This is a genomic window from Sporosarcina sp. SAFN-010, from assembly GCF_059415065.1.
The window spans coordinates 1-57,671 of record NZ_JBPFDS010000008.1 but is presented as its reverse complement, the minus strand read 5'-3'; the positions used below and the strand labels follow the sequence as shown (position 1 = coordinate 57,671).

Below are 57,671 nucleotides of genomic sequence, written 5' to 3'. Positions count from 1 at the left end.
CATCCCGCTGCTCTTTTGTTAGTTGCTGTTCCAATCTATTCCTTTCTGAAGTCGCTGATTGCAATCGCTGTTCAGCATCCGTCAGTCTTCTGCTGATCCGATTCGATTCATTTTTTAATAGGGTAAGCGCCATTTGACGCTCTTGCATCGTTTCTTTCATTGTCAAAATCCCCCTTTTCCTATATATACGGTTTCTTTTGGAAGAAGGTTTCATTGTTATTGGGAGTCTTACTAGAAGACACAAAAAAACGACCGCTGGATAATAGCGGTCGCTCTCATTAGTGTGCCATTTGAATTCGTTGTTTACGGTGAAGGCGTCGTGCTGGAGCAGTTTCAAACAATCGTTTTTCGCCTTCGCTCTCTGGAATCACGCTAGGTACAGGTGTTGGGCGATTATCAGGTCCAACCGCCACCATCGTCAAGAATGATTCAGTTGTAAGTTTGCGTTCGTTCGTCAATAAGTTTGATGAATGCACCATAACGAATACTTCCATTGACGTACGACCCGTTGATGTGATATTTGCTTCTAGCTCTAAAACATCTCCAACGACCGCAGATGACAAAAAGTCCACTGAGTCGATGGACGCTGTTACAACTGGCATTTGTGCGTGCTTCATCGCCGTAATTGCTGCAATTTCATCTATATAAGCGAGGACTTTACCACCAAAAATTGTTTCCATATGATTGGCATCTGGAGGAAGTACCAACTTTGTCTGAATTGTTCTCGATTCGCTCATTTTTCGTGATTCGATCATTTCTATCTTCCTTTCCTTGACCGCTGTCGGTTAGTACACATTTATTATACACGTATGCAAATTCCCTCACAGGATTCCTGCCTATTCACTATATCGCCGAACCGTACATAGTCGTTGAGCATAGGTCGTTTCTGAGAGAACACACAATTCTACGGCACCCTTTTTGCTCGAAGTCGCGTGAATCATCTGTCCCTCTCCATAGTAAAATCCAACGTGGTCCACATGACCCGATTGTTCATCCGCAAAAAACAATAGGTCTCCTCGCTTCCACACTTTCGGGTCATCCAGTGGAATTCCTTCCCCTTCAACCGCCTGATCACTCGCATCCCTTGAGATGAACAGCCCACATGCTTTGAACATGTTATATGTCAATCCGGAACAATCATACCCATACGAAGACATACCACCCCAGAAATACGGCAAATCGAGAAATTCCACTGCCCGTTCTGCCGCTGATGCTGCAGAGTGTTTTTTTAAATGATGAACAGACGAAGCCACACAAACGTCTTGCTTCCGCACAAGCCGGTCACCGTCAGGAGTCTCAACGAAAATCCATTCTCCTTCTTCCTTAAGCATTGGTAATATCGTATTGAACGGGACAACTAATTGTGCCGGAGTACGATCCAAATACCAAAGCTGACACTTCGGAACATCAACTCGTATAACTCCTTCGGGATCGGTCAATGGTTCTAATTCCTTCAATTGCGCGAGCGGAACCCATCCCGGATATCCACGATCATCTTTCGTAGTACGCTGCCAAACCGCAATGATGCTAGCCCAGCCGTTTTGGACAGACTCCACAATCACCGGCTCTCCGAAAATGAGCTGACTCTGAATACGCTTCTCTTTGCACAACGCAAAACGCTCTTCTAACGTCATCGCTGCAATCCATCGGTTCATACTTAACGGATTCACTATACCTGCTTCATCCAGTTCTCTACTAGATTCAGGCGTTGTCCAGATTGTCGCGACCGGTACTGCACATGAATACATTGACTTCATCTGCTCCATTGTCATCGATCCCCTTTCCCGTTTGAACTGCTACTCACTCGACGCCTGGTAAAATTGTCAATGTTTTCTGGTCCGCGTCCAGTCGGGCGTTCGAGCCCAGTGGGACTGCAAAATGCGGCTCACAATGTCCAATCTTAAAACCACTCACAACTGGCTTCCCAAGATCCGCTGTATAATGGCGTAATACCTCATCAAGCGTTAAAGAGATTTCCTTTTTCGGTTCAGCTTTTGCAAAGTCTCCAATGACGATACCCGCTGCATCCGAAAACTTGCCGGCAAGTCGTAGCTGGTTCAGCAAGTTATCGACACGGTACGGTTCTTCTCCCACATCTTCAATAAGGAGCAGTTTACCTTTTGTATTAATCTCAAACTTCGTTCCAATACCACTAGCAAGTAATGACAAGTTCCCACCTGTCAATTCACCAGATGCAACACCAGGAGAAAGTGTTTCCAACGGACTAATCGCTTCAGAGTAATGCAATTCCATCGGTTCGAAAAGCTGTCGGAACATTTTTGCGGATAGGTCGTGAAACGTCTCTTTTCCTACACATGAGGCAAGCATCGGTCCGTGAAACGTTATAAGATCCGTATAGTTTGCGATAGCCGTGTGAAGGAAGGTGATATCACTGAACCCCCAAAACACTTTAGGATTTTCTTGAATGAGCTGGTAATCCAGTCGATCTGCGAAGCGCGCAGATCCGTAGCCCCCACCTGCACAAATAATACCCGCAATTTCCGGATCAGCGAACATCTCTTCTAAATCCGCTAGACGGCCTTCATCTGTTCCTGCAAGATATCCATTGACGTCTTTCACATGGTTCCCTAGTTTCCACTTCAATCCCAAACTTTCTAAAAATGCAAACGAACGGGTTAAACTTTCCTGATTGGGCGGACTCGCTGGTGCAACGATGCCAATTGTATCTCCGACCTTCAATCGTTTAGGTGCTATTTTCAACAGGTTTCCTCCTCACAATTTTCGCTATTTCTTTAAGTCTATCACACAATGTGCCGCGTGAAGAATGAGACCGATTTCCACATGAATTGCAAACAAAAAACCCAGTAAACTAAGCTGCTGGGTCTGTTAGCTATGTAGTAAATCATGAGAGTGCTGATGTGGTTGTGGAGGCAATCGTTGCGATGGTTTCAGCCATAATAGCTTGCTGGATAAGAACATTCAATTCTTTTGAAAAACCGTGGACTTTATTATTTTCTATCACTTGCCGCAAAAAATACCCAGAAGCGAATGAAAATGCCAACGTTTTATGCCACTTAAACAACTCTCCTTTAGCGATGAAGTTCGAGAATCCAATCAGCTCTTCAACTAGGTTGTCCTCACATCCAAGAATGGCTAAGAATCCTATGACCGGGTAATGCATCGGTTTTAAATTGACACGCTTACGAATATGGGACAACAGTTGCTCTGCACGAATCACTCTCTCTTTTTTATATGAACAACAATCCATTGTTAATACTTGGGTTAACCATTGGAGCTCATTACCTGACTTAAACCCAACTTTGTTCAATTCGTCAAAATAACGGCGCATGATTGCGGCTTGTTCAACTGGATCGTTGTTTGCTTTGCCTAACAGCATCGCATATGAATAATCCTCGTCTGAAGTCAGTAGAAAATGCTGTTTTTTCATGGCATCATATAACCGCTTCGCTTGTTTGGCTTCAGCTTTGAAGGTTGCGGGATCAGATGTCATCATCATAGCCGCTAAATAGGAATGCACGGTATTTTTAAACCCCGTCTTTCGAACCGTCTGTTGCTTCGTGAACAATAGCTGTACAGCGTCGTCCGCCGATAGCGTGGGACTGTCCAAAAAAGAAGTGAGCATCGGTAAAAAATCCCCTTTGACTGGCGATAACCATCCACTCCTATTTTTTAACGCATCCATCGTGCGTAAAAAACTTTCTGGATTAAAGTCTTTTTGCGAGAGCACATAATACACTGCAATAGTGAGAACTGTTTTTTCATCCACAGACCAACCTGCTAAAGATGTCACTTTCTTATGTGTCCATTCCATTTCTGATTTAACGACTTCCCAAATCATCCCGCATACCTCCCTTCATCATTTATACGATTTCTATAGGAAAAAGTTTCAAGTTCATGCACAATTGACTAAATGTACTTATGCGGTAACTGGGTCATGTCACTGGCTAACCGCTGTTCGACTCGCTTCTATAAGGGATTGTATCTTCTCAAGATTTTCTTCATGAAACGCCGTAACGATTGCACTTCCAACAATCACACCATCCGCAATCGAACTGAAATGACGAACTTGCTCTGGCGTGGAAATTCCAAAACCAGCAAGCACAGGCACATTCGATACACCTTTCAAGACCCTTAAATGATCCATCAAATCTGAAGCAAAGCTACTCCTAACACCTGTAATCCCATTCACCGTCACCGCATAGACAAAGCCTTCTGCTTTCCGTGCAATTTTTTCAATACGCTCTAGAGAACTCGTCAACGATATCAGGGGCACCAGTGCAATATCCTTACCAATGAGTGCATCTGATAGTAATCCACGTTCCTCATGCGGCAAATCTGGGATGATTAATCCTTTAACTCCTGCTCGTTCACAGTCTTCAACAAATTCTGATACCCCATAAGCTAGAACCGGATTTAAATACGTCATGACAACTAGAGGAATCGAATGTAACTGTGCTTGCAATTCACTCATCACTTTCCGTAACGTAACACCTCTTTTTAGTGCCCGACTTCCCGCTTCTTGGATCACTTCTCCATCTGCAACTGGATCAGAAAAGGGTATGCCAATCTCAATTGCATCGGCTCCTGCTTCTTCGAGGAAAGAAATGCGTTCATGGAGCATATCTAGCCCGCCGTCCCCCGCCATCATATAAGGGATGAATGCCGACTGACCTTTTTCATTTCGTTTACGGATGGCTATTGTCAATGTGAATTCTTTCATTGAACGCCACCTCCTAACGCATCGCGCACCGTCTGCACGTCTTTATCTCCTCTTCCTGACAGACAAACGACAAGAATTTCATCAGGATTCATCTCTTTCGCCAAACCGAAGGCAAAGTGGATGGCATGTGCACTTTCAAGCGCTGGAATAATTCCTTCTTTTTGCGCAAGCAACTGTACACCTTCAAGCGCTTCAGCGTCAGTTACAGACGTATAGTGTACCCGACCAATATCATGGAGATGACAATGCTCTGGACCGACTGCAGGGTAATCGAGTCCCGCAGAAATCGAATGCGCTTCTTGGATGGACCCATCTTCATCTTGCAACACGTACATATATGCCCCGTGCAACACACCTTCTTTCGCTTCAGCAATGGCAGCTGCATGCTGTCCAGTCGAAATCCCTCCGCCCGCTGCTTCTACGCCATACAAAGCGACGTTCTCATCTTCTACAAATGGATGAAACATCCCAATCGCATTACTTCCACCGCCGATACAGGCAACCACTGCATCAGGAAGTCGCCCTTCTTTCTCTACAATCTGACGCTTCGTCTCTTGGCCGATTACTTGCTGGAAATCCCTCACGATTTTAGGGAATGGATGTGGTCCAAGTGCAGAACCGAGAATATAATGCGTGTCTTCCACATGTGCAACCCAGTATCGTAATGCCTCATTAACTGCATCTTTCAGCGTACCAGCGCCTTTGTCGACCGACTCGACTCGCGTACCAAGTAGCTCCATACGGAATACATTTAATTCCTGACGACGGATATCTTCTTTCCCCATGAAGACTACACATTCCAACCCGAGTAATGCGCAAGCTGTAGCAGTTGCTACGCCGTGCTGACCTGCTCCCGTCTCCGCCACAATTTTACGTTTCCCCATACGCTTCGCAAGTAATGCTTGGCCGAGTGCGTTGTTGATCTTATGAGCACCTGTATGGTTCAAGTCTTCACGCTTTAAGTAAATTCTCGCACCGCCTGCAGCTTCTGTAAGACGTTCAGCGAAATATAATGGATTTTCTCTTCCCACGAAATCTTTCAAATAACCATTCAGTTGTTCAATAAACTCTTGGTCTGCAAGTGCAGAATCATGCGCTTCCTCCAGTTCCGATAACGCACCCATCAATGTCTCAGGGACGTACTGCCCGCCAAATCTTCCATACCTTCCTTTACCCTCTACTGTCTGAATCATGCTCATCTCTCCTCATTTTTCAGCTTAACCGTTTTGATGAATTCTCGGATTAGCTGCTCGTCTTTTCTCTTCTCAATCTCAACACCACTCGAAATATCCACCATTACCGGGTTTACTTGCCGAATCGCTTCACCTACATTTTTAGCATTTAAGCCTCCCGCTAATATGAATGGACGCTCCTGAAATCCTGTTTCCTTCAGGATATCCCAGTTGAAAGTTTTTCCGCTGCCCCCTTTAAATTCAAGACCTGGCGCGTCAAATAATGGTGTTGCGTTATAGGCAGACGCCCTCTTGGCATCGTCCGAATCTTTAATTGAAAATGCTTTAAAGGCAGGCAGACCGACTTTTCCGATGAATTCAGGGGTTTCCTCTCCATGGTATTGCACAATGTCTAGTGGAACTGTTTCATAGATTTCTTGAATCTCAGTCTGAGTTGCATTGACAAACACGCCTACTTTCAGCACGGATTGTGGGATATGAACTGCCAGTTCTGCAGCCTGGTCTGCGGTCACTTGTCTGCGCGACGGGGCGAAAACAAAACCAATGGCATCAGCTCCTGCATCCACTGCCGCTCGCACATGCCGCGCTTCCGTGAGTCCGCATATCTTCACCTTTGTCATTGGCCACTCACCTCAAGATCCACTTGAAGGGAGCGAATTGCCTGATCAGGTGACTTACTTCTCATAATCGTTTCACCGACCAACACAGCTCTTGCACCCGCTTTAGACACGCATTGTGCATCAGCTATCCCTCCGATTCCACTTTCACTAATGAGAACTTTACCTGATTCAAATGGGAAAACCGAAGCGATTTCCTCAGTCTTCTCAAGGTCAACTTGAAATGTCCGTAAATCTCTATTATTTACTCCAACCAGCTGTGCACCTGCTTCTAAAGCACGATTTAACTCGACAGAATCATGAACTTCGACCAACACTTCCAATCCAAGTGAGGTTGCATAGACATGCAGTGCTTTCAACTCCGCATCGGGCAACGCTGCAACAATTAGCAATATAACGGATGCCCCTGCAGCTAACGCACAATCGATTTGAATGGGATGAATGATGAAATCTTTACAAAGCACCGGGATATGAACCGCTTCCGCCACCAACTTCAAATCTTCAAATGACCCTTTAAAAAATGGCGTATCCGTCAAAACAGAAACACATGCTGCGCCTGATTGTTCGTATATCCGAGCTTGTTGGACAGGGTTTACGGTTTCTTGAATAACTCCTTTCGATGGCGATGCCCGTTTTATTTCCGCAATCACTTGCAACTGGTTCGAGTTTTTTATGGTATCCAGTAATGAGGGACGCGCTACGATTGTTTGAGTCGGTCGAACATTTGGTTCTGCTAACATTCGGGAAACTTCTTGTTCCTTCTTGCGCAAAATATCATCCAGAATGGTCATAACACCACCACCCTATCAGAGCACTGTGCACAAAAGGCAGCCACTTCTTCTAATTTTTGTTTGGCTCTTCCTGTAAGAATGCTATCTTCAGCAAGTCGAACTCCCTCTTGAACAGTTCTAACGATACCTTCTGTAAATAATCCAATGCCTGCGTTGAGGGCAACTGTATCAAACTGCGGTCCACGCTGCCCCTCCATAATTGAACGAATTATCGCAGCATTACACGTTGCATCGCCACCCCGGATTGCTTCCAGACCAGCTGGCTGCAGCCCGACATCTTCGGCTGTTAACGTAAACGGAATCAGGTCACCGCGATCTGCAAGAACGAGTGTATTTCTGCCTGCAAGCGTTGCTTCGTCAGGACCTCCTGCACCCGCGACAACTACAGCCCGCTTCCTGCCTAGCATATTTAGAACAGAGGCATACTCCATAACGAATTCTTTCCGATTAATGCCCGTGTATTGTGCATGAAGTGGAATGGGGTTTGTCAAAGGACCGACTAGGTTAAAGATTGTCGGACTGCCAATTTGTTTGCGTATCGCTCCAATCCGTTTCATCTTCGGATGCACGTTCGGTGCGAACAAGAATGCAATGCCACACTGCTCCATCATGGCAGTTGTTTCCATTAGGGTGAGATCATTTCTCACCCCTAGTTCTTCAAGCACATCATGGCTTCCAGCAGCACTCGAAATCTTCCGGTTGCCGTGTTTTGCAACGCGGACTCCGGATGCTGCCATGACGAACGCTGATGCAGTACTGATATTGAAACTGTTTGAACCGTCTCCTCCTGTTCCGCAGTTATCCATATATGAACCTCTAGGAAATTCTGGGCGAATTGCATTGACAGACATGACAGAAGCTAATGCCGCCACTTCATCTGCAGTTTCTCCCTTTTGTGCGAGAGATTTAAGAAAAGTGGCAATCTCCTTCTCATCTGTACCGTCATTCAACAACAAACCTGCAGCACCTTCCATCTCCTGAAACGTAAGATTACGCTTTGCTTGAACGGCTTGTATGTAGCTCTTCATAACTAATCTCTCCTCTTCTCTACTGTTCTCGTCTCTTTTTTCGTCTTTACTATTCTAGTGTTTTTCCTGTATTAGACTTGTTAGCGATTTGGCTTTATTGACTGTCTCCATGAATTCCGAATGTGGATTGGATGCTTCAACAATTCCGGCGCCTGACTGGACACTTACAACGCCGTCTTTCACGACCATTGTACGGATTGTAAGGGCAAAATCGATATTACCGTTCAAGCCGATATATCCGATTGCCCCGCCGTAGATTCCTCTTGGTTCTGGCTCTAGTTCATCAATCATCGTCATCGCTACAGGCTTCGGACTGCCAGTGACTGTTCCCGCTGGCAAACTCGTTTTAAGAGCATCTAACGCGTGCAATCCGGGTGCAAGTTCTCCAGCCACTTCTGATACAAGGTGCATCACATGTTCATATCTAACGGTTTCTTGATACGCCGTTACTTCAACACTTTCAGGATCACAGAACTGCTTCATTTCACTTTGACTCAGTTCAACTAGCATGTCATGTTCCGATAACTCTTTTGGATCTGCACGCAGCGCTTGTTCCAGCTTCTCATCTTCTGCCATAGTAATCCCCCGCTTACGCGTTCCTGCAATCGGATTCGTTTGTACACGCCCTTCTTGGACACGTACTAGACTTTCAGGAGATGCACCAATAACAAGGTGATCATCAAATTCCATATAATACATATAAGGTGATGGATTCCGTTCACGCAGTAGTCGATACAGCTGGAAAGGATCTCCTTCAATATCGGCTACTAATTTACGTGATAGGACGACTTGCTCTGCTTTTCCTTGCCGTATGTCATCGATTATGTGTTGGACATTCGCTTCAAATTCTTGTTGGGATACATTGCTTCGATATTCGGATACCTTCACATCTGTTTCAACATCTGCAACACCCGTTCCAAGCGTTGCAACAAGTTCATCCAAATCAGGTGCCTGATGGGTAGGATGAATTTCTGTATGCAACAATGTCACTTCCTCTATCTGGTGGTCATATATGACGATTGTGTCGTAAATATTAAAGGTTGCACTCGGGAAATCTGGGTTTGCTCCGTACATCTCTGTTCTGCCCGCATCGTACCCGAAATAGCCTACAGCCCCGCCAGTAAACGGGAAGTCACTATCGTCCGTCACCCTCGGCATAAGCCGCTTCAGTAGTGTGAACAACTCTCCTTCATGAACAAACGAAGAGCCGTCCATGTAATTGGTTTCTTCTACACCATCACGATGTCCTTTGTACGCTTTCAAAGGATTAGCGCCTATGAAGGAATAACGGCCATTTTTCGTATGGCCTGAAGAACTTTCCAACAAAAATTTATGTGTACCTTGCATTCTTTGAAAAAGCAAAGTAGGTGTTAAAGTTTCTCCATTAAACCGTTTAGCGGTTACTCGTAATCCCATTTTCTCAATTGTCATTCGATTCTCTCCCATCTCATATAAGTTCTCGAAAACGACAAAAAGCCCCCTGCATCCAGACAGTTAAGTCCGATTGCAGAGGACGGAAAAATCCGCGTTGCCACCTCAATTGGAATACAGACGTATCCCCACTTCGTGTGCTTTAATCAGCACTTCCCATAACGCGGGAATGGCGTCCTTGAAAAACCTGTAACAGTTTTTCATTAGGCTCTCATAAGTCCATTCACACCATAAGACAGGTCGGTTTCCACCATCCACCGACTCTCTGGATCTGCCTAACGCGGTGCTACTCTTCTTATTTCAATGATTTCTCAGCTATGCTCTTCTCGTCTCATCTCTGCTCTCCGTGGGCGGTGTCGCTCCCGACACCAACTACCCATCTGAAAGGTGTAACCAATCTTACAACCTATCATTCCTCATGTCAATCATTATCTTTTCTGACAACTACATTTTATTTTAGAAGCTTTGATTGGCAGCTGAAAAGGAGCTACAATAAGAAAAACGGTAATCAGACAAGGTGGGACCTCATGCGTATTAACAAATTTCTAAGTGAAGCAGGAATTACTTCACGGCGCGGTGCTGACAAATGGATAGAAGCAGGACGTGTCGTCATTAATGGGACAACCGCAGAACTTGGCAGTAAAGTCGAAGACGGTGATCTCGTTGAAGTAGATGGTAAACCGGTATCTGTTGAAGAACAACTCGTCTATCTGATGTTGAACAAGCCTGTCGGAATCACAAGTACAACGGAACATCATGTCCATGGAAATGTCGTCGATTTTGTAAATCATCCCTTGCGCATCTTCCATATCGGCCGGTTAGATAAAGATTCAGACGGCTTGCTACTACTTACGAATGACGGCGACATTGTGAATGAAATCTTGCGTGAAGAACACGGTCACGAAAAAGAGTATATCGTAACAGTGGATCGTCCGATTACAGATCAATTCATTCGTGAGATGGAACAAGGAGTACCCATTCTCGATACAGTAACCAAGCCTTGTAAAGTCCGGAAACTCGGATCTCGGAAGTTCAACATTACGCTAACGCAAGGGTTGAATCGCCAAATTCGCCGCATGTGTACGGCACTTGGCTATAATGTCGTCAGTTTGCGTAGAATGCGTATTATGAACCTGACACTCGGAAATCTGCCAGTTGGTCAGTGGCGTGATTTAACAGACTCGGAGCGAAATGGCCTTTTCAAGGAACTGAACTATACGCCTAAACGATGAAAAACCTCTATCCCGTACAGTCGGGATAGAGGTTTTTACTTCACTAAACGTTTACCATTTCTAAGAATTGTCGAGTTCGTTCATTTGAGGAGTGGTTGAAGAATGTGTCAGGGTCTGCGTCTTCGATGATGATTCCTTCGTTCAGCATAATGACGCGGTCTGCAACTTCTTTGGCGAACTTCATCTCATGGGTAACGACAACCATCGTCATTCCTTCGTCTGCCAAGTCTTTCATTACTTGCAGGACTTCCCCTACCAACTCAGGGTCAAGTGCAGACGTTGGCTCGTCAAACAGCAATGCTTTCGGTTCCATTGCGAGTGCGCGGGCAATCGCAACACGCTGTTTTTGACCACCTGACAACTTATTTGGATAGACATCTGCCTTATCGGACAAACCCACTTTTTCCAGAATTTCAAGAGCTGTTGTTTTAGCAGTAGACTTGGCTACCTTTTTGACCATGATTGGCGCTTCCATCACATTTTCAAGCACCGTCTTATGAGGGAATAAGTTGAAATGCTGAAATACCATCCCCACTTCAGCCCGGACTTTTGAAAGATCGTCTTTTTTCTGATTCACTCGTTTTCCGTCAATCGTAATGACGCCTTCATTGGTCAATTCCAAGAAATTCAGGCACCGAAGGAATGTACTTTTCCCCGATCCACTAACACCGACGAGAACAACAACTTCTCCTGGATGCACTTCCATATCAATTCCTTTTAACACTTCAAGTTTTCCAAATGACTTATGGACGTTTTCTGCTTTGATCATCGTATCTGCCCCCATTATTTATCCACATCCAATTTGTTCTCATACCACTTCAGTAACGCAGTGAAAATCAGAACGAGAATAAGATAGTAAAGACCGACTACGAGAAACGTTTCAAATTGCTTGAAGTTAGATGCTGCAACACGATTGGCAACACCGAACAATTCAGATACACCGATTACGTAAACTAACGAAGAGTCTTTCAATGTAATGATGAACTGGTTGCCTAGTGGCGGTATTGCGCGTCGCAATGCTTGTGGAAATACAATACGTCTCATTGTCTGAGAACTATTCATCCCTAACGCAAGACTCGCTTCTCGCTGACCTCGGTCAATCCCTTGAATCGATCCTCGGAAGATTTCCGCAATATAGGCTCCATTATGGATACCTAGAGCAATTGCACCCGCCCAGAAGTTTTCCAGTATGATAATCGAAGTGATCCCGAAGTAGAGGAACATGATTTGTACGATTAATGGAGTTCCTCGAATCAGGGTAATATATAAGTTTGCGATGGTCTGTAATATTTTGGAGTTGGAAATCTTCATGAGTGCGAAGATAATTCCAAGAACTGTTCCTATCACGACTGCAATCGCTGTAATTTCGATGGTCAAAAGACCTGCTTCTAGGAAGCCTTTGTAGGTTTGCATGAATACCTCATAAAAGGTTACAAATAACTCAGGCACCGGCACACCAGCTTTCCATTAAATAGGTGATTAGTTCAATCATTCTAATAACTCAACACCTTCTAAATCGATGTCAAGAAGGTCGCGACCGAACCACTTATCTGAAATCTCTTTGTACGTTCCATCATCAATAAGTGCTTGAAGTGCTTCATCCAATGCTTTTGTCAATTCAGGATTTTCCTTATTTACAGCAATCGATGGCTGTTCTACCCACATCGGTTTTCCGACTTCCTTCACTTCAAATCCATTATCGATTGCTTCATACCCAACAATATCAGCAGTGATAACAGCATCTAGACGACCTTTTACTGTCAAATCTTTAAGCGCTACTACGTCACTACTATAGTACTGGACGTTATCGGATAATTCTTTTGCAGGCGCTTCATACGTGGATTGCGCAACGACACCAATTTTCTTACCCTCAAGATCATCTGGACCTTTGACTTCGTCATTATCTTTTGCAACAAAGATCATTCCACCAGAATAGTAGTAAGGCTCAGTGAAATCTGCTTGTTCTGCACGTTCCTTTGTGTATGCCATCGAACCGATAATTGCATCAAACTTCTTACCAACTAATCCCTGTAAGATCGTTTCAAATGGATTTGTTACTGGATTCGGTTCAAGGTCCATCTTTTCAGCAAGCGCATTTCCAATTTCAATATCAAAACCTGTTAGTTCTCCGTCTTCCTCAAAACTAAACGGTTTGTATACACCACTTGCTGCAAATGTGAATTTCCCTTTTTTAACTAAATCGTAGCTGGTATCCCCAGATTCACCAGCATTTCCAGACGATTTGTCATCATCATCTTTACCACAGGCTGCAAGCAGTAGAACCGATGCAGCAAGCATCAATAACATCATCTTCAATTTTCCCATTCTATGAAACTCCCCTTTTGTATTAGCCTATTGGCTATTTTTTGTGCTCTCTATTGCACTTTCCCTAGTAGAATTCATTTAAACATGAAAATTACAAAAACAGTAATGAAACTGTAATATTAGTTTTAATTTCGTAGCTTCTCTCCTTTCCTCCCCTTGTTAAATAGTTATAAATTAAATACGGTGGAGATGGTTTCCTAGTACCGCTTATTCACAATGCATGATCCTCTCCTTTGAAAGTGTAGGTTGTTCTATTAAAACACAAATTGACTGATAAATGAATATTTATTCTGAAACTTGAATAAACAACTGTTTAGATAATAGCTTAATTGTTTCCTTTTCATCTAGAACGGGCATAAGCATTATTAAGTCTGAATGATAGAATGAGCAAATATGAGGTGATTGGCGTGGCGTTGTTACATAAAGAAAAAAAGAAAGAGACTTTAGACAAAGTACAGCTGGAGAGAGCCATAATTCGGGTGCTTAACGAAGGAAAGAAAGATACGTTTCACGAAATCATCAATGCATTAGAAAAGTACGAGATTGCCTCCCAATATAAGGAGCTTCCTAGGAAACGAAAAACATTATTTTTGGAATGGCTCTCTATTCAAGAACTAACCGAATTGCTGCGCTATCTTAGTAAAGATGAACAACTCTCTGTACTAGAAAGGATTGGACCAGATCGTTCTACTGAAATTTTACATAAGATGCAAAATAACGATTTAGCTTTTTTATTAACAGGGCTTTCTAAAGGAAAAATTGATGATTTAATTGCTAAAATGCGGCGCGAAGAATTGGAGTCCATTCTCCATATTATGGATTATCCTCCTAAAACGGCCGGCCGCGTCATGACTAACCGTTACATACCTATCTCTCCGCAACTCTCTGTTACCGATGCTGAGCAAAAACTTAAAAAGTTCGAAAACCTAGCTCACTTTATCAATTACTTATATGTAGTGGATGAAGACCAGCGACTGATCGGGGTGGTCACCTTTAGAGATTTACTGCTTGCAGATGATGATCAGCGCATAGCTGACATTATGAGGACAGAGCCCATCCAAGTCGATGTGCTCACTAAACAGGAAGACGTTGCCAAACTGATTGGAAGATACGATTTCGATGCTATCCCTGTCACAACAGGTGATCATGTACTAGTCGGAACCATCTCTGGTGATCAAGTGCTGGACATCGTCGTCCGTGAAGCAGACGAAGACATTGAAATGCTGCTAGCCTCAGGTAAGTCCATCGACTTCCGGACGAAACCCTTAGTTGCCGCTCGTCGCAGACTGCCATGGCTGATTTTGCTTTTATTCATAGGACTGGTGTCTGGCAGTATCATTTCGAAGTTTGAAGACACATTGAATGCAGTTGTCGCCCTCGCCTTTTTCATGCCTATGATTGCTGGAATGACGGGTAACACGGGTACGCAGTCGTTAGCTGTTGTCGTACGTGGATTGGCATCTGAAGAAATGACATGGAAAAAAACACTTAAGTTAGTGATGCGGGAAATTGTTGTAGGAGTTGTCATAGGGATCACATGCGGCTTGCTCATTGCAATCATCGCATTCTTTTGGCAAGGAAGTATGGTACTTGGTTTTGTTGTCGGTGTTTCCCTTCTTTCGACACTCATTATCGGGACCATCGCCGGAACGATAATCCCATTACTCCTTAATAGGTTCAATGTCGATCCAGCCGTCGCTTCTGGTCCTCTTATTACCACATTAAACGATATATTATCGTTACTTATTTACTTCGGCATCGCAACGATGTTCCTTTCACAATTGAGTTAATGGCAAAAGCCCGCACATCCCTTTGTTTATGGGATGTGTGGGCTTTTGGCCGTATAAAAACCTTAGTATGCAATTCCTACTCTAGCATGAAGATGATTGCACGCAACCAACTCATTCTCAGCAAAGTGTGCGGTGTCTCCGGAAGAAATTTGTTTCCCCTCCACGGGCAACCAGTTGTCTAACGTCCGGTAGGTTCCTGTAATTTCTCCATCCGGTAAATAGGTTGGGCAAACGATGGTCCAGTCCAAGTCGGATGCTGACAGCGATCGATACGCAGCATGATGCTCCTCTGCAGCTGTTGTCAGTTTTCGATTGGAATCTCCCGCTTCATAACGAAGTCGTTCAGGGTCCATCCGGCTTTGCAAAATGCCAGCTGTACCAATCGTTAGAATCCTCTTTATATGTTCATTTCTCATAGCCTCGATTATGTGAGGAGTCGCTTCGCTCAAAGTCGTTGTTTTATCTGTTCCAAGCGCACTCACCACCGCCTCACTTCCGAGGATAGTCGTCGCAATAGCAGCTTGGTCCTTGGCATCTCCTTGAATGACGGTCAGGCTAGGATGAACTGGCAACTTCTCAGGATTTCGGGCCAGGGCTGTTACGTGATGTCCACTATCAAGCAATCGCTGCAATAAGATAGAACCTACACGACCAGTGCCACCGAACAGTGAAATTCTCATGATTGCGTCACTTCTTCTTTCGACTCGCGCATAGTTCCTGTTTCCGCTAAACGAATGTGCCAGCTTAACGCTTTCTCAAGAATATGAGGGGTATGTCCACCACGAAGTGCTGCTTCTTCATAGTATGCCCATAATTCCTGGCGATACGAAGGGTGTGCGCATCGGTTAATGATCAACTCCACCCGTTCTTTTGGCGCAAGTCCCCGTAAATCTGCGTATCCTTGTTCAGTGACTAGGATGTCCACGTCGTGCTCCGTATGATCGACATGGGAAACGAATGGTACACAACTTGAAATCGCGCCCTTTTTCGCAAGAGACTTGGTCACAAAAATAGCCAAACGGGCATTACGAGCAAAATCTCCTGACCCGCCAATCCCATTCATCATTTTAGTCCCTGTAACATGCGTGGAATTAACGTTGCCATATATATCGAATTCGAGTGCTGTGTTAATGGAAATCGTACCAAGTCTGCGAATAAGTTCTGGATGATTCGAAATTTCTTGTGGACGCATAACAATTTTCTCTTTATAAAAAGGTAGGTTATTTCTTAAAATGTCCATGCGTTCTTCAGTTACAGTAATCGATGTGCATGATGCTGATTTCACTTTTCCCGCATCAATGAGTTCAAACACAGAGTCCTGTAGTACTTCAGAATAGACTTCTAAATTTTCAAATTCGGAATCTAACAAACCATGAAGAACCGCATTTGCTTGCGACCCAATTCCTGATTGCAAAGGGGCTAATTCTTTCGTCAACCTGCCTGCAGCAATCTCAGATCGTAAAAACTGAAGCAAATGTCCAGCCATCACTTCCGTCTCTTCATCTGGTTCGTCGATTGTCGAGAACGAATCATATTCTTCCGTCAACACAATTCCGATTATTTTATCCGGATCAACAGGTATTCCATAAGTTCCAATCCGCTCATCTGGATGAGTCAAAGGAATCGGCTCACGATCACCTAACACACCTGGATCGTAAATATCGTGCACGCCTTCCCACTCTTCAGAATGGGCAACGTTGATCTCTACTATTATGGACTTCGCATGTTCTGCAAAAATCAAAGAATTCCCAATAGAAGTCGAAGGAATAATCGATCCATCCTCCGCAATTGCAACCGCTTCCAGAACAGCAATATCTACTTGCGGTAACACACCACCCCGGATCAGTTCAGACGTATTAGACAAATGATGATCGACAAATAACAAATCCCCATTATTAATACCTTTACGCATCGTAGCATCTGCCTGAAACGGCAGCCGCTTATTTACAATTCCCGCTTCTGTAAAGAGTTTATCGATATCATGTCCTAGCGAAGCCCCTGTAAATACATTTACTTTGAAAGACTCCGTTTGAGCTCGCTTTACGAGTGCTTCCGGAATTGCTTTTGCGTCACCTGCACGTGTAAAACCACTTAAGCCAAGTGTCATTCCGTCCTGAATCCAAGATGCAGCCTCTTCTGCCGATACCACTTTCTGTTTTAATGATTCCCGTCTAATTCTGTCCAACTGTCCATCCATTTCCGACAGCTCCTTAATGTAATAGTCTAAGATGATTTCTGATCTTTCTGTGTAAATAGTTTTATGTAAGCCGATATAATCCTTGCATATCTGTTCATCTTACATGATACCTTCGCCACCAATTCACTGCAACCTGTCTAAAGATGTGTCTAAAAAACGAGAACTATTTGTATATTCCAATGTAACAGATAAGTTTATCTCTAAATGGCTAGAAGGTCTAAAGGTGCAGTGTTATAATCGAATCATAAGTACTAGGCACTTTTACTCAATTATTAACATATAGCTAATATTAAAAAACCATTAACCGTCCTAAGTGAATTTCACCTAGTACAAGAAAGGATTCCGTGACTATGGTGTTAACAGATGCTCAAAATATACCTTCACTAACACGACTTCTCGATGAAAAATTCTGTGTGTCCATAACAGATACGAACGGTAAGATTACGTATGTCAACAAACATTTCTGCGAACTGACTCAATTTAATCCAGAAGAGCTGATTGGGAACACGTATCAGGTACTCTCTCCGAGTCATGATCCTCAAATGGTATTTGAGGAGATGAACCTTACCAATGATGAAGAGCCCGTTAAGCATCTGATCGTTAAGGGTCTTGCAAAGGACTTAACTCCTTATTGGGTCCGAGCTACAGTAGTACCTGTCATCAGCGAAGACCAAGTGGCAACCCACTATATTTCCATTGATTCGGACATTACGGAAGAGCGCCTGACTTCCCAAAAATATGATGAAACATTAAAAGTGTTACATAATTTACAGTCTGCACTGGATCATGCCTCTGTCATTGCTGTTACTGATGCTGTGGGTGTCATCAAGTATGTAAACCCTAAATTTTGTGAACTCTCCAAGTACGCAGAAGAAGAGTTGTTAGGAAAGACACACCGAATCATTAATTCAGACTATCACCCTAAAGAATTTTTCAGAAATATGTGGGAAACGATTCAAGGTGGTGAAGTTTGGCGTGGTGAAGTAAAAAATAGAGCTAAGGATGGTTCCTTTTACTGGATGAACACAACCATCGTTCCTTTTTCAAATGATAACGGAAAACCCTATGAATATATCTCCATTCGAACTGACATTACTGCACGGATCGAGGCAGAGAAAGCGCTGGAATCTGCATTGAAGAATGATTTTCGGACGACTGTTAAGAACTTGCAAAATGCAATTTTCAAATATGAAGCAGATGAAAATGGACGTATTTTCATCACTTTATTGGAAGGTCAGATTTGTGAAAAACTAGGTCTGACGAGCAATCTGATAAATACCCGGGGAGAATCAAATCCTTTCAGTCGTCTAGAGCTTCAACAACTACGACCATTTGCATACGCAGCCCTTAATGGGGAGCCCTGTCAATTCGAACTCGATTATTTAGACCACAGTTTTATTATTTATTTGTCTCCCGTACAGGAAGATGGAGCGGTAATCGAAGTCGTAGGAACGTGTGTCGAGATTACCGAGCGGAAAAAGGCAGAAAAACTTGTTGAACATATGGCATTTTATGACGCCTTGACCGGCCTTCCTAATCGCAGACTATTTAAGTCTCAGGTCAACGAAGCCATCAAAGTGGCTGATACCTTTTCCATTCTATATTTAGATTTGGATCGTTTCAAAAACATTAACGATTCCCTAGGTCACTTCATTGGCGATGAGGTGCTGAAAGCAGTTGCCGAACGACTTACCCTTTGTCTTGGACCGAATGACTTAGCCTGTCGTCTCGCTGGCGATGAATTTGTCCTTATGATAAGAGAGACTGATAAGGACTTAGTAAACGAGATCTCGCTTCGTATCATTGAAGAGATTTCGAATTCCTATACATTTAAATCGATTGAAGTGTACATCACTCCAAGCATAGGAATTAGTCGTTTTCCGTTTGACGGTGAAGATTATGACACTCTACTGCGAAATGCAGATACAGCATTATTTCTTGCAAAGGATCAAGGAAAGAGCACTCACCGTTTCTTTACTCAAGAATTGAATAATGACATGATCGAGAAAACATTGCTTGAAATGGATTTACGTCAAGCAATCAGTCGAAATGAAATGGAACTCCATTATCAACCCCAATACGATATGAAAACGGGAACCATGACGGGGGTTGAAGCGTTAGCGCGATGGAATCACTCCCAGAAAGGGTTAATCTCCCCTGGACAATTCATCCCTATTGCAGAAGAAAGCGGCCTAATTCTACCTATTGGATTATGGGTGTTGGAAACTGCATGTGCTCAAGCCAAGCAGTGGCAAGATCGGGGATTTCCAAACATCCGAATGAGTGTGAACGTTTCAATTCGTCAGTTCAAACAACCAACTTTCATCAACAATGTTCTCAGAGTTCTAAAGAAGACTGGATTGGATCCTACCTATTTAAACATTGAAATCACTGAAAGCATGACAACGGATGTGGACTACTCACAAAAGATTTTGCAGCGACTGCATACCGAGGGAATCCACGTCAGTATTGATGATTTTGGGACAGGGTATTCATCTTTAAGTTATTTAAGTAAATTTCCGATTACGCATTTAAAGATTGATCAAATCTTCTTGCAAGATCTCAGCAGTAGCAACACTGCGATTATTAAAACCATTATTGAACTTGCAAAAAATCTAAGCATCGATGTCATCGCAGAAGGTGTTGAAACAGATGAGCAAGCCACATTTTTAAGTACGCTTCGCTGTGATGAGGTTCAAGGATTTCTCTATTCCCGACCTTTACCGAAGCTTGAAATTGAGGAACTTCTACAAAAGGTCACTGCTTAAAAAGCCAGCCCAATATGCGGGCTGGCTTTACTTCATTCATATCGATAAATCAATATACGTTCATCCTCATTGTCAATTGACAGCATTGGGATGGGGATTTCTTCAATTCGTTCAAAAGGAGTTTGTTCTTCCAAAAAGTACACGAAGGCAGTCGTGGGGTAATAAAGGATGATATCTACCTGTCGCTCATAACGGTCAACAGAGTCTAACACATTGCGAATGACTGTCTGGAAAACCTCCACTGAAAAAGGGTTGAAAAAGTAGAAGACATTTTGTCTAGCTTGAATCTGATACGTTTCTGCAGTAGTTTGTTCAAATTCAATAGAGCCGCGAAACCGTTTCTGTGAAGCTCGAAAATCTGCGAGATTGACAAACGCTTCTTGTAACAAACGTCCATTCAAGTCGACGCCTGTGACAATGCTTCCAAAACGATACGCGCTATAGATAGGGACCCTTCCTTTGCCGCACCCGAAATCCACGAGATGATCCGTGGAACGTAGCGGATAGATTTCAAATAACGCTTCCAATACGCTGTACGGCGTCGCTTCATAGCGGTTATAATGCGCTGAACTTTGTAAGATTTCAATTGTGCCTTCCGTACGAATACGAAGGATTTTGTCCATTTCTTGATCGGTCATTCCTCACCCTCCTTTTCTTTCACTTGAACATGGACCGATTCGATTTGGTTTTCAAAATTTCTCCCATCCAGCCTTTCTTTTTCAAATAGAAATAAAGACCGAATGTAGTGGACAGAATGACGGTGAGTGCAAAGGCATAACCGTGTGCCCACTCAAACTCCGGAATCGACTTGAAGTTCATTCCCCAGATCGCCCCGAAAACTGCAGCCGGGGTAAAGATTGTCGTAATCACTGTGAGCGTTTTAATGATTTCGTTTCCTCGCTGATTGGATACAAGACTCTCCATGTCTGTTAGAGCCTCCACTTCTTGGCTGTACTCTCTTATCAGCATCTTGATTCGTTTTATTCTCGTGCATAGCCGCTTATACTCAAGTGTTCCAAGTTGTTTTTCTTCAAAAGTCTCTTCAATCGTCATTTGAACTTCGACTAATGGAATGACTAGGTTATTCCAAATAATCAATTCATGCCTGCTTTGTGCAATACGTTCTAGTAAAGCCATATTATTATTTTCTTTGATTTCCCAAATCATCTCTCTTAGACGATATTCAAACTGATCAATTTGCTCAAGAAATTTGTGCAGAACCGCATTTAGAAGGACGACAAATGCCTGAACTGCATTTTCCGAACCCTCCAGTTTTGATTCCATTTCTTCACGCGCTTCTTTCGGGAACAGGTCCTGATTTAACTGTGACGTCAACAACGTATCTTTCGTGAGAAAAAATGAAAAAGTCTTATTTTCATCTTTACTGTGCATGCTTTGTTCGTACGTAAGTCTCCCCCAAAGTGCCTCCTCATCCCGAACGGCCGTTGAGTTACCGATGACATCTTGTTTGTTCTTTTCAAGGGTTTCAAGCCACTTACTACTCATATGGGATTGATGGGAAAGTTCTGCCTTCAAATCGGTTTTCTGCTCGACTTCAATCCATTCCCAGTTATCATGCTTGAAAGAAAAATACACACCGATTCCTCTCTTTCATATGGTTCTTTTCTCTAGTTTACCTGTTCTTTCTACTGAAGCAAACTTGTGAAAGAGGATTTGCATCTAAAGAATACGGGAAGAAATAGATATCGTGTGACAACTTAGCCATTAGCAAGACTTTTCCAGGTGCGTACTATACAATAGAAGGTGAACAACGCGACTGAAAATACCTTGCTCAATGCTTTCTGTTTCACTTATAATGGTTTTTACAAAACATTTTGAAATGATTGAAAACAACTGGAGGGATTATGAATGCGCGTACGTGACTTATTAGTTTCTAGAAATTATGTAACTACAGTTAATGACAAAGATACTGTAACCGAGGCACTTGATAAAATCCGAAAAAGTGGCTTTCGTTCCGTTCCTGTCGTGGATGCGAATGACAACTACAAAGGAATGATCTACAAAATCCATCTTATTGAATATTTGTATGAACAGAATGGTAACGCAGATGCGACGCTGGATACGATTATAAAGCACCACGAGGATTCTATTGAAGAGACATCATCATTCTTGGATGCACTATTAAAAATCAAAGCACTTCCTTTCATTTCGGTTACCGATCACGGCAAACTAGTCGGTATTCTGACACACAACAAAATTGAAGGCGTGTTCCAAGATGCATTTGGTGTCAACACGGGTGGGTTGAATCTAACAATCTCCTCTACGGAAGCGCGTGGGATGATTGAAAAACTGGCACGCACCCTTCGCGGTGAAAACATTGAAGGCATGCTAACGCTCGATAACGGTTCCGTGCTTGTAAGACGTGTTGTTCTAACACTCGAAGGTGAAAAAACTGAGGATGAAGTCGAAGCACTTCGTGCGAAATTAGAGAAATCCGGTTTCCGAATTCTTCAGATGGAACGTCTTGTAAAACAAATTTAATCAAAAAACGGACACCTCGCTTTTTTTGCGCGGTGTCCGTTTTTCATGTTTGTTATACGGGATCTTCCTCTTTGAGTGAGGGTCCACTTTTTGATTTTAATACGATGGCAACAATCGCTATAATGATTACACTTAGGACTAATGCAGAACCAATAAAGAAATACTGGAAACGAATCGTAGGGTGACCCATAGAGCGGGCGATTGAATCTAGCACGAGTGGCGAACTGAACTGACCGATGTAAATACAGCTAGACACAACTGCAATGACCCGGTCACTGTTCAACGGATTGACTAAGCCCAATGCTTTGATATTAATGAGCGGGAACAAGATGCCCTGCCCTAGACCAACGAAACAAACCGCTGTCAGAATCACAGGAATGGATGACGTTAACGCGAGACATCCGAATGCCAAGCCCATAAACAAGAGACTTATAGGAATGAGAAACTTCTTTAACGCATCCTGAAGTTGTGCAAGCGTCAAGCTCGTAATCATTCCACCAATCGTCGTAAACGATATGACAGCTCCTGCAACACTCGATCCCCCGAGTTTTCCTTGTTCTAGGAAGAGCGCCATATTGGTCGCAATCCCATAATAGACGAGCATAATACTTCCTGAGGCAAGTGCGTATCCATACACCGAAAGAGGTAATCTCTTTTTAGGACCCGATCCGTGTGGTTGAACAGGCTCATTTTTCGGCAAGAAAAAGTAAACGAGTATAAAGATAATCGCGCCCATCCAATAGACGTTAAAAGGAACCTTCCAGCCGAACGTTGCAAGAAACCCAGCAAGCGTCATCGTGACGATTCCTCCGAGGTTACTAAACGCGGAACTATACCCCATCATTTTCACTTGTTCTCTTCCAACAAAGTGGTCGCTAATAAGCGAAATGGATAGTGGCATGACAAGTCCTACCCCAGCACCAAGTACAAATCGGAAAGCGAGTAACATTTCAATCGTATTTGTGAATTGAGCGCCTACACCACTGATGATATAAATCGTCAAGCCAATCATGACGATCGCACGTTTGGAGATTTTGGTCGTTAAATAACTGGATACAAATGAAAACGGAATAATGATTAACGAAGGTGCAGTTAAGATTAGCTTAATTAAAATCGGATCGGCATTCGGAAAGTTCGAAGCGATCAAACCGATCGCTGGTGAGATTGCGGCACCTGCCATTACAGTTGCCATTGCAATCGAAATAATCGTTGGGGCTAACATTCTTTTGTTCATGAACAGGCTCCTCCATCTCCAACTTTTTTCAGCTGTCTTAATACTTTGTCAGTGGACAGCTCCACCGGATTTTCTGTTCGAGCATTCCATAATAGTAGACCGTGTGCTAACGACAAATGATATGTTGCCAGTTCCTCAGGATCCCCTTCTATGAATTGCCCTTCTTCTTGACCTGTTTTAATAATGCTGCCAATCCCATCCACAGCTTCTTTGTATAATGCAACAATTTCTTGTTTAGTAAGCTCGTTCAAATGATCAGAATACAGAGCTTGCAGGACAAGAATGTGACGGTAAACCCCTTCTCGAATAGAACCGGAATGTGTGGCTTCCGTCAGCCACTCCATTTTGCCGAGTGCTGTCATTTCAAATTCAGTTGCCTCTTCAACCACCTCTATGAAATCGTAGAGGATATCTCGAATCACTTCTATATACAATTCTTCTTTCGACGCAAAATAATGATAAAAAAGTCCATGACTGAGGTTCGCATTCGAAGTAATATCACTGATTTTTGCAGCTGCAAAACCTTTTTTACTGAACATCTGAATTGCAGAACGTCTTAATTCTAGCTGACGTTGGTCCCGGATCTCCTTAAACTGTTCCTTATTTCTTGGACTCATTTAACACATTCACCATCTCTTTTTTATTGATTGACTAACAAGTCAATGTTGAACAGTATATGTTTCTTGCTACTCCGTGTCAAGAAGAGTTGCATGATTTCCATAATTTCAATCTTGTACTGACCGTTTAACAAAGTGCTTTATAGGGTATAGATACTAGTTGACTAGTTGATTGGAGGCGTTGGTGTGATTAAGATTTCCATCCGCAGAACGTATAGATTTCAAGAAATTGTGAATACTTTTTTGAAAAACGGGTTTAGCCACGTACTCTTTCGCCTAGGGATTACAGAACGCAGAGCTGCAGCAAAGATGAAGAACGAACCTCTGGATATGAACCTTCATAATATTGGACAAAAATTGAATCGGACTTTGCAAGAGCTCGGTCCGACATTCATAAAGTTAGGGCAGATTGCAAGTACACGACGCGATTTAGTACCCACTGAAATTATACGTGAACTTGAAAAACTTCAAGACCATGCCGAGCCCTTTTCATTTGAGAAAGTCCAGCAAATCATTGAAAAAGAGCTGGGAGCTCCGCTGGATGAACTATTTGAATCCTTCAACGACAAGCCACTTGCAACTGCATCAATCGGTCAAGTCCACGCTGCCTACTTATATAACGGTGAGAAAGTAGCTGTTAAAGTTCAGCGCCCCGACATCCGACAAACCGTGGGTACGGATTTATCCATTCTAAAGGAAATAGCGTCCATCATTGAAAACAACACGGATTGGGGAAAGTTATATGGTGTCCGTGCCATTATTAACGAGTTTGCAGATTCACTACTCAGTGAGCTCGATTACGAGACTGAAGGGAGAAATGCTGAACGTATCTCTCGACAAGTGAAAAAAGATCCGTCTGTGTACATTCCAAAAATACATTGGGAGCTTACCACCAAAAAAGTATTGACGATGGAGATGATCGAGGGAACTAAGTCTGATCATATCGATTTACTAGATGAACAAGGATATGACCGGAAACTACTCGCGAGAAAACTAGTGAATTCCATGTTTAGTCAAGTGCTTGATCACGGATTCTTCCATGGCGATCCTCATCCAGGAAATATATATATCATGCCTGGAAATGTTATTTCTTTTATTGACTTTGGAATGATTGGAGTCATGGATGATCAACTCAAACTCCAGTTCGCAAAGCTAATTATGGAATTGGAACGCGGCAATACAAAGGGCATCATCAAAGTATTGGATGCAATGGGGATATTACAAGACGAAACAGATATCAAAAGCCTACAAAAAGATTTAGGTATGCTCAAAACTAAGTATTATGACGTTCCGTTAGAAAACATGAGTTTGGGAGACATCTTCATGGACCTGTTTGGGGTTGCCTATCGTCATCAAATTAAGATCCCGAGTGAAATTACAGTTTTAGGGAAAACGATATTAACACTTGAAGGACTGATTTCAAAATTAGATCCCAATATGAGCATCATGGATGGCGTAGAACCCTTTGGAAAGAAACTTATCAAGGAGTATTACAGTCCAAGTTCCCTACTTAAATCCGCTTGGGAGAGTGTGAGCGAAAATGCAGAGATTCTCGTAAATATTCCGCGAGATTTCAAAGATATAAGTACAGCTGCAAAGAAAGGCAAATTGAAGCTGGATATTAACTTACGACAGACCAGTTTCATTCTTCGAAGAATGGATATCATTAGCAACAGACTCGCTTTCAGTGTCATTCTTCTTGCTTTCAGTATTCTTATGACCGGACTAATCATCGGTTCTGCTATCGCTGGAGAAAATAATATGTTACTTAACCTTCCTGTTATTGAGGTCGGTGCGATTGTCGCATTTTTAATGTTTGTATTTCTTCTCTTTTCCATTTTCAAATCTGGGAGAATGTAGCGGCTAGTCTAGTCTTAAGAGACTTAGTCGCTTTTTTACACGCTTTAGCAAGTAACCAATTTTACTAGGTAAAAGGAATTGATTTTGCAATTCCAGTATATTAAGTCTAGAGTTGTTAGTGGAGCAATTCCGAAAAACGATGAAGGAGGAAGACGCTTGATAACATTTGAAAACGTGTCTAAAAAATATCCAGATGGATTTGAAGCATTGAAAAACCTAACCTTTGATATTCAACAAGGGGAACTATTTGTACTGATTGGACCAAGTGGTAGTGGGAAAACAACTACGATGAAAATGATTAATCGATTAATCGAGCCTACAGGCGGAGATATCAAGATTGACGAGAAAAGTGTCTCGTCTGTCAATCCCGTAGAGCTACGTAGAAGTATCGGATATGTTATTCAACATATCGGTTTGTTGCCACATATGACTATCCGTGAAAATGTCGGGCTCGTCCCTCAACTCAAAAAAATGGAGGAAAAAGATTATCGCCAGAAAGTGGACGAACTGATGACTATGGTTGGATTGGATCCAGTTACATATGCAGATCGGTATCCTCAAGAACTAAGCGGTGGACAGCAACAACGAATCGGTGTGATTCGTGCGATGGCCGCAGAACCGCAGATTATTTTAATGGACGAGCCTTTCAGTGCGCTTGACCCTATAAGCCGTGAGCAGCTCCAAGATGAATTGGTAAAACTTCAGCGCGATGTGAAAAAGACGATTGTGTTCGTAACACATGATATGGATGAAGCCCTTAAAATCGCCGATCGTGTTTGTATTATGAAAGATGGAGAAATTGTACAAATCGACTCTCCAGAAGCGATTTTACGCCGCCCAGCCAATGAATTTGTACGGAATTTCATCGGAGAAGATCGCTTAAACGAAGCGGTTATACTTCCCTCACTCGAATCTCTTCTTATCAAACCCATCTCCACTCTATATAAAAGAGGTCTTGCAGAATCACTGAAAACGATGCAGAAAAAACGAGTCGATACTTTGATTGTCGTTGACGAAAACGATCATTATCTTGGTGTGGCATCTATTTGGGATGTACAAAAGCATTTCAATGACGAAACGCTTACGTTAAACGACATCAAAAAAACAGACCATGCGAAATTCTATATCGATGAACCCGTCGCAGAAATTTTTACGAAGTTAAATGAATCAGGTTACTGGTTTGTCCCTGTAGTCAATCGCGATGAAAAATTACTAGGTCTCGTCAGTCGATCGAGTCTCGTCGAGTACGTCGTTGATGAACTACTCTAAACTGAAAGATAGGATACATTTTGACAGGAGGTCTTTACTATTAACGAAATATGGAATGATACAGTAGATGTCTTTACAAATCGATGGCCCACTATTTGGAGCCTATTTCTTGAACACGCAACCCTTTCATTAATTTCTATCGGAATCGCAATCCTCATTTCAGTCCCCCTTGGAATCATTTTGACACGCAACACAAAAATAGCTGAGCCAATCATCGGGGTCGCTTCTGTACTACAGACAATCCCGAGCCTGGCCTTGCTTGTGTTCCTTGTTCCATTTATGGGGACAGGCAAACTACCTGCAATTATTGCACTCACCATTTATGGCTTGCTGCCAATTTTGCGCAATACATACATCGGTATTCGCGGTGTTGACCGTGCTACTGTTGAAGCAGGTATTGGTATGGGTATGACGAGCCGACAAGTCCTTACGATGGTTGAATTACCGCTTTCGTTAGGTGTCATTATGGCGGGTGTGCGGACAGCAACTGTTTTAATAGTTGGTGTTGCTACTATTGCCGGTTTAATTGGAGCTGGCGGGCTGGGGGATCTCATTTTCCGAGGTCTTCAGACGTACAATTCAGGACTGATCCTTGCAGGGGCAATTCCTTCTGCTTTGCTAGCTATCGTGCTCGACTTCATCTTGAAAAAGGTAGAAGGAATGGCGCAACCAGGTAAACTTTCCCGCAAAACTAAAAAGAATATAACGCGCGGTGCGATTGCTGTTGTAGCAGCCGTTGTCCTAGTGTTTGCCATTACCTCATTCACAGGTGAAAATAAGGAAACCATAACGATTACCGGTAAAAACTTCACCGAACAAGAGATTATGGTCTATGTTCTTGGTCACTTGATTGAAGAAAAAACAGACTTGGATGTAAAATACGAATCATTCCTCGGCGGATCCACTCTTGCTTTTGAAGGACTTCAACAAGGCAGTTATGATGTCTATGTAGAATATACAGGAACTGGTTTAATGAACTACTTGAAAGAGGATGCCATTAACGATCCCGACGAAGCGTATGATTATGTGAAAAAGGTATTTAAAGAAAAATATGATCTAGTTTGGTTGGATCCAATCGGTTTTAATAATACCTATACACTCACAGTGCGACAGGAAGATGCGGACAAATATGGACTTGAAAAAATGTCTGACTTGAAGCGGACTGCTGACTCCATGGTGCTCGGTACAGAACCGGAGTTCCAAGAAAGAAAAGATGGATATCCTGGCTTCCAGGAACTTTACGGGTTCTCATTTAAAGAGGCAAAAACAATGGACACAGGTATCATGTATAGTGCCATCAAAAACGGAGATGTCGATGTTATCGATGCTTTCGGTACAGATGGACGCATTCCTGAGTTTAACTTAAAAGTGTTGGAAGATGACAAAAATTTATTCCCACCTTATTACGCAGCTCCTCTCATCCGTCAAGATGTGCTAGACAAGCATCCAGAATTGGAAGAAGTTCTGAATATGCTAGCTGGCCGAATTGACGATGAACGCATGCAACAGCTGAATGCTCGTGTTGATATCGACAAAGAGGAATATGAAACCGTTGCCGTCGATTTCTTGAAAGAAGAAGGTTTGATTGATTAACTCCAAAAAAACCACGTAGAAAGGTGAATTCCTTTCTACGTGGTTTTTTATGGAAAATCGATTGATCAGACGATGAAGTACGCAATTACTGACAGTAAGATTGAAGTAACAGTCATTGCTGCAAGCGGGCGAAGTGCTCGCGCGCGCAGATCGCGTAGGCTTACGTTCAATCCAAGTCCGACCATAGCTGCCGTTAGGAGCCAAGTTGTTAATACGGAAATGAATTCATAAACCCCATCAGATACTGGAATGATTGGCCCGAATACATAACTTCCTAATACACTTAAAATGATGAAACCGACCAGGAACCATGGAAATTCAATTTTCGCATCCGCTTCGTCTGTTCCCTTACTTTTACGTTTCATAATCGCGATGAAGATGAAGCATAATGGAACAAGCAAGAACACGCGACCGAGTTTCGCAAGTAGCGCGATGGCAAGACCGTCTTCACCTGCAGGAGCTCCTGCTAGCGCAACGTGTGCAACTTCATGCAAGCTGATGCCTGACCACATACCGTATTGAATTGCATCGAGTGGTAAAAATGGACGTAATATCGTATATCCAATGGCAAAGACTGTACCCATCAATGCAATAATCCCTACACCAATTGCAGTATCTTCGTCTTTAGCTTTTACAATCGGTGCAACTGCAGCTATCGCTGCCGCTCCACAAACTCCCGTTCCGACACCTAGTAAGAGTGAAATGTTTTTATCTGCCTTAAACATTTTAGCAAGCCATAGTGTCATGAAGATTGCGAAGATGATGACGCCCACATCACGTACAAGCAAGCCAAGACCATCGCTAAGTACGGTATCGATATTTAGTTTAAGACCGTACAAAATGATCGCTGTCCGCAATAAGCGTTTAGATGAAAAACCGATACCTGAACGAATCGCTTCAGGGTAGCCAAAAAATTGTCGAAATGCGACTGCAATGATAATGGCAGAAGCTAGTTGCCCAATATGGTCAAAACCTGGTAGCTTAGCTAGTAAGTAGCCTAAAAATGCAATAAAAAATGTAAATGCAACTCCACCGATCCAAGCAGCTGGCTTCGATAACTTTCTCGGTGAGGGCGCTGTTGATGATGAATTCATGTGGAACACCTCCTGTCGTTCAGTATACGCTCCTAGTTCTCATAAGGAAAATAACAATATATAATAGCTATCATAAGTAAATCCATATGTGAGGAAGGGATGAGTAAGTGGATCAAGCTTTAAACGTCTTTGTGACGGTCACTGAAAAGAAAAGTTTTTCACGTGCAGCTGAGGATCTTCATATGACCCAGCCTGCAGTAAGTCAATATATTCGTTCCTTGGAAGAGACGATGAATGTGCGCTTGCTGGAAAGGACAAACAAGTATGTCCGACTGACAAAAGCTGGTGAAATTGTGTATCACCACGCGAAAGAAATCGTTGGATTATATGGTCGCATGCACCATTTAGTCAATGATTTGTCGCACGAAGCTAGCGGACAGCTCTCGATTGGTGCCAGTTATACGTTCGGTGAATATGTGCTTCCTCATATATTGGCTCGATTGCTCGAAGATTATCCACGCATTCAACCAGATGTGACAATTGGCAATACTGCAGAAATTGCAGACCTCATCATGAGTCGACAACTTGATGTAGGCATCGTTGAAGGTCGGTTCAAAGAAAATCGGCAACTGACCACACAAGCTTTCGCGGAAGATCGGATGATTCTTGTAGCGTCAGCAGACCATCCACTTTCGTTAAAAACAACAGCAATCGAATGGAAAGAGTTGATCGAACAGACGTGGATCATCCGAGAAGAGGGTTCCGGCACACGAGAGGCTGTAGAAGCTGTGTTTGAACGCTACGCCTTAACTCCTGCCCGTACGATGCAGTTCAGTAGTACCCAACCCATTAAGGAAGCCGTTGAAGCAGGGCTAGGAATTAGTTTGTTGTCAGAGTGGGCTGTTCAAAAGGAGATTCGTTATGGGGAGTTAGTGCAATTACCCGTAAAAGACTTACCATTTGTCCGTCAATTCTCGATTGTAACCAGTTCGCAGTACCAGACAAAGGCGCTAAAAGTCTTTTTGGAGCTATTGCTCAATAATCGTGAGTTGAAACTGTTTCGGGAGTGCTAATGTAAAAACTTTCCACTTTTACGTAGTGGTTTTGATTTTCGAGGATGTCCGGCACAGCGCGTGATTTCTCCGACAAATCTGGGGTTTTGTTGATAACGGGACACAATTCTAGTGCATTAAGGGATTAATTGGTAGCGCTACGCTTGTTGAAGGATGGAAATTCTTTAAAAGTAGATGTTCTCTGGATTTTTCAGGGGTTATCCAATGGAGCAAGCAGGACTTATGAGCGGAATATAAATTTTATGAGCGTTATTTTTAGTTTATGAGCATTTTTCGAGGTTTATGATCACATTTCTGAATTTATGAGCGGATTCCCAGGTTTATGATCACTTTCTGAGATTTATGAGCAGATATCAAGATTTATGAGCACACTGACATCCTGTGAGCATGATGCTGTTTCACTCCAAGTAAAAAAGGGCTTTGCGAAAGCCCTTTCCACTTAAATCACTTGATTAATTTCCCTGGGTTCAATAAATTCTCGGGATCCAGCACTTGCTTGATCTTCAACATGACGTCATACGCAGCGCCATGCTCATCTCGCTGGTATTTCTGTTTGCCAACGCCGACACCATGCTCTCCAGTACACGTTCCACCACATGCGAGCGCACGTCGGACGATGGTTTCATTGTATTCATCTGCGATTTTGAGTTCTTCAACATTTTCATGGTCGATCATTAACAATACGTGGAAATTACCATCTCCAACGTGTCCGACGATTCCGCCTTCAAGCCCTGTTCTGTCGAGTTCTTCACGCGCAAAAACCACAGCTTCAGCTAGTTTAGAAATTGGGACGCATACATCCGTCAACATCATCTGTTTGCCTGGGAAGCCATGTGTATAGGCATATGCTGCATTGTGTCGCGCTTCCCATAGACGATTGCGACTCGCAGTTTCCGTTTCGAACAAGATCTCTTTGCAGCCGAAGTCTGCGACTATTTCTTCTGTAAACGCAACGTCTTGTGCGAGACCGGCTTCGTTGCCATGAAACTCCAAAAAGAGTGTTGGCAGTTCCGCGTAATCCGTTTCACTATACGCATTCACTTGTCGAATGGATTCCGTGTCGACCAGTTCCACACGGGCAATGGGAATGCCAGCTTGCAAAATTGCAGGCACCGCTTCAATGGCATTCGTAATGGACGTGAATGTTGCACGTGCAGCGGTTGTTACTTCCGGAATTCCAAACACACGGAGTGTCAATTCAGTAAAACATCCGAGAGTTCCTTCTGACCCGACAAATAATCCATTCAGATGATAGCCTGAGGACGATTTGGCCGCTTTGTTCCCTGTGTGAATAACAGTTCCATCCGCTAGAACCACTTCCAAATCTCTCACCTGATCACGCATGACGCCGTATTTCACGGATGTCGTACCACTCGCGTTCGTTGCCGCCATACCACCAAGTGTGGCATCTGCTCCTGGGTCGACAGAGAAGAATAGCCCATGTTTTTTTAACTCTTTGTTTAATGCAGAACGAGTCACTCCAGGTTGCACAGTCACCAGCATGTCTGAAGGATTCACTTGAAGTATTTGGTTCATCTCAGTGAAATCGATTGTAATTCCATGATCATATGGGATTACGTGTCCCTCTAGACTGGAGCCGACCCCAAATGGAATTACAGGGACGTTTAAATTCCCCGCAGCTTTCACAATCCTGCTCACCTCTTCAGTGGATCTGGGGAATACTACAAGATCCGGGAGGCTTGGCGTATGGTAAGATTCGTCCTTGCTATGTAAGTCGCGTACTGTCTCGTTTTGTGTCACTTGCTCCTGTTCTAAAAAATCCGTTAATTCGGCAAAAAGTTGATCAACTGAAGTAGTCATCCAATCCATTCCTTTCTTCCTTAATTTATATAATTTCCACAATTATAACTCATTCTGATCTCGTTTGTAATTCAATAAGCAGGGAATACTATAAGTAATGCATAATCTATAGGAGGCCTTCATCATGAGAAAATCAGCATCTATTGCAGGAAGCGTTCTTGCGACAGCCTTACTTCTAGGCGCCTGTGGCAACAATGACACGAACACAGAAAAGGACACAACAACCAGTACGGAAGATACGACAACTGAGTCTGGAGCCGTTACCGATGAGTCCACTAACAAGGACACTTCTTCGGGTACAAGCGATTCCTCGACAACTAATGACTCGACAGCGTCAGACAGCGACCAGGACTACATGAAAGAGAAAATGGACAAGCTGACTTACGACGAATTTGAGCTGGAAGTCGATTATGGAAAAAACAAAGAATATGAAATTGAAATCGAACAAGACAACGGCAAGGTGGAATCGACTGTTGAGGATGAACTTTCCAATTCCAATTTGCATGGACGGGAAGCGTTCGATGAGATTTATCCAAGATTAGAAAAGCTGGACATTACAGAAACCACTTCAAAAGAACAAGCCATTCAACAAGCATTGGAAGCGTTCGATTTGAAAGATGATTACGTTAAATTTGATATTGAAATCACGATGCCTGATGGTCAAAAAATCCAGTTCGAAGATAAAAAATAAGTAAAAGCGGAACCGTCAATTCGGTTCCGCTTTTCTTTTTTAGCTATGTGCTTGTACAAATTCAATAATCTTCTCGGATGTTTCCATCTGTAGAATTTCAGGGATATACCCTTCCCATTCCGCTTTAGAAAGATCCGCGAATTGCGCACGTGCTTTCAAAATGCTCGAAGGGCTCATTGAGAACTCATCCAATCCCATACCGAGTAAAACAGGGATGGACAGTGGATCTCCCGCCACTTCACCACACATACCAACCCACTTGCCTTCTTTATGAGCCGCTTGAATCACGTTATGAATGAGGCGCAACACAGACGGATGATTCGGCTGATACAAATACGAAACCGTTTCGTTCATGCGGTCTGCCGCCATCGTATATTGAATCAGATCATTCGTACCGATTGAGAAGAAGTCGACTTCTTTTGCAAACAAATCTGCGATGACTGCAGCTGCAGGGATTTCCAGCATCATCCCTACTTCATACGTATCGCTGATTTCTATGCCTTTAGCCTGTAGCTTCTCTTGTTCTTCAAGCAACATGCCTTTTGCACGACGGAATTCCTCCAGCGTAGCAATCATTGGGAACATGATCTTCAAGTTGCCGTGAACACTTGCGCGCAGCAATGCACGCAACTGAGTACGGAACATTTCTGGATGTTCAAAACAAAGACGAATGGCGCGCTGCCCAAGGAATGGGTTCATCTCTTCAGGCGTACTGAAATAGCTTAACTCCTTGTCGCCGCCAATATCTAGTGTCCGGACAACCGTTGGACGTTCTCCCATGGAAGTCAGAACAGTTTTGTAAGCGTCGTACTGCTCCTCTTCAGTTGGGAAATCACTTTTCCCCATATAGAGGAATTCTGTACGGAACAAACCAACGCCCTCAGCTCCGTTTTTATCCGCTAATGGCAAGTCTTCAGTTGACGCAATATTCGCGCCAACTTCAACGTGATGTCCATCACTTGTAACAGTCGATTCAGAAACAAAGCGCTTCAACAATTCCTTATCTTGCTCGAACGTCACTTTCTTCGTTTCATAAGCTCGCGTGTCTTCATCAGTCGGTTCTAGTAAAACCGTTCCGTCCGTACCATCGACAATCAGAGAAGTTCCCTGTTCAATCGACGCCATAGCAGTTTTCGTTCCGACAACCGCTGGAATCTCCAGCATTCTACCGAGGATTGCAGAGTGCGATGTACGCCCTCCGATATCCGTTACGAATCCTTTGACGAATTGTTTATTCAATTGAGCCGTTGCAGAAGGTGTTAAGTCATCTGCAATAATGATCACTTCTTCATTGATTGTAGAAGGATCGGATACATGAACACCTAACAGTTTAGCCAGGAGACGCTTAGTCACGTCGCGAACGTCTGCAGCACGTTCTCTCATATATTCGTTGTCCATCGCTTCGAACATCGCTGTGAAGGTATCCGCAGCTTGTTGCAAGGCAAACTCTGCGTTGACGCCTTGTTCAATGCTACCTTTAACGCTGCTCTCAAGCTCTGGATCATTTAGCACGAGTAAATGCGCGCTAAAAATTGCCGCTTTGTCTTCCCCGAAGTTTTCAGCGGCTTTCGCTCGGATCGCTTCTAGTTCAACTGCCGCTTCAGCTTTAGCAGCTTCAAATCGGGCAATTTCCAGTTCAGGTTGCTCAATAGTTAGTTTTTCAACTGTCAGGTCTGGCGTTTCCAAACGGTATGCTTTGGCGATCGCTATTCCGTCAGATACACCGATGCCTGTAATAGTTTGTTTCACTCGCCGATACTTTCTTTTTTCATAATATCATCCACTTTTGCGATCGCCTCTGACTCGTCAGCGCCGTCTGCTGTGATTTCAACTTGCGCACCGGATTCAATCCCCATGCCCATGACACCCATAATGGATTTCAAGTTAGCAGTTCGCTCCTTGTACGTAATTGTTACTTCTGATTTGAATGGTGTTACTGCTGATACGAGCATGGAGCACGGTCGTGCGTGCAACCCTTCGCTACTTGTAATTGTGTACGTTTTCTTTTCCATAACTAAATCTCTCCTTTAAAGTCAAAACTGGATGCGGTCGCTGTAGTGGGCGACGAGTGCATTGTTATGTGATTCGTTGCCCCCTATATTACCACTTTTAAAAACAGGCGGCTCTATTCCATTCTCATTCATTCGCACGACAACCTCACAGAACAAACCATGAAGCAACGCATTCCCAATTACTGACGACGCAGGACCGCATTGGATCCCATCGATGTGCATGATTCCGTCGCCTGGAGGGACTTTCGTATCCAGCACAGTTGACACTGATGCTTCCAGTCGTTTACCTGAAGAATGACGAGAAGGATGTTCTTTTTCAGTATACAATAAAGACTGAATGGAAACCGTATAAGAGCCTTGCGAATTCGCATATTGCGCCACATCAATCGGCACTGGGTTCCGCCCTGAATTCGAAATGATGATGACGACATCTTCTGGTCGAATGTCGAGGCTCGTTAGAAAGGTTTTGCTGAAGTCAGGATCTTTCTCGTTTTCGGATGAAAGCAGCGCACCTTCGTGCAACATGAGAGGTCCAATGGAAATGGGTTGGACACAGGCAAGACTTCCGGCTCGAAAAAAACCTTCCTGTGCAAGCAATTGGGAATGCCCAGACCCGAAGAGATGAATGATTCCACCTTTTGCAATTCGATCGGCCAGTTGTGTAGCAGCCTGTCCCACCGGCTCTTTCGCTGCGCTTCCTGCTTCTGTTAAAAGTGTAGTGATTTCGCTGAAGTAGGAATTCATGACATTCACCTCCCTATTTCACTAATAAATTTATATCGATCTGCCCGATACGTACTTCGAACGACTTCAAAAATGCGACCATCGTCAAGTGTACTTACACGTTCGATGAGCACAACTGCAGCGGGAAGTGCAATATGCAAGTATCCGGCATCGTCTGTTTTTGCAAGTGCCGCTTCCATCCGCTGTGTGGCTTGCCCGATCACAAGTTTCTCCTGTTTCTCAATGAATGCGTACAAGGAGCCTTGCAATGCTTCTGCAGAGAGTGTAGGAAACAACTCCACAGGCAAATACGATCGTTCAATCGCCATTGGTGTATCGTCAGCGTATCGAATCCGGACCACCTTATGGACGAGTGCTTCTGAAGAAAGCCCGAGCCGTGTAGACAGTTGCGGATCTGGATGTACTTGGCTGAAGCTGATCAGTTTCGTTCCAGGTACGAATCCTCTTTCTTTCATGTCTTCTGTAAAGCTTGTTAATCCGTTTAGTGGCTGTTCCATCTTTTCTTCTGCAACAAACGTACCGCGGCCTTTTTCTCGGTACAGCAAACCATCTTTCACTAAATTGGTCAGCGACTGACGGACTGTCATACGACTAACCCCAAACATGTCCGTCAATTCACGCTCAGATGGGATAAGGGACTTTACGGGATACACGCCTTGAGCGATTTGTTCTTTTAAATAATCCTCAATTTGAACATAGATCGGGATGGCTGATTGCTTATCTAGCATGATCGCCACCGCCAGTCGAGTTTTTTAACCCTTTACAATTCCTCATTATATTCATACCCAACTACACCACCACAAATCGTATGCTTAACCGTCCACTCTTGGTCTAGAATGACGACATCCGCGTCATTTCCAGCAATCAGACTTCCCTTTTTCGTCAGACCCAGCTGACGAGCTGCGTTCCCAGACGAAATCTTTGCAACATCAAGAGGGCTTATTCCTAATATACGGACGACATTTTTGACCGCATGTTCCATCGTCAAAATACTTCCCGCCAGTGTTCCATCCGAGAGACGTGCATCTGTTTCTGATACATGGACTGGTTGTCCGCCAAGGTCGTATTCGCCCGGTTCAAGTCCCTTAGCACGCATGGCATCCGTGATGAGGATAAGTCTGTCCGCACCTTTCACACGGTATGCTAGTTCAACTGCTTTTGGATGGCTGTGGATGAAGTCCGGAATCACTTCTGCACATAGTTCATCGATAAGTAGCGCCCCACCAATGGCACCCGGCTCGCGATGATGGAACGGTGACATCTGGTTGTATAAGTGAGTGGCTTGAACAGCCCCTGCTTGTGCCGCCTCTTCCATCTGAGCGATTGTTGCATCCGTATGACCCATCGACGCAACAATACCTTCAGCTGCAATTTTTCGGATGAAAGACAACCCGTTCGGCACTTCTGGTGCAAGTGTGACCATGCGAATTTTGCCTTGAGCCGCTTGTTGCCACGCATCAAACTGTTCTGCGTCAGGAGGACAAATGTATTCAAGAGGCTGTGCACCAGCACGTTTCGGCGATACAAAGGGTCCTTCCAAGTGAACGCCTAGCATTTGTGCTTGTCCAGCTTTCGTAGTAAATGACGCCGCATTTTCCAGAGCTGTTTCAATCGCTCCAGGCGCTTGCGTCATAGAGGTCGCTAGAAATGATGTAGTTCCTTCTTTCGGAAGGACATCTGCCATCGTTTGTAGTGCTTCTTCCGTCGCGTCCATCACGTCTGCTCCAGCTGCTCCATGAATGTGCATGTCGATGAATCCTGGTAATACGTATCCGCCATGGGCATCAATCTGTTGATCGGCTACACGCTGTATGGAAGTACCAACTTCTCGGATCACGCCATTTTCTATGAACACTTCACCTTTCTCAAGTATTCCATTTGGTGTCACAACGGTTCCATTTGTCAGTAAAATTGTCTGTGTCATTGTTGTCCACTCCTTAAGAAAACACGCCGGAAGAGTGACTGTCGTCTCTCCCGCCGGCGTAATCAGTTATTATTCATCAACCTTAACGATTGAATCAGTTCCTTTACGTTGGAACCCTTTTTTCAAGATGTGCAAGTTGCCTTTTTCCACGTTAGTGAAAATAACCGGTGTCACAACAGATGGTGCGTTTGCTTTGATGTAGTCCAGGTCAATATTCAACAATGCATCGCCTCGTTGAATGAGCTGACCATTTTCCACAAGCAATTCAAAGCCTTTTCCGTTTAACTTCACTGTATCCAGACCTACGTGAATAAGTACCTCCACGCCTGTGTCTGTTTCGAGTCCAATCGCATGGTTTGTAGGGAAGACACTAACGACTTTACCGTCAATTGGTGAATGAATCGTTTTCCCTTTCGGCATAATGCCGAAACCAGGTCCCATCATTTCTTTTGCAAATACGTCATCCGGAACTTCTGAAAGCTCAATGATGTCTCCATCGATTGGCATATGGAAATCAGATTCTGGCAATGCTTTCACACTGTGTGGCTGTGTATCCAGTTCCATGGACTCTTCAGTCTTTGGAGCCGGGTTACCGTTCGTCGTACGTCGTTTCATCGCTTCAGCTAAGAATTCAACAGCTGTTCCAATTACAACTTGAACGTTTGTTTTACTAATCTTCATGTAGCCCATTGCACCGTAACGTTTCAATTCTTTTTCATTGACAACGTCAGAATCTTTAACAGTTAAACGTAAGCGTGTTGTACAGTAGTCAATGGCTTGAATATTATCGAGACCACCAAGTGCTTCAATTGTATGATACGCCTTCACTTCAACGATATCATCGCTGTAGACTGCAGTATCTTCTACCAAATCTTCGTCGTCTTCACGACCAGGTGTTTTCAAGTCGAGTTTGACGATTAGGAAATAGAAGACTACAAAGTAGATGACACCGAATACTAGCCCAATTACTAATAAGGTTAGTGGATTTTGTGCCAATCCATAGTTCAAGACATAGTCAATCGCACCTGCCGAGAATCCAAATCCGTGATGGACGTCAAACATATACGATACGATCATAGACGCACCTGTTAGCAATGCGTGCACTACGTATAGAACTGGTGAAAGGAACATGAATGCAAATTCGATTGGCTCTGTAATTCCTGTAAGGAAAGAAGTGAATGCAATACTGAATAGCATACCACCGACAATCGCTTTCTTTTCCTTTTTAGCTGCCGCATACATCGCAAGACAAGCTGCCGGAAGACCAAACATCATAATTGGGAAGAAACCGGACAAGAATGGTCCTGCAGTTGGATCTCCCTTAAGGAAACGGTTAATTTCCCCTTTAACAACTTCACCGCTCGCATCTGTAAATGATCCGAAGTCGAACCAAACCACTGTGTTGATAACGTGGTGAAGACCCGTAGGAATTAGTAGACGGTTCAAGAATCCGTAAGCACCGACCCCAAGAGTTCCTGCACCAAGTACCCAGTTACCAATACTATCGATAACACTTTGTATTGGTGGCCATGCAAAGAAGAGAACACCCGCAAGTGCAGTCATTGCAGCTGCTGTAACGATAGGAACGAATCTTCGTCCTCCGAAGAATGCTAAGAAATCCGGTAGTTTAATATTATAAAAGCGGTTATAGAGAACACCGGCCACAATACCGGAAATGATACCACCGAATACACCCATATTAATGGACTCATCGACTGCTTTTAAAGCACTAGTAAGTACTAAGAAACCGACAGCTCCGGCTAATGCCGCTCCGCCACTATTATCATGAGCAAATCCCATAGCAATACCAATGGCAAAGATTAGAGCTAAGTTACCAATAATTCCATCTCCCGCTGCAGCGATTAGCGGAATGTTCAGCAGGTCTGGTTGCCCAAGTCGCAAAAGCAATGCAGCTGCCGGCAAGGTCGCAATCGGAAACATCAAGGATTTACCGATGCGCTGAATAAAGTTCATCATCTTCTTCTCACTCCTTTTTAGTTATCTTACTATTCACTATACCGTTATACCGGTCTAGTTGTCTATACCAATTAAACCAAAAAACTAGAAAGAATGTAAGCGTTTTTACGAATTTATGTTTAAAAGTTTAAAAGTATGCCAAAAAAAGTGATTGCAAAGGGATCTGCAATCACTTTTTTGTTTTACTTTACTGAGTCATCTTAAGCATCTACACGTACGATACCACTTGTGCCTTGAGTTTGTTTCCCCTCTTTCAACAAATGGATCTTCTCTTTTTCGGTGTTTGTGAAAATAACAGGAGTTACAGCTGACGGCGCATTTGCTTGGATATAGCCTACATCAATTTTTAATAATGCATCTCCGCGACTGACTAGCTGTTCGTTCTCCACCAACAACTCAAAACCTTCACCATTTAACTTCACCGTATCTAACCCCACGTGAATCAAGATTTCAACACCGGTTGACGATTCCAGTCCAATCGCATGTTTAGTCGGGAACACGCTGACTACCTTTCCATCTATAGGCGAGCAAACGGTATCCCCTGTTGGGTCAATCGCAAATCCTGGCCCCATCATTTCCTGTGCAAATACGGGATCCGGCACTTCTGACAATGGAATAACAGTTCCATCCATTGGCATGACAAAAGAATCTTCACCAATCCCCTTTTCTACGGACGTCTGTGCTGCAGGCGTCTGTTGCACTTCAGCTGAATTGTCCCCTTTTAACGATTGAGCCATCTTTTTAAAGAAATTAGCCATTTCTTTCACTCTCCTTCTACCTTTTCATGTCTATTGTTAACTAAACGTCGCTTCACTATCCCAAAGCTATTCGTTACTTTCCACAAAAGTGCTTGGCAAGCGTCTCCAGCATTTGAGGGAGACGAACGAAAGCACTTTCAATATGCAGTCTTTCCGTGCGTTGGTGAGCATCCTTACCGAATGGACCAACATTTAAAACAGGTGCGTCAAGTGCCTTCATTTCTTCAAATGGCATCCAATAGGTTGAGCCCCATACAGGTGTATTCCGCTCAAACGATTTCCAGCCTGTGCCTTCATCTTCATAATGGACATAGCTCAAATCGCTAATTCCATTGAAATAGTGGATTTGCGATACTTCTGTTCCGAGTGTAGTTGCTTTGTCTTGCATGAGTGTGACAAGCTCCTGAACAAGGGCATCGTCCGAAGTATTCACAGCCGGATAGTACGGTGGAGCAAATAGCAGAACGGTTGCCGGTGCTAGCTCTTGACATTCTATCATGAGGACATCAACGATTTTAAATGATTTGTCGCGATCGTCGAGTTCCCAGTCACCTGAAACCTCCGTAATAATCCTCTTTACTTCAGCTTCGCCCAATTTATTGTTGGCGTAATCCATCAACTCTTCAAACTTGAGTAGCTTGATTTCACCAACTTTAGGAACCCCTTCACGCTCACAAATCTCGGTGTATGTCGTTTCACACGCCTGGACAGAATCTTTTGCGATGCCTTCGAATAGTTCCATCACTTCCGCTGCAGTCCGTCTCATAGTAAAAACGTTATACAGTGCAGTAGAGCGATATGGGGTTTGCACAGAGTAATGTGCTTTTAGATCTTTTTGCTGTAGTGTCACAGGCAACGGTGTTGTTTCCCCATGATCGGTTTCTTCAAAGATATTGTTCCATTCCATCCGTTGCGTTAAGAAAGAAGCCATAAATGTCGAGGTAATTCCTTTTAACGGTTCCCCGACATGCGTTTCTTTGCCATAAAACAACGCGGCCGGCATAATTTTACCGATGGAACCCGAGTAAATGTATTCTCTTGGGTCACCTGGCTCTTGAGAGAAAACGGGTTCGCCATTTAAAAACAGCGTATATGTTAAATCGTGTTCCTGTTTCATCCGAACGAGCGACTTAACTGCGGTACGCATACCCGCAGAACTCACTTCTTCGTCAGGAACAGCAAGTAACACTAAGTTCAATGGCCATTTTTCCGATGCTGCTTTTTCGATTAAGGACATATGTAATGCAAGTCCCATCTTCATATCCATCGTACCTCGACCAAACAAATACTCCCCTGATTCCAAATCAGCCAAGGCTTCGTCAGGAAGTTCCTCTTTATATTCATGTAATTTTGCGGTTAGCTCTTCAGGATGGAACGCGAATGGCTCTAGTGCACCATATTCTTCTGTCCAAACTGTGTCAAAGTGGCTGATGAGCACAATCGTATCTTGTGCTTCATGATTTTTATACAACGCAGTGACTGAATTGCGACCTAGACCTGCATCATGCAACTCCAACTGTTCGGGATGTGCTTCGAAATAAGGAACACTTTTCAACTTTTCAGCGAGTCTATGCGGGAAAGCTTTTTCTCCTTCTGTGGTTGTCCGACTTTCCCAATTCACAAGTTCGCACAACAATGCTCGTAATGTTTCCGGTGTATTCCATTGCAGTTCTGTTCCAGTATGTTGGTTTGCCATTAAAAACCCTCCTCTTTAAATACGTGCTGGCATCCTGACAGCATTAACCTGTCTGCTTTTGAGTGTACGCTTTTTGTCGAAAAGAGTCATCCCCTACAGGTTAATCATCTGACTTGCATCTATACAAACTTTTGTTTATTATGTAAACATAAGTTTAATACATGTAATACGAACGGGAGGTGTTTACAGTGAACGAAAAAGAACAGCAGCTGATCTCGTTAATCAGGCAAAATCCATATTGTTCCCAGCAAGAGCTCGCGGAAGGTCTTGGACTTTCCCGCCCCGCCGTCGCCAACTTGATATCCGCACTGACGAAACGTGGATATATCGCAGGTAGAGCCTATGTGTTAGCGCCGGAAGATGAGATTATTTGTATCGGTGGTGCGAATGTCGACCGGAAGTTCCATGTCACAGGACCGGTAGCACCTGGTACGTCGAACCCCGCAGGAATGTCAGTTACAATTGGCGGTGTCGCTCGCAACATTGCTGAAAATCTTGGTCGTCTGGACCATCCCGTTCGATTGATGACCACAGCAGGCAACGATGCAGACTGGGATTTAATTGCAACGCATTCATCTCCCTATATGGACTTGACGTCAGTGCGGTTATTACCTGACGCCTCAACTGGCTCGTATTCTGCGGTGTTAGACAATCACGGTGAACTTGTAATTGCCATGGCAGTAATGGACGTATATGAGTCACTAAACGTCGACTACATCGCTTCACTTGAACGGCATATGGCTCGTGCCAAGATGATTGTCATAGATCTTAATGTAGCAAAAGAAACTGCAGAAGCGATTCGAGATGTAGCTGTCCGTCACCAAGTTCCACTTGCAATCGTCCCTGTTTCCGGTCCCAAAATGGCGCATTTGCCAGACACGCTTGAGGGGCTAACTTGGTTCATCTGCAATGAAGATGAAGCTGAAACGTTAACTAGTGTCACGATTCAAAATGACGACGACTGGAAAACAGCTGTTTCCGCACTCCTTGACTCTGGAGCAGAACATGCCATCATTACCCGCGGAAAAAAAGGGATTATGGCAGGCGACCGCGCGACGCGCACGATCCATCATCATGCCGCAATACCTGGAGTCTCTGTAGAAGACGTAACAGGAGCTGGAGATGCGTTCGTGTCGGGAGTGCTACATGCTGCAGTAATGGAACGTACACTCAATGACGCGATTTCCTATGGTCTTGTGAACGCAGCAAAAACGTTAGCATCTACTTATACAGTAAGACCTGAACTTACCGCCAAAGGACTAGAAAATGAACTGGAGGAATACAAATGAAATCATACATCGTCTTCTCAGAAGAAGTCTTAAACGCTAAAGCCGCTGGACAACCAATCGTGGCACTTGAATCGACTATCATCTCTCACGGCATGCCCTATCCACAAAACGTGGAAACCGCTCGTGCAGTAGAACAAATCATCCGTGACAACGGTGCAGTCCCTGCAACAATTGCTTTGATCGACGGGCAAATTAAAATCGGATTGTCTTATGATGAGCTTGAAATGTTCGGGAAAAGTGACAATGTCGCAAAAGTTTCACGTCGTGATATCGGGTACTTGCTTGCAACGAAACAATTAGGTGCGACTACAGTTGCAGCGACAATGATTTGTGCAGACCTCGCTGAAATCCGCATGTTCGTGACAGGCGGAATTGGTGGCGTACACCGTGGCGCTGAAACAACTATGGATATCTCTGCAGACCTGGAAGAGCTGGCAAAAACAGATGTCGCTGTTGTTTGTGCAGGTGCAAAATCGATTCTCGATATTGGTCTTTCTATGGAATACCTTGAAACAAAAGGCGTGCCTGTGATCGGATATGAAACTGATGAACTACCTGCATTCTATACACGTAAGAGTGGATTCCCTGTGAACTTCCGTGCAGACAATCCAGAAGTTGTTGCTGAAACACTTGCTGTGAAATGGCATCTTGGACTTGCAGGTGGAGCCGTGATTGCCAATCCGATTCCTGAAGCAGACGAACTCGATCCTGAAATGATCAATGGCATCATCGATCAAGCCCTTGCTGAAGCAAAAGAAAAAGGAATTAAAGGAAAAGACGTTACACCATTCATGCTCGGGAAAGTGAAAGATCTCACAGATGGCAAGAGCCTAGTAGCTAACATCGCCCTCGTGAAACACAACGCAGTCGTAGGAGCTAAGATTGCTGTGGCATTAAGCAAAACTAAATAACAATCCTTTCAAAAGAGTACTTCATTCGAGAAGTACTCTTTTTTTGTGCTCCATTCACCAACTTCCTATTACTCGGTAAAACGGTACCTACTAGTTTAAACCCATTTCATAAGGGAAATTCGAATAACATACACAACTCTGAAAAATGGGAGGGTTCACATTATGGATATTAGGAAGGAAGCGGCTGAGTTGAAGAGTCCATCCGACTGGTTAGCCGGTCTGGAATGGTTTTTCTTCATTTTCGCCAACATTGTCATTATCCCGATAACCGTCGGGAAAGCGTTCAATCTCCATCAAGACAGTATTATTTCTACGCTCCAACTGTCTTTCATAGTGACGGGAATTGCCTGTTTACTGCAGGCGTTTTTCGGTCACAAACGAGCAATCCTAGAAGGCCAGTCAGGTCTTTGGTGGGGGATGATTCTCTCCACTGTGAATCTCGCAAGCTCACAAGGAGTTTCTATGAGTGAATTAGGGGGGAGTCTTACTGTCGGAGTCCTGATTTCTGCTGTGATGACTGTCGCCATCGGTCTGTTCGGATGGGGCCCCGCACTTGCTAAGCTGTTTAACCCAGCAGTTATGGGCGTCTTCATGCTACTGTTCGGATTCCAACTTATTAAAATCTTCCTCGAAGGGATGCTAGGCATTCCAATGGGGAATCCACCAGACGATGCAAAAATCCAACTTTCTGTTGCAGCGCTCACGTTCGTTATTGCTGCCGCTATGATTGTCATTAACATCAAAGCTCCGAAAAAAGTGAGTAAATACACGTTGCTTGGCGGTATAGTCGTAGGCTGGGCTGTTTATGCACTCATATTTGGTCCAGAGCATACGGTGAAATCGGATGCTTCATTTAAATTTGAGTTATTCCATTTAGGAAAACCTGCTTGGAATATAGGGATCATTGCGATGGCCGTTATCACTGGTCTTATGAATCTTGCAAATACATTCGGTGCTTTAAAAGGTACGGAGTCAAAAGATTTGTATGACGAGGAAACGAGCAAAAAACAATATAATCGTAGTTTGACCATTTCGGGTGGACTTACAGCAGTGAGTGGGCTATTCGGTCTTGTCCCCTACGCACCTTTCGTGTCTTCAATTGGTTTTCTCGAACAGTCCGGGATCGTCAGACGGCTTCCATTCATCATCGGCAGTGTACTGTTTCTTTTGATGGGTATCATTCCTCCAGTCTCACACTTTTTCTCGAACATACCTCTTAGCATTGGGAGCACTGTCCTGTTTGTTGCTTATTTGCAACTGCTTAACTCGTCTTTCAGTTTCTTTGAGGAAATTCGGCTCAACACCCGTAATGTCTATCGCTCCGCAATCCCGGTGTTCGTTGCCGTTGTCATTATGGTGATGCCGGATTCGTATTTCTCATCCTTACCGGGATTTATCCAACCAATTATCGGCAATGGGCTTTTAATGGGCATTCTGATTGCTCTCATTCTGGAGAATACCATTAAATGGGACCACATTAAAAATTCATAAAACCAACAAGAAAACTCAGAATACAAGTTTTATTGGAATTTTACTGGGTATTCAAAATAGTAGTAGCGATTAACAAGCTAATCTGAAAGAGGAAGGTGAAACAATGAATTACGAATCTAGCAGAATCGGCGAAGACATTGACCCTCGGTACGGCAGCTCTTTCATGGCAAAGAAAAATGCTGTCGCCACCCCTAACAAACTCGCCTCAATGGCAGCTAATCGAATCCTCAACAAAGGCGGAAATGCTATCGACGCCATGGTAACCGCAAACTCTGTGCTAGGTGTTGTATTCCCCCACATGACGGGTGCAGGAGGAGATTCGTTTTGGCTCATCTATGATGCAAAAACAGGTAAAAGATATTCGCTGAATGCTACAGGGCATTCAGGTGAAGACGTAACTCTCGACAAGTTCGACAAAGAGGAAGGCATGGATATCCGCGGGCCTAAAGCCGTCACGACAGTACCCGGGGCCGTGAGTGGATGGATTGAAGCTCACGAACGATTTGGAAAGCTGACAATGAAAGAATGTCTGGAGCCCGCAATTGAATATGCAAATGAAGGCTTCCCCGTCGGGCGATCTCTTGCAAAATTCTCAGAAGTTGCACTAACTTTACTACGCACCTACCCATCCACCGCAAAAGTCTTTCTCAAACAAGGCGTTGCCCCCTACATGAAAGGCGATACGATGAAAAACCCAGACCTAGGGAAAACACTTGAACTAATTGCTGAACACGGCATGGATGCTTTTTACAAAGGTGAGATTGCAGATAAGGTAACTGAATTCCTACAACAGCATGGCGGACTATTGAAAAAAGATGATTTTGCACGCCATCAGGCAACTTGGGAAGAGCCAATTGAAGTCCAATATGGCGATCGGACAGTAATTGCCCCCCCGCCTAACTCCGCAGGTATGGTGACCCTTCAAATTCTTGGAATGATGGATCATCTAGATATTACAAGCATGAAAGGTCATGAGGAACAGTTCATCGACGCATTTACCCGTGCAACAGCGTTCTCTTTCATGGATCGTGATGAATTCCTCGATGATCCTGATTTTAATAAAGTTCCGACCGATGTACTCCTGAGCAAAGAATATTTCAAGGAACGAGTGCAAAAAATGCATGATCCAGCTCTTGGACCTCCTGAAAACGGATATGCCAATAAAGGAGATACAACCTTTAGTTGTGCAGTGGATGATGAAGGCAATGCTGTCGGTGTCATTCAAAGTCTGTATTGGGAATGGGGTTCTGGCGTTGTCGCCGAAGGAACTGGAATGATGCTACAAAACCGAGGAAGTTATTTCTCACTCGACTCAAATGCTCGTAACAAATTAGAGCCTAACAAACGACCCGCACACACACTCACCTGCTCCATGGTCTTCCATGAGGATAAACCTGAACTTATCGTGGGAGCCATGGGTGGTGACGGTGAGCCACAGACGCAAGCTTTAATCATTATGCGTTTATTGAACCAAGGATACTCCGTGCAAGAAGCAATCGATGCCCCAAGATGGTTGCTGGGTCGGACATGGGGTGAAAACGTACGGGGCTTACGTCTGGAAGGACGTTATGATAAGCAAATCGCTGAAAAACTGAAAGACCTCGGTCACGTAAATGTCACCATGATTGAAAACTTCAGCGACCTGATGGGCCATGCCCAGGCAATTCGCATTTGGCCGGACCGCATTGAAGCAGGTGCCGATCCTCGTGCGGGCGGACTTGCCATCGGGAATTGATCGATATGAATGCATTTCAACTATATCAAAAACTCGAAGGGAGATTTTACGATGAACACTGAAACTGATAACGAGACACAAACAAACCCTCAACCTATTAAAAATGATAGAGGTGGTCACATTTGGGGAGCCAATAATCCTGAAATTGACCGTCAAAACCCGGATATTATAGTGCCTCCTGACACAGACAACGGTACGATGCCCAACTTGAAATTCCCTTTTGCTCACTCACATATGCGTGTCGAACATGGGGGCTGGTCCCGTGAGGTTACGATACGCGAAATGCCAGCTGCTGAAACAATTGCTGGTGTTAATATGCACCTTGAACCTGGTGGTGTCCGTGAGCTACATTGGCACAAAGAAGCTGAATGGTCTTATATGATTAAAGGAAAGGCACGTATTACGGCTATTTCACCAGACGGACGTGAATTTGTCGATGATGTAGAAGCCGGAGACTTATGGTATTTTCCTTCTGGTGTTCCTCATTCCATAAAAGGACTGAGTGAAGGTGCTGAATTCATCCTCGCATTTGACGATGGCAGTTTCTCTGAGAACAGCACATTTTCAATTACGGACTGGTTTGCACACACTCCAAAAGACGTGCTTGCAGCAAACTTCGGAGTATCAGAAGAGGAATTTGAAAACATTCCAAGTGGTGAAGTCTATATGTATCAAGGTGCTGTTCCTGGTCCGATTGCTGAAGACTTGCCCCCAGACACAAATGAATTTGTGGAATGTCCATTTAGCTTTAAGTTGATGGATGTCGAACCAGTTGAAACGAACGGCGGTAAAGCTTGGATTGCAGATTCTAGTAACTTTAAAGCATCTAAAACAATTGCTGCTGCTTTAGTAGAAGTAGAACCTGGGGGTATCCGGGAACTACACTGGCACCCGAACGAAGCAGAATGGCAATACTATCTTGAAGGACAAGGTCGCATGACTGTTTTCGCCTCTGGTGGCAAGGCCCGTACGTATGATTATCAAGCAGGCGATGTAGGATACGTTCCGTTTGCAATGGGGCACTATATCCAGAATACAGGTGACACACCACTGCGTTTCTTGGAAATGTTCCGCAGCGATCACTTTGCAGATGTGTCCCTAAACCAGTGGATGTCACAAACACCTCCAGAACTCCTTAAAGAACACTTGCCGCTTAGTGATGAATTCATTAAAAACTCGTTGCACAGCGACAAACGCCCCAATGTTAAATATAAATAATGCACATGAAAAAACCACAGCCGAATCGCTGTGGTTTTTCCTTTTATTATACAACTTCTGCTTTACGTCCAATAAGTTTGTAGTACACAAGATACAATGATGGAATCATCACTAATGTAAACAAACTCGAGAAAGCAAGACCAGCAATGATTGTAATTGCAAGTGCTTCAAATAGTGGATCACCCGATACAGCTACTGGAATCAAAGCAACAATTGACGTTAGTGATGTCAAAATGATTGGTTTGATACGCGCGTAGCCTGACTCGACAATTGCTTCAATGACATCCATATTGCCCAAGAGTCGACGTGCTTCCACGAAGTCGATTAACACAACCGCGTTTCGCACAACAATACCCGTCAACGAGACAATCCCCATGACACCAAGGAAGCTGAGAGGCGTCTGTGTGATGAACAATCCTAGAATCGCTCCAGAAATACCGAGATACACCGCGAATAGCACGAGGAACGGTAAACTGAACGACTTAAATTGGAACGCAATGACCAAGTATACAAGTAGCAAGACTACTAGGAATAGAATTCCGATTTCAGCAAAGAATGCTTGCTGGTCTGAATTTTCTCCCCCCGTTGAAATTGTATAACCTTCAGGTAAGCCTTTCTTTTCTGCCTCGGCAGCATCTAACATGTCATCTTTAAATCCATCAGCATCGCCATACGCTTTTAACGTAATTGCGCGCTCCCCTTTTTCATGAGGAACTTGCGCTAGTAACGATGTTTTTTCTGAAGTGAGCAATTCATCCAATGGGATGAGTTTTGGTGGACCTTGAGTCGTCATGGAAGGCACGGCGCTATCTGAGAGATCTACAGGTTCCCCCTCATTCACTCCTTTTTCCTTTAACACGACTTGCTTTGAAATATCCCCTTCATACAACTTGAACAAAGGGACGCCTTGCGTCAACAACTGTAATTGGTTCGTTACTAAACTTAAGGAAATTCCATTCTCCTCAAGTGCTTGTCGATTCGGAACATATTGGACAGCTGGAACCGGTTCTCCTAAGTTATCCGTTACAATGTCGGCGCCTTTTTCAAGCAAACGATCTTTCAAGTCATCGCGCAGTTGAGCGAGTTGATCGATATCATCGCCTTTAATTGTAACGGTTACAGGTGCTCCGACAGGCGGTCCTTGGACAATTGTATCGAGGAAGATTTCCGCATCGCTGTAACGTTTCCGTAATTCTGGTTCCCACTTGTCGATGAATTCAGAAGCGCTCGTGTTGTCTTTTTTGATACGGAACACGGCTTGCCCTGTGTTTTCACCCGTGTTATCCATGGAGGAAGCAAACAGATTAGGTAACCCGCTACCTGTGAAAATTGCCGTTTCTTTTACGTTTTCATCTTCATTTGAAACTTCGTCAATGATCTTTTGGATTTCGTTATTGGTTTCGTCAATTGTCGTCCCCGCTGCTAGTCGGACGTCCATTGTCACTTCTTCTTTGTCAGCAGCCGGGAAAAATTCGAACGGTGTTAGCATTGCTAAGAATAGCAATCCTGTCGCGATAACTAACCCACCAATACCTACAAGTAACGGTCGCTTCAATACGGTACGCAACACTTTTTCAGAGTAAAATACTGAGATTTTCTCCAAAGGTTTACCTAAGAATCCCGGAGTATCTGAGATTTTTTTATTGTGTCTTTTCGTTTTGATGAATTGAAGCATTGGAACGAGCGTAACCGATAATACAGTGGATGCAATAATTGTTGTGATTAAGATACTGGGGAGTGCTTTGATGAATGCGCCATTTCCTCCAGATAGTAATAGTAACGGTGAGAACGTCACAACAATTGCTAAACTGGAAGAGATAATAGATGTATAGACTTCTTTAACACCATTTACAGCCCCATCCAGAGGTGAATCTCCTAGTTTATATCGTCGCTGAATGTTGTCATTAACGACGATACTATCATCGACGAGAATCCCGATTGCGATTATGAGCCCGATGACTGATATCTGGTTCAAGTCAACACCCATAAATGGAATTGGAATGAGGCCGACAAGCACAGATGCAAGAACGGTCAATGCGACTGCAAACGAACCGTACAGTGTCAGTCCCGCAGTTGTCACCACGAGAACAGCAATGACTGCAATGAGTAGTGAAACATACAAACTATTGAAAATTGAGTTCACATTATCTGCTTGAGATTCATATGTGTGAGACGTTACTTCTTCAGGAAGGTCTTCAATATAACGATCCATCTTCTTTGCGATGGTCTTATCCATAGAAGGGATATCTTGCCCAGGCTGAAGGAAAATCGTATAAGAAATTGCAGATTGTCCGTCAAATGTGACAATGTCTTTTGCTTCTTTTGCTTCTTCTCCGATATCCGCTACTTTAGCCAATGGCACAGCAGCATCACCAATTTGTAATTGCTTTAGTTTTTCAATCCCCTCATCTTGCTTTACTGTCAAAACAACACGTTCTTTTCCGTCATCGTGCGTTCCGAGTGAGAGTGGCTGATTCGCTTGTTGCAACACATTGAGTACATCAAACGGTTGCAGTCGATTTTCCGCCAATTTTTCAGGGGCGAGTGTAATCATCAGTTGCTTTTCCTTAAACCCTTTGACGGTTGTTCCAGCAACTCCTTCTATAGACTGAAGATCATCTGAAAGGGTTCCAAACGAGGTCTCTAAGCCCGCAAGCGCTTCTTCGTCTCCCGTAAACATGTACGAAACGAGTGGAAATGCTAGGTCGAGTTTTTTCACTTCAGGTGTTTGCGCGCTCTCTGGCAACTCACTAGCAGTGGACTGCACTTCTTGTTGCAACTTACTGATTGTCTGATCCGAGTCAATTCCGTCTTTCAACGACAATGTAATGATAGATGCAGAATTCGCAGAAACGGAATTCATCGTATCGATACCTTCTACTTTTTTAACCGCCCGCTCTAGTGGATTCGTTATTGTCCTTTCTACTTCCGCCGGTTCTGCACCTGGTAAAATGGAAGATACCATCACAAGATCGACAGGGGTTTCAGGAATTTCACGTTTTGGGAGCGTTAAAAACGTATAAATACCAACTAGCATGAGGATGAAGATAAGAAAAATAAATAATTTACTGCGCTTTAATAGATAGACCATGGGTGTCCTTCCTCTCTCTTTCTGATAGCGCTTCCAATGCAATACTACCTCTATACTTTATCATGCCACAGCCACCTACCAATCTCAATTTAGGAAACTCCAAAAAAATCCTAATCATTGTTTGACAATTCCTTTCGAATCTTGTACATTACATAAGGACGAACAATTGCATCACGTCCCAAACAAATTATTCGCTTTTAGGAGTGTTCAATAATGGATGTAGTATTCGATTATGAAGATATTCAACTAATTCCCGCAAAATGTATCGTTGACAGCCGATCCGAATGTGATACTTCTGTCAAACTAGGAAAGCATACGTTCCGCTTACCTGTTGTCCCTGCCAATATGCAAACAATCATTGACGAAAAGATTGCTATTCAACTCGCTGAAGGCGGTTACTTCTATATTATGCACCGCTTTGACCCTGCATCACGCCCAACATTCATCCGGGATATGCATAGCCGCGGACTGATTGCTTCGATTAGTGTCGGAGTTAAAGAAGACGAGTATGGGTTTGTGGAACAGCTTGCTCAAGATGGACTCGTTCCAGATTATATTACAATCGATATCGCACACGGCCATTCAAATGCCGTGATCCGTATGATTCAACATATTAAGAACCATTTGCCTGAGAGTTTCGTCATCGCTGGTAACGTGGGAACGCCTGAAGCTGTTCGCGAACTTGAGAACGCTGGCGCTGACGCAACGAAGGTCGGAATTGGTCCTGGTAAGGTTTGTATCACTAAGATTAAAACCGGATTCGGTACAGGCGGATGGCAGCTCGCTGCACTTCGCTGGTGTGCAAAAGCGGCATCGAAGCCAATTATCGCAGATGGTGGAATCCGTACACACGGCGACATCGCCAAATCTGTCCGTTTTGGCGCTAGCATGGTCATGATTGGTTCATTATTTGCCGGTCACGAAGAATCACCTGGTCAAACAGTGGAACGTGATGGCGAACAGTATAAAGAATACTTCGGTTCCGCTTCAGAGTTCCAAAAGGGCGAGAAGAAAAACGTTGAAGGTAAGAAAATGTTCGTTGAGTACAAAGGTCCCCTTCAAGATACGTTGACTGAGATGGAACAAGATTTGCAGTCATCGATTTCTTATGCAGGTGGTAAGAAATTGGATGCAATCCGTACAGTGGATTATGCAATCGTCAAGAACTCCATTTTCAATGGTGATAAAGTTTATTAATCCTTATTTTAAATAACTAATAAAACCGGAATCCCATCACAGGGACTCCGGTTTTATTAAGGTTATAGAGAAAATATCGAAATAAATATGATTCCGATCGTTAGTGAGATTACTATTGCTGCGATAAACCCGATTACAAACACGACGAGAAGTACACCGAGACCACGCCATGCTGAGAATCCATGGACAATGCCGATTCCTTTACATGAGATGACTATGCTATAAATCCCTAATGCAAACGTCAGGAACATAGAGACCAAGTACACACCCATTGGTAAGTTCGTAATCGCAAACGTTTCCACAGGGGGCGCTTCGAATGCCAACTTTCCATATCCTAAGATAACTAAGTAGTTGACAGGGGCTAGCCAGATAGATGGTAGGGTCGCACCCGGCGCTACGCGAAGCATTTCTGAGAATGTACCGGTTCCGCCGAACAACCCTTTTCCAATCCACTGATAAAGTGCTGCACCAATCACCCATGATATGAGTGCACCCACAAATGTTAGTAAAATGAATAGCGGAATGAGTGCCCCCATCGGTAAAGCACTGAATAATCCTGAGGTCCCCGCTTGATACCCTCCTGACGCAAGTGCCGCAATGGCGAATATAAGAATGGCATAGCCAATGGATGTCTCATTCTTCAAATACTGCAAGGTTGCAGTCGGTCTGCTCCAAATAGTGAGCAATGGTTTTAAATTCATGAATCGTCCTCCTTTGAACTTGTCACTCCCCTCGGATCCAAAAGATGGTACACTGATTTTTAGGGGGTGGAATTTTTTGAAAAGAAAAATTGTAATTACACTCAGTACACTCGTTGTCATACTGCTTGTAGCGCTCGTTTTTGCTGGCAATTACTTTTATGACCAAGGAATTAAGCGCGGTACTGAAGTAGAACTTCATAGTGAATCTGAAGCCGTTAATGATATCGCCAGTGAGGCGGACCAAATGTTACTGAAAGAAGCTAAAATTTGGTATGCTGAACAGCCAAAAAACACCATTACCATGCAATCCTACGATAACTTAAAGCTGAAAGCTCAATTTATCAAAAACGATAAAAATAATGCACACAAAGCAGTCATTCTTGCCCACGGCTTCCGCAATACTGGAGAAGACATGGGAAAATACGCAAAGTTCTACTACGACCAAGGATTTGACGTCCTGCTTCCTGACGCCCGAGGTCATGGAGATAGTGAAGGCGATTATATCGGCTATGGTTGGCACGAACGCCTCGATTACAAAGACTGGATTAAGTACCTCATTCAACAGCATGACGCTGAACAAATCATTTTGCAAGGGAATTCCATGGGCGCTGCAACTGTTTTAATGACAAGTGGTGAACAATTGCCCAAGCAAGTGAAAGGAATTGTTGCAGACAGTTCATATAGTACGGTTAAAAAGGAACTGGCGCATCAGCTGAAGTCCATTTATGGATTACCAGCATTCCCATTGCTTGAAGTTACGAGTGTCGTCGCTAAGATCCGTGCAGGATATACACTTCAAGAAGCATCCGCGGTGGACCAAGTAAGTAAGAATAAAGTACCTTTACTTCTGATTCATGGCGATGCAGATGACTTAGTTCCCACCGAAATGGCGACTGAATTGTATGAGGCGGCCAGTGGTGAAAACGAGTTATGGATTGTTCCCGATGCAGGACATACGAAAGCGTTTGACAATATCACAGGTGAGTACGAAGAAAAGCTATCTCAGTTTCTTGAAAAAGTGCTCGATTGAATACCAGAACGCTCTTCCTATCAGGAGAGCGTTTTTTATATGAAATTTTGTTGTACACCTTCTATTACGATAGTATGACTAAAAGGTTTCATTGATGGCAAGTGCACTTTTCTTACCTTACTTTTAAGGGTACGTTACTAGGAAGTAAAGAATTACACAGCCGTACACCGTGAAAGACTAATGGGAGGGTAAGAAACAAGCATACTTTCAGTATGTTTTCCCCATACTAGTCTAAAAGCGAGGTGACGTGATGGATTGGCATTTATTGTGGAAAGCAATGATTGTAGTACTGGTCGGAACATTTCTGTTGAGACTAGCCGGAAGAAAATCAATATCTCAAATGACACTTGCACAAACCGTCATCGTTATTGGATTGGGTTCCTTAATTGTCCAGCCCATTGTCGGTCACAACATCTGGTCGACGTTCGCAGTGGGACTCGTGCTCGTATTAACACTTATTGTCATGGAGTACACTCAAGTAAAAGTGGACAAAATGGAACTCCTTATTACAGGACGTGCGAAACTGATTATCAGAGACGGTACGATTCAAGAAAAAACCTTACACAAGCTACGATTCACAGTTGACCAATTAGAAATGAAACTCCGAGAACAGGGGGTCTCACAAATTAGTGATGTGAAATGGGCGACTCTGGAGCCTAATGGACAAGTAGGTTGCGAGCTGATGGAAAGCGCAAAACCTGCAACGAAACAAGATGTGCACGTACTGCGTCTAGAAATCGAATCCCTTCGAAACTTACTTTCCAGCTCTAGCGGCATGACTAGTTCGCCTAAGAACCCTTCTACTAACAAAAATTTGTTTACAGAAGTTGCAAATAAAAGCCATAGTAACGAGCCGTCTCACCGGCTTAAATAACGGAAAGGTTGGATTCATGTGAAAGTAATCATCACTGGCGACACACATATACCGGGTAGGAGCAGGAACTTGCCTAAGCGTTTACTCGATGCATGCACCGACTCAGATTTAATAGTCCATACAGGAGATTGGCGCTCTCCCGATGTGTTTGAAACACTCTCTACTTTTGCAGAAGTAAAAGGTGTCTATGGAAATGTTGATGGTAAGGAAATGCGTGCCCTTGTTCCAGCTAGGCAACTAATCGACATCGGTGGACTACGGATTGGGTTAGTTCACGGTCATGGGGAGAAAAAAACGACTGAACAACGCGCTATTGAAGCATTTGCTGAAGAACAAGTAGATGCCATCGTGTTTGGTCACTCACACATTCCAGTAATTAAGTATTTCAAAGGGGTACTTCTCATGAACCCTGGTTCGCCTACTGATAAGCGAAAGTTACCGTTCTATTCGTTCATCACATTAGAAATCGGTGATGACATCCGTCCCGAACTCGTTCTCTTCCAAGACAAATCTTAATGTCTTAGCTGTATGATTGGTGCAAAAATACATATGCTACCGTTGAATTGAACAGGAGGGCTTTTTGAAGATGAATGATTATTCAGCTGACAGCGTATTAAAAGGATATAAAGAAGGTATGGGTCAGTTTACTGAACACTTACCAGATATCGGCAGCGGCTTCCACTCCTTTACAGAGAGCTGCTTTGCAGATGGAGCTCTCGATGGAAAACAGAAGCAACTGATTGCACTCGCCCTCAGTGTCTATGCAGATGATAAAACCTGTATGACCTTCCACGCAAAGGGATGTGTTGACGCCGGTTGCACAGAACAAGAAGTGCTTGAAGCGTGCAGTATAGCTGCTGCATTGGGAAGTGGAGCCGTAATGAGCCGAACAGTTACTTGCTTGAGTGGGATGTTTCAGCAATTTCAGAAGTGACAACAAAAGCTACCTAGTGAACACCGTTACGGCTGTTGGTTAGGTGGCTTTTTGGGTTGGCGTGAATGGGTATGTGCGTTTTGAGGATGTTTATGGGCATTATTTTTTGTTTATGATCACTTTCCTCTGGGTTATGAGCACTTTTCATGTTTTATGATCACTTCCTCAGGGTTATGAGCACTTTTCATGTTTTATGATCACTTTCCCAGGGTTATGAGCACTTTTCATGTTTTATGATCACTTTTGGTATTCCGTCAAGAAAGTGGACACAAATTTGTGAGTGATTATTTTTAAAAGCCTACCGCGCTGCGCTTGCTGGAC

51 protein-coding genes and 1 other annotated feature (1 of these 52 running past the window's edge) are annotated in these 57,671 nt (G+C 43.7%); of the genes, 19 read left to right on the top strand and 32 right to left on the bottom strand.

Annotated elements, in window-relative coordinates; genetic code table 11:
* The 11 genes from ACR65F_RS10480 to ACR65F_RS10430 all read right to left on the bottom strand — a co-directional run.
* Positions 1-160 carry the 5' portion of a hypothetical protein gene (locus ACR65F_RS10480; RefSeq protein ID WP_039043443.1) on the bottom strand. The gene continues 791 nt to the left of window position 1, outside the view, so 160 of the gene's 951 nt are visible here — the first part of the coding sequence; its start codon is at positions 158-160; its stop codon lies beyond the left edge, outside the window.
* Positions 161-278: 118 nt separating this feature from the next.
* Positions 279-755: an acyl-CoA thioesterase gene (locus tag ACR65F_RS10475; RefSeq protein ID WP_185736833.1), complete on the bottom strand. Its 477-nt coding sequence runs from the start codon at positions 753-755 to the stop codon at positions 279-281.
* 81 nt (positions 756-836) lie between these two features.
* Entirely contained in the window at positions 837-1,766 is a 930-nt protein-coding gene (locus tag ACR65F_RS10470) for a C40 family peptidase (RefSeq protein WP_440504395.1), read from the bottom strand.
* Positions 1,767-1,800: 34 nt separating this feature from the next.
* Entirely contained in the window at positions 1,801-2,721 is a 921-nt protein-coding gene (locus tag ACR65F_RS10465) for a S66 peptidase family protein (RefSeq protein ID WP_039043441.1), read from the bottom strand.
* Between the two features lie 142 nt (positions 2,722-2,863).
* A complete protein-coding gene (locus ACR65F_RS10460; protein WP_440504394.1) occupies positions 2,864-3,820 on the bottom strand; it encodes a DUF4003 family protein in 957 nt (318 codons plus the stop codon).
* Between the two features lie 99 nt (positions 3,821-3,919).
* A complete protein-coding gene (gene trpA / locus ACR65F_RS10455) occupies positions 3,920-4,702 on the bottom strand; it encodes a tryptophan synthase subunit alpha (protein WP_440504393.1) in 783 nt (260 codons plus the stop codon).
* Positions 4,699-5,895 carry a tryptophan synthase subunit beta gene (gene trpB, locus ACR65F_RS10450; protein WP_440504392.1) on the bottom strand — a complete coding sequence of 399 codons (1,197 nt, stop codon included), beginning with the start codon at positions 5,893-5,895 and terminating at the stop codon, positions 4,699-4,701. Before trpB ends, trpA begins: the two co-directional genes overlap by 4 nt.
* A 2-nt stretch (positions 5,896-5,897) precedes the next feature.
* A complete protein-coding gene (locus tag ACR65F_RS10445; protein ID WP_440504391.1) occupies positions 5,898-6,515 on the bottom strand; it encodes a phosphoribosylanthranilate isomerase in 618 nt (205 codons plus the stop codon).
* Positions 6,512-7,303, bottom strand: coding sequence for an indole-3-glycerol phosphate synthase TrpC (gene trpC / locus ACR65F_RS10440; RefSeq protein WP_440504390.1), 792 nt, complete (start codon positions 7,301-7,303; stop codon positions 6,512-6,514). The genes ACR65F_RS10445 and trpC overlap by 4 nt, the downstream gene beginning before the upstream one ends.
* Complete coding sequence (trpD, locus tag ACR65F_RS10435) at positions 7,300-8,331, bottom strand: anthranilate phosphoribosyltransferase (protein ID WP_440504389.1); 1,032 nt, start codon at positions 8,329-8,331, stop codon at positions 7,300-7,302. The genes trpC and trpD overlap by 4 nt, the downstream gene beginning before the upstream one ends.
* A gap of 54 nt (positions 8,332-8,385) precedes the next feature.
* Positions 8,386-9,762, bottom strand: a complete 1,377-nt coding sequence (locus ACR65F_RS10430; protein ID WP_440504388.1) for an anthranilate synthase component I family protein — start codon at positions 9,760-9,762, stop codon at positions 8,386-8,388.
* Positions 9,763-9,837: 75 nt separating this feature from the next.
* Positions 9,838-10,075 (bottom strand) — a binding site (T-box leader).
* A 214-nt stretch (positions 10,076-10,289) separates the two neighbouring features.
* On the opposite strand from ACR65F_RS10430, the gene rluF reads away from it, so the two are divergent.
* Positions 10,290-10,994, top strand: coding sequence for a 23S rRNA pseudouridine(2604) synthase RluF (rluF, locus tag ACR65F_RS10425; protein ID WP_039043436.1), 705 nt, complete (start codon positions 10,290-10,292; stop codon positions 10,992-10,994).
* A gap of 43 nt (positions 10,995-11,037) precedes the next feature.
* On the opposite strand, the gene ACR65F_RS10420 is transcribed toward rluF, so the two are convergent.
* The 3 genes from ACR65F_RS10420 to ACR65F_RS10410 form a co-directional block, all read right to left on the bottom strand.
* Positions 11,038-11,763: an amino acid ABC transporter ATP-binding protein gene (locus ACR65F_RS10420; RefSeq protein WP_039041491.1), complete on the bottom strand. Its 726-nt coding sequence runs from the start codon at positions 11,761-11,763 to the stop codon at positions 11,038-11,040.
* Between the two features lie 14 nt (positions 11,764-11,777).
* The gene (locus ACR65F_RS10415) at positions 11,778-12,407 is read right to left on the bottom strand and encodes an amino acid ABC transporter permease (protein WP_440504387.1); all 630 of its coding nucleotides are present in this window, start codon (positions 12,405-12,407) and stop codon (positions 11,778-11,780) included.
* Between the two features lie 75 nt (positions 12,408-12,482).
* A complete protein-coding gene (locus ACR65F_RS10410) occupies positions 12,483-13,310 on the bottom strand; it encodes a transporter substrate-binding domain-containing protein (protein ID WP_197054059.1) in 828 nt (275 codons plus the stop codon).
* 416 nt (positions 13,311-13,726) lie between these two features.
* Between ACR65F_RS10410 and mgtE the strand changes: the two genes are divergently transcribed.
* A complete protein-coding gene (gene mgtE, locus ACR65F_RS10405; RefSeq protein ID WP_369795165.1) occupies positions 13,727-15,109 on the top strand; it encodes a magnesium transporter in 1,383 nt (460 codons plus the stop codon).
* A 62-nt stretch (positions 15,110-15,171) separates the two neighbouring features.
* Here mgtE and ACR65F_RS10400 read toward each other — a convergent pair whose 3' ends face one another.
* A complete protein-coding gene (locus ACR65F_RS10400; protein WP_039041485.1) occupies positions 15,172-15,789 on the bottom strand; it encodes an NAD(P)-dependent oxidoreductase in 618 nt (205 codons plus the stop codon).
* On the bottom strand, positions 15,786-17,306 hold the full coding sequence (gene scpC / locus ACR65F_RS10395) for a succinyl-CoA:acetate CoA-transferase ScpC (protein WP_039041484.1): 1,521 nt from the start codon (positions 17,304-17,306) through the stop codon (positions 15,786-15,788). The genes ACR65F_RS10400 and scpC overlap by 4 nt, the downstream gene beginning before the upstream one ends.
* 350 nt (positions 17,307-17,656) lie before the next feature.
* Between scpC and ACR65F_RS10390 the strand changes: the two genes are divergently transcribed.
* Entirely contained in the window at positions 17,657-20,074 is a 2,418-nt protein-coding gene (locus ACR65F_RS10390; RefSeq protein WP_440504386.1) for a sensor domain-containing protein, read from the top strand.
* Positions 20,075-20,106: 32 nt separating this feature from the next.
* Here ACR65F_RS10390 and ACR65F_RS10385 read toward each other — a convergent pair whose 3' ends face one another.
* Both ACR65F_RS10385 and ACR65F_RS10380 read right to left on the bottom strand, forming a co-directional pair.
* On the bottom strand, positions 20,107-20,712 hold the full coding sequence (locus tag ACR65F_RS10385) for an SAM-dependent methyltransferase (RefSeq protein WP_039041483.1): 606 nt from the start codon (positions 20,710-20,712) through the stop codon (positions 20,107-20,109).
* Between the two features lie 19 nt (positions 20,713-20,731).
* Entirely contained in the window at positions 20,732-21,670 is a 939-nt protein-coding gene (locus ACR65F_RS10380; RefSeq protein ID WP_039041482.1) for a magnesium transporter CorA family protein, read from the bottom strand.
* Between the two features lie 273 nt (positions 21,671-21,943).
* Here ACR65F_RS10380 and ACR65F_RS10375 point away from each other — a divergent pair, with 273 nt between their 5' ends.
* Positions 21,944-22,576: a CBS domain-containing protein gene (locus ACR65F_RS10375; RefSeq protein WP_440504385.1), complete on the top strand. Its 633-nt coding sequence runs from the start codon at positions 21,944-21,946 to the stop codon at positions 22,574-22,576.
* 52 nt (positions 22,577-22,628) lie between these two features.
* Here the strand turns inward: ACR65F_RS10375 and ACR65F_RS10370 are convergent, their stop codons facing one another.
* Positions 22,629-23,810, bottom strand: a complete 1,182-nt coding sequence (locus tag ACR65F_RS10370; protein WP_440504384.1) for an MFS transporter — start codon at positions 23,808-23,810, stop codon at positions 22,629-22,631.
* A complete protein-coding gene (locus ACR65F_RS10365) occupies positions 23,807-24,427 on the bottom strand; it encodes a TetR/AcrR family transcriptional regulator (protein WP_440504383.1) in 621 nt (206 codons plus the stop codon). Before ACR65F_RS10365 ends, ACR65F_RS10370 begins: the two co-directional genes overlap by 4 nt.
* A gap of 186 nt (positions 24,428-24,613) precedes the next feature.
* On the opposite strand from ACR65F_RS10365, the gene ACR65F_RS10360 reads away from it, so the two are divergent.
* From ACR65F_RS10360 to ACR65F_RS10350, 3 genes are all read left to right on the top strand, one after another.
* Positions 24,614-26,287 (top strand): ABC1 kinase family protein, encoded by a 1,674-nt coding sequence (locus ACR65F_RS10360; RefSeq protein WP_039041480.1) that lies wholly within the window; start codon positions 24,614-24,616, stop codon positions 26,285-26,287.
* A 156-nt stretch (positions 26,288-26,443) separates the two neighbouring features.
* The gene (locus ACR65F_RS10355; RefSeq protein WP_440504382.1) at positions 26,444-27,556 is read left to right on the top strand and encodes an ABC transporter ATP-binding protein; all 1,113 of its coding nucleotides are present in this window, start codon (positions 26,444-26,446) and stop codon (positions 27,554-27,556) included.
* Positions 27,557-27,736: 180 nt separating this feature from the next.
* Positions 27,737-29,149, top strand: a complete 1,413-nt coding sequence (locus ACR65F_RS10350; protein WP_440504381.1) for a glycine betaine ABC transporter substrate-binding protein — start codon at positions 27,737-27,739, stop codon at positions 29,147-29,149.
* A 65-nt stretch (positions 29,150-29,214) separates the two neighbouring features.
* On the opposite strand, the gene ACR65F_RS10345 is transcribed toward ACR65F_RS10350, so the two are convergent.
* The gene (locus tag ACR65F_RS10345; RefSeq protein ID WP_039041477.1) at positions 29,215-30,243 is read right to left on the bottom strand and encodes a YeiH family protein; all 1,029 of its coding nucleotides are present in this window, start codon (positions 30,241-30,243) and stop codon (positions 29,215-29,217) included.
* A 107-nt stretch (positions 30,244-30,350) separates the two neighbouring features.
* Here ACR65F_RS10345 and ACR65F_RS10340 point away from each other — a divergent pair, with 107 nt between their 5' ends.
* Positions 30,351-31,256: a LysR family transcriptional regulator gene (locus tag ACR65F_RS10340; protein ID WP_440504380.1), complete on the top strand. Its 906-nt coding sequence runs from the start codon at positions 30,351-30,353 to the stop codon at positions 31,254-31,256.
* A 444-nt stretch (positions 31,257-31,700) separates the two neighbouring features.
* Here ACR65F_RS10340 and ACR65F_RS10335 read toward each other — a convergent pair whose 3' ends face one another.
* Entirely contained in the window at positions 31,701-33,077 is a 1,377-nt protein-coding gene (locus ACR65F_RS10335) for an FAD-binding oxidoreductase (RefSeq protein ID WP_440504441.1), read from the bottom strand.
* A 124-nt stretch (positions 33,078-33,201) separates the two neighbouring features.
* Between ACR65F_RS10335 and ACR65F_RS10330 the strand changes: the two genes are divergently transcribed.
* Positions 33,202-33,768 carry a YusW family protein gene (locus ACR65F_RS10330; RefSeq protein ID WP_440504379.1) on the top strand — a complete coding sequence of 189 codons (567 nt, stop codon included), beginning with the start codon at positions 33,202-33,204 and terminating at the stop codon, positions 33,766-33,768.
* 39 nt (positions 33,769-33,807) lie between these two features.
* On the opposite strand, the gene ptsP is transcribed toward ACR65F_RS10330, so the two are convergent.
* The 8 genes from ptsP to ACR65F_RS10290 all read right to left on the bottom strand — a co-directional run bounded on the left by ptsP (position 33,808) and on the right by ACR65F_RS10290 (position 42,879).
* A complete protein-coding gene (gene ptsP, locus ACR65F_RS10325; protein ID WP_440504378.1) occupies positions 33,808-35,517 on the bottom strand; it encodes a phosphoenolpyruvate--protein phosphotransferase in 1,710 nt (569 codons plus the stop codon).
* Complete coding sequence (locus tag ACR65F_RS10320) at positions 35,514-35,780, bottom strand: phosphocarrier protein HPr (protein ID WP_039041473.1); 267 nt, start codon at positions 35,778-35,780, stop codon at positions 35,514-35,516. Before ACR65F_RS10320 ends, ptsP begins: the two co-directional genes overlap by 4 nt.
* A 21-nt stretch (positions 35,781-35,801) precedes the next feature.
* Positions 35,802-36,524 carry a sugar isomerase domain-containing protein gene (locus ACR65F_RS10315; protein ID WP_440504377.1) on the bottom strand — a complete coding sequence of 241 codons (723 nt, stop codon included), beginning with the start codon at positions 36,522-36,524 and terminating at the stop codon, positions 35,802-35,804.
* Positions 36,525-36,529: 5 nt separating this feature from the next.
* Positions 36,530-37,252 (bottom strand): GntR family transcriptional regulator, encoded by a 723-nt coding sequence (locus ACR65F_RS10310; RefSeq protein WP_039041471.1) that lies wholly within the window; start codon positions 37,250-37,252, stop codon positions 36,530-36,532.
* A 32-nt stretch (positions 37,253-37,284) separates the two neighbouring features.
* Complete coding sequence (nagA, locus tag ACR65F_RS10305) at positions 37,285-38,448, bottom strand: N-acetylglucosamine-6-phosphate deacetylase (protein ID WP_440504376.1); 1,164 nt, start codon at positions 38,446-38,448, stop codon at positions 37,285-37,287.
* Between the two features lie 69 nt (positions 38,449-38,517).
* Positions 38,518-40,425: an N-acetylglucosamine-specific PTS transporter subunit IIBC gene (nagE, locus tag ACR65F_RS10300; RefSeq protein ID WP_440504375.1), complete on the bottom strand. Its 1,908-nt coding sequence runs from the start codon at positions 40,423-40,425 to the stop codon at positions 38,518-38,520.
* Between the two features lie 200 nt (positions 40,426-40,625).
* Positions 40,626-41,183 (bottom strand): PTS sugar transporter subunit IIA, encoded by a 558-nt coding sequence (locus ACR65F_RS10295; RefSeq protein ID WP_440504374.1) that lies wholly within the window; start codon positions 41,181-41,183, stop codon positions 40,626-40,628.
* A gap of 73 nt (positions 41,184-41,256) precedes the next feature.
* Complete coding sequence (locus tag ACR65F_RS10290; protein ID WP_440504373.1) at positions 41,257-42,879, bottom strand: M20/M25/M40 family metallo-hydrolase; 1,623 nt, start codon at positions 42,877-42,879, stop codon at positions 41,257-41,259.
* Between the two features lie 188 nt (positions 42,880-43,067).
* Between ACR65F_RS10290 and ACR65F_RS10285 the strand changes: the two genes are divergently transcribed.
* From ACR65F_RS10285 to ACR65F_RS10265, 5 genes are all read left to right on the top strand, one after another.
* Complete coding sequence (locus tag ACR65F_RS10285) at positions 43,068-44,168, top strand: carbohydrate kinase (protein ID WP_440504372.1); 1,101 nt, start codon at positions 43,068-43,070, stop codon at positions 44,166-44,168.
* Positions 44,165-45,079, top strand: a complete 915-nt coding sequence (locus ACR65F_RS10280) for a pseudouridine-5'-phosphate glycosidase (RefSeq protein ID WP_039041465.1) — start codon at positions 44,165-44,167, stop codon at positions 45,077-45,079. Before ACR65F_RS10285 ends, ACR65F_RS10280 begins: the two co-directional genes overlap by 4 nt.
* Positions 45,080-45,241: 162 nt before the next feature.
* Positions 45,242-46,570, top strand: coding sequence for a uracil/xanthine transporter (locus ACR65F_RS10275; protein ID WP_440504371.1), 1,329 nt, complete (start codon positions 45,242-45,244; stop codon positions 46,568-46,570).
* A gap of 103 nt (positions 46,571-46,673) precedes the next feature.
* On the top strand, positions 46,674-48,305 hold the full coding sequence (gene ggt, locus ACR65F_RS10270; protein WP_440504370.1) for a gamma-glutamyltransferase: 1,632 nt from the start codon (positions 46,674-46,676) through the stop codon (positions 48,303-48,305).
* Positions 48,306-48,356: 51 nt separating this feature from the next.
* Entirely contained in the window at positions 48,357-49,523 is a 1,167-nt protein-coding gene (locus ACR65F_RS10265) for an oxalate decarboxylase family bicupin (protein ID WP_440504369.1), read from the top strand.
* Positions 49,524-49,569: 46 nt separating this feature from the next.
* Here ACR65F_RS10265 and ACR65F_RS10260 read toward each other — a convergent pair whose 3' ends face one another.
* Positions 49,570-52,614, bottom strand: a complete 3,045-nt coding sequence (locus ACR65F_RS10260; RefSeq protein WP_440504368.1) for an efflux RND transporter permease subunit — start codon at positions 52,612-52,614, stop codon at positions 49,570-49,572.
* A gap of 213 nt (positions 52,615-52,827) precedes the next feature.
* On the opposite strand from ACR65F_RS10260, the gene guaC reads away from it, so the two are divergent.
* On the top strand, positions 52,828-53,811 hold the full coding sequence (guaC, locus tag ACR65F_RS10255) for a GMP reductase (protein WP_039044008.1): 984 nt from the start codon (positions 52,828-52,830) through the stop codon (positions 53,809-53,811).
* Positions 53,812-53,873: 62 nt separating this feature from the next.
* Here the strand turns inward: guaC and ACR65F_RS10250 are convergent, their stop codons facing one another.
* Positions 53,874-54,512 carry a YIP1 family protein gene (locus tag ACR65F_RS10250; RefSeq protein WP_440504367.1) on the bottom strand — a complete coding sequence of 213 codons (639 nt, stop codon included), beginning with the start codon at positions 54,510-54,512 and terminating at the stop codon, positions 53,874-53,876.
* 76 nt (positions 54,513-54,588) lie between these two features.
* On the opposite strand from ACR65F_RS10250, the gene ACR65F_RS10245 reads away from it, so the two are divergent.
* From ACR65F_RS10245 to ACR65F_RS10230, 4 genes are all read left to right on the top strand, one after another.
* The gene (locus tag ACR65F_RS10245; RefSeq protein ID WP_440504366.1) at positions 54,589-55,542 is read left to right on the top strand and encodes an alpha/beta hydrolase; all 954 of its coding nucleotides are present in this window, start codon (positions 54,589-54,591) and stop codon (positions 55,540-55,542) included.
* A 250-nt stretch (positions 55,543-55,792) separates the two neighbouring features.
* Entirely contained in the window at positions 55,793-56,416 is a 624-nt protein-coding gene (locus ACR65F_RS10240; protein WP_440504365.1) for a DUF421 domain-containing protein, read from the top strand.
* Between the two features lie 18 nt (positions 56,417-56,434).
* Positions 56,435-56,932, top strand: coding sequence for a metallophosphoesterase family protein (locus tag ACR65F_RS10235; RefSeq protein ID WP_440504364.1), 498 nt, complete (start codon positions 56,435-56,437; stop codon positions 56,930-56,932).
* Between the two features lie 70 nt (positions 56,933-57,002).
* Positions 57,003-57,350, top strand: a complete 348-nt coding sequence (locus ACR65F_RS10230) for a carboxymuconolactone decarboxylase family protein (protein WP_440504363.1) — start codon at positions 57,003-57,005, stop codon at positions 57,348-57,350.
* Positions 57,351-57,671: the final 321 nt, after the last annotated feature.

Bases quoted from the DNA above. Each gene is read 5' to 3' on its own strand.
- ACR65F_RS10475 (WP_185736833.1), bottom strand. From the start codon at position 755: ATGATCGAATCACGAAAAATGAGCGAATCGAGAACAATTCAGACAAAG.
- ACR65F_RS10470 (WP_440504395.1), bottom strand. From the start codon at position 1,766: ATGGAGCAGATGAAGTCAATGTATTCATGTGCAGTACCGGTCGCGACA.
- ACR65F_RS10460 (WP_440504394.1), bottom strand. From the start codon at position 3,820: ATGATTTGGGAAGTCGTTAAATCAGAAATGGAATGGACACATAAGAAA.
- trpA (WP_440504393.1), bottom strand. From the start codon at position 4,702: ATGAAAGAATTCACATTGACAATAGCCATCCGTAAACGAAATGAAAAA.
- trpB (WP_440504392.1), bottom strand. From the start codon at position 5,895: ATGATTCAGACAGTAGAGGGTAAAGGAAGGTATGGAAGATTTGGCGGG.
- ACR65F_RS10445 (WP_440504391.1), bottom strand. From the start codon at position 6,515: ATGACAAAGGTGAAGATATGCGGACTCACGGAAGCGCGGCATGTGCGA.
- trpC (WP_440504390.1), bottom strand. From the start codon at position 7,303: ATGACCATTCTGGATGATATTTTGCGCAAGAAGGAACAAGAAGTTTCC.
- trpD (WP_440504389.1), bottom strand. From the start codon at position 8,331: ATGAAGAGCTACATACAAGCCGTTCAAGCAAAGCGTAATCTTACGTTT.
- ACR65F_RS10430 (WP_440504388.1), bottom strand. From the start codon at position 9,762: ATGACAATTGAGAAAATGGGATTACGAGTAACCGCTAAACGGTTTAAT.
- rluF (WP_039043436.1), top strand. From the start codon at position 10,290: ATGCGTATTAACAAATTTCTAAGTGAAGCAGGAATTACTTCACGGCGC.
- ACR65F_RS10420 (WP_039041491.1), bottom strand. From the start codon at position 11,763: ATGATCAAAGCAGAAAACGTCCATAAGTCATTTGGAAAACTTGAAGTG.
- ACR65F_RS10415 (WP_440504387.1), bottom strand. From the start codon at position 12,407: ATGCAAACCTACAAAGGCTTCCTAGAAGCAGGTCTTTTGACCATCGAA.
- ACR65F_RS10400 (WP_039041485.1), bottom strand. From the start codon at position 15,789: ATGAGAATTTCACTGTTCGGTGGCACTGGTCGTGTAGGTTCTATCTTA.
- scpC (WP_039041484.1), bottom strand. From the start codon at position 17,306: ATGGATGGACAGTTGGACAGAATTAGACGGGAATCATTAAAACAGAAA.
- ACR65F_RS10390 (WP_440504386.1), top strand. From the start codon at position 17,657: ATGGTGTTAACAGATGCTCAAAATATACCTTCACTAACACGACTTCTC.
- ACR65F_RS10385 (WP_039041483.1), bottom strand. From the start codon at position 20,712: ATGACCGATCAAGAAATGGACAAAATCCTTCGTATTCGTACGGAAGGC.
- ACR65F_RS10375 (WP_440504385.1), top strand. From the start codon at position 21,944: ATGCGCGTACGTGACTTATTAGTTTCTAGAAATTATGTAACTACAGTT.
- ACR65F_RS10370 (WP_440504384.1), bottom strand. From the start codon at position 23,810: ATGAACAAAAGAATGTTAGCCCCAACGATTATTTCGATTGCAATGGCA.
- ACR65F_RS10365 (WP_440504383.1), bottom strand. From the start codon at position 24,427: ATGAGTCCAAGAAATAAGGAACAGTTTAAGGAGATCCGGGACCAACGT.
- ACR65F_RS10345 (WP_039041477.1), bottom strand. From the start codon at position 30,243: ATGAATTCATCATCAACAGCGCCCTCACCGAGAAAGTTATCGAAGCCA.
- ACR65F_RS10335 (WP_440504441.1), bottom strand. From the start codon at position 33,077: ATGACTACTTCAGTTGATCAACTTTTTGCCGAATTAACGGATTTTTTA.
- ACR65F_RS10330 (WP_440504379.1), top strand. From the start codon at position 33,202: ATGAGAAAATCAGCATCTATTGCAGGAAGCGTTCTTGCGACAGCCTTA.
- ACR65F_RS10320 (WP_039041473.1), bottom strand. From the start codon at position 35,780: ATGGAAAAGAAAACGTACACAATTACAAGTAGCGAAGGGTTGCACGCA.
- ACR65F_RS10315 (WP_440504377.1), bottom strand. From the start codon at position 36,524: ATGAATTCCTACTTCAGCGAAATCACTACACTTTTAACAGAAGCAGGA.
- ACR65F_RS10310 (WP_039041471.1), bottom strand. From the start codon at position 37,252: ATGCTAGATAAGCAATCAGCCATCCCGATCTATGTTCAAATTGAGGAT.
- nagA (WP_440504376.1), bottom strand. From the start codon at position 38,448: ATGACACAGACAATTTTACTGACAAATGGAACCGTTGTGACACCAAAT.
- nagE (WP_440504375.1), bottom strand. From the start codon at position 40,425: ATGATGAACTTTATTCAGCGCATCGGTAAATCCTTGATGTTTCCGATT.
- ACR65F_RS10295 (WP_440504374.1), bottom strand. From the start codon at position 41,183: ATGGCTAATTTCTTTAAAAAGATGGCTCAATCGTTAAAAGGGGACAAT.
- ACR65F_RS10290 (WP_440504373.1), bottom strand. From the start codon at position 42,879: ATGGCAAACCAACATACTGGAACAGAACTGCAATGGAATACACCGGAA.
- ACR65F_RS10280 (WP_039041465.1), top strand. From the start codon at position 44,165: ATGAAATCATACATCGTCTTCTCAGAAGAAGTCTTAAACGCTAAAGCC.
- ACR65F_RS10275 (WP_440504371.1), top strand. From the start codon at position 45,242: ATGGATATTAGGAAGGAAGCGGCTGAGTTGAAGAGTCCATCCGACTGG.
- ggt (WP_440504370.1), top strand. From the start codon at position 46,674: ATGAATTACGAATCTAGCAGAATCGGCGAAGACATTGACCCTCGGTAC.
- ACR65F_RS10265 (WP_440504369.1), top strand. From the start codon at position 48,357: ATGAACACTGAAACTGATAACGAGACACAAACAAACCCTCAACCTATT.
- ACR65F_RS10260 (WP_440504368.1), bottom strand. From the start codon at position 52,614: ATGGTCTATCTATTAAAGCGCAGTAAATTATTTATTTTTCTTATCTTC.
- guaC (WP_039044008.1), top strand. From the start codon at position 52,828: ATGGATGTAGTATTCGATTATGAAGATATTCAACTAATTCCCGCAAAA.
- ACR65F_RS10250 (WP_440504367.1), bottom strand. From the start codon at position 54,512: ATGAATTTAAAACCATTGCTCACTATTTGGAGCAGACCGACTGCAACC.
- ACR65F_RS10240 (WP_440504365.1), top strand. From the start codon at position 55,793: ATGGATTGGCATTTATTGTGGAAAGCAATGATTGTAGTACTGGTCGGA.
- ACR65F_RS10230 (WP_440504363.1), top strand. From the start codon at position 57,003: ATGAATGATTATTCAGCTGACAGCGTATTAAAAGGATATAAAGAAGGT.